Annotated in this window: 58 protein-coding genes (2 of these 58 cut by a window edge); 28 read left to right on the top strand and 30 right to left on the bottom strand. The window is 49.0% G+C overall.

The annotated features are described in order from the left end of the window. Both thiP and thiQ read left to right on the top strand, forming a co-directional pair. Positions 1 to 1,261, top strand: the 3' portion of a protein-coding gene (thiP, locus tag EWA64_RS10585) for a thiamine/thiamine pyrophosphate ABC transporter permease ThiP (RefSeq protein WP_061895297.1). It extends 335 nt beyond the left edge of the window; only the last 1,261 of its 1,596 coding nucleotides appear in the window; the start codon falls outside the window, past its left edge; its stop codon occupies positions 1,259 to 1,261. Continuing rightward, the gene (gene thiQ / locus EWA64_RS10590; RefSeq protein WP_061895296.1) at positions 1,255 to 1,959 is read left to right on the top strand and encodes a thiamine ABC transporter ATP-binding protein; all 705 of its coding nucleotides are present in this window, start codon (positions 1,255 to 1,257) and stop codon (positions 1,957 to 1,959) included. The genes thiP and thiQ overlap by 7 nt, the downstream gene beginning before the upstream one ends. A gap of 52 nt (positions 1,960 to 2,011) precedes the next feature. Here thiQ and yjgA read toward each other — a convergent pair whose 3' ends face one another. After that, positions 2,012 to 2,551 (bottom strand): ribosome biogenesis factor YjgA, encoded by a 540-nt coding sequence (yjgA, locus tag EWA64_RS10595; protein ID WP_061895295.1) that lies wholly within the window; start codon positions 2,549 to 2,551, stop codon positions 2,012 to 2,014. Between the two features lie 117 nt (positions 2,552 to 2,668). On the opposite strand from yjgA, the gene pmbA reads away from it, so the two are divergent. After that, complete coding sequence (gene pmbA / locus EWA64_RS10600) at positions 2,669 to 4,012, top strand: metalloprotease PmbA (RefSeq protein WP_061895294.1); 1,344 nt, start codon at positions 2,669 to 2,671, stop codon at positions 4,010 to 4,012. 90 nt (positions 4,013 to 4,102) lie between these two features. Here pmbA and mgtE read toward each other — a convergent pair whose 3' ends face one another. The 12 genes from mgtE to EWA64_RS10660 all read right to left on the bottom strand — a co-directional run bounded on the left by mgtE (position 4,103) and on the right by EWA64_RS10660 (position 13,300). Further along, a complete protein-coding gene (mgtE, locus tag EWA64_RS10605) occupies positions 4,103 to 5,458 on the bottom strand; it encodes a magnesium transporter (RefSeq protein WP_039435774.1) in 1,356 nt (451 codons plus the stop codon). A 134-nt stretch (positions 5,459 to 5,592) separates the two neighbouring features. Then, positions 5,593 to 5,868, bottom strand: coding sequence for an HPr family phosphocarrier protein (locus tag EWA64_RS10610; RefSeq protein ID WP_061895293.1), 276 nt, complete (start codon positions 5,866 to 5,868; stop codon positions 5,593 to 5,595). A gap of 2 nt (positions 5,869 to 5,870) precedes the next feature. Then, positions 5,871 to 6,734: an RNase adapter RapZ gene (rapZ, locus tag EWA64_RS10615; protein ID WP_039430682.1), complete on the bottom strand. Its 864-nt coding sequence runs from the start codon at positions 6,732 to 6,734 to the stop codon at positions 5,871 to 5,873. Positions 6,735 to 6,737: 3 nt separating this feature from the next. Next, positions 6,738 to 7,196 carry a PTS IIA-like nitrogen regulatory protein PtsN gene (ptsN, locus tag EWA64_RS10620; protein WP_061895292.1) on the bottom strand — a complete coding sequence of 153 codons (459 nt, stop codon included), beginning with the start codon at positions 7,194 to 7,196 and terminating at the stop codon, positions 6,738 to 6,740. Between the two features lie 2 nt (positions 7,197 to 7,198). Further along, a complete protein-coding gene (gene hpf / locus EWA64_RS10625) occupies positions 7,199 to 7,486 on the bottom strand; it encodes a ribosome hibernation promoting factor (RefSeq protein ID WP_039440371.1) in 288 nt (95 codons plus the stop codon). A gap of 23 nt (positions 7,487 to 7,509) precedes the next feature. Next, complete coding sequence (locus EWA64_RS10630) at positions 7,510 to 8,973, bottom strand: RNA polymerase factor sigma-54 (protein ID WP_061895291.1); 1,464 nt, start codon at positions 8,971 to 8,973, stop codon at positions 7,510 to 7,512. 49 nt (positions 8,974 to 9,022) lie between these two features. Beyond that, on the bottom strand, positions 9,023 to 9,748 hold the full coding sequence (gene lptB / locus EWA64_RS10635) for an LPS export ABC transporter ATP-binding protein (RefSeq protein ID WP_039430672.1): 726 nt from the start codon (positions 9,746 to 9,748) through the stop codon (positions 9,023 to 9,025). A 1-nt stretch (position 9,749) separates the two neighbouring features. Then, entirely contained in the window at positions 9,750 to 10,244 is a 495-nt protein-coding gene (gene lptA / locus EWA64_RS10640) for a lipopolysaccharide transport periplasmic protein LptA (RefSeq protein ID WP_061895290.1), read from the bottom strand. Continuing rightward, the gene (gene lptC, locus EWA64_RS10645) at positions 10,225 to 10,788 is read right to left on the bottom strand and encodes an LPS export ABC transporter periplasmic protein LptC (RefSeq protein ID WP_061895289.1); all 564 of its coding nucleotides are present in this window, start codon (positions 10,786 to 10,788) and stop codon (positions 10,225 to 10,227) included. The genes lptA and lptC overlap by 20 nt, the downstream gene beginning before the upstream one ends. Next, the gene (kdsC, locus tag EWA64_RS10650) at positions 10,785 to 11,342 is read right to left on the bottom strand and encodes a 3-deoxy-manno-octulosonate-8-phosphatase KdsC (protein WP_061895288.1); all 558 of its coding nucleotides are present in this window, start codon (positions 11,340 to 11,342) and stop codon (positions 10,785 to 10,787) included. Before kdsC ends, lptC begins: the two co-directional genes overlap by 4 nt. Continuing rightward, positions 11,342 to 12,313: an arabinose-5-phosphate isomerase KdsD gene (kdsD, locus tag EWA64_RS10655; RefSeq protein WP_061895287.1), complete on the bottom strand. Its 972-nt coding sequence runs from the start codon at positions 12,311 to 12,313 to the stop codon at positions 11,342 to 11,344. Before kdsD ends, kdsC begins: the two co-directional genes overlap by 1 nt. Before the next feature lie 21 nt (positions 12,314 to 12,334). Then, positions 12,335 to 13,300: a calcium/sodium antiporter gene (locus tag EWA64_RS10660; RefSeq protein ID WP_061895286.1), complete on the bottom strand. Its 966-nt coding sequence runs from the start codon at positions 13,298 to 13,300 to the stop codon at positions 12,335 to 12,337. A 315-nt stretch (positions 13,301 to 13,615) separates the two neighbouring features. On the opposite strand from EWA64_RS10660, the gene mlaF reads away from it, so the two are divergent. The 8 genes from mlaF (at position 13,616) to EWA64_RS10700 (ending at position 19,041) form a co-directional block, all read left to right on the top strand. Beyond that, the gene (mlaF, locus tag EWA64_RS10665; RefSeq protein ID WP_061895285.1) at positions 13,616 to 14,419 is read left to right on the top strand and encodes a phospholipid ABC transporter ATP-binding protein MlaF; all 804 of its coding nucleotides are present in this window, start codon (positions 13,616 to 13,618) and stop codon (positions 14,417 to 14,419) included. Then, positions 14,412 to 15,200, top strand: a complete 789-nt coding sequence (gene mlaE / locus EWA64_RS10670) for a lipid asymmetry maintenance ABC transporter permease subunit MlaE (RefSeq protein WP_061895284.1) — start codon at positions 14,412 to 14,414, stop codon at positions 15,198 to 15,200. Before mlaF ends, mlaE begins: the two co-directional genes overlap by 8 nt. Positions 15,201 to 15,202: 2 nt before the next feature. After that, complete coding sequence (gene mlaD, locus EWA64_RS10675; protein ID WP_061895283.1) at positions 15,203 to 15,691, top strand: outer membrane lipid asymmetry maintenance protein MlaD; 489 nt, start codon at positions 15,203 to 15,205, stop codon at positions 15,689 to 15,691. Positions 15,692 to 15,693: 2 nt separating this feature from the next. Beyond that, the gene (locus EWA64_RS10680; protein ID WP_061895282.1) at positions 15,694 to 16,329 is read left to right on the top strand and encodes an MlaC/ttg2D family ABC transporter substrate-binding protein; all 636 of its coding nucleotides are present in this window, start codon (positions 15,694 to 15,696) and stop codon (positions 16,327 to 16,329) included. Then, on the top strand, positions 16,329 to 16,646 hold the full coding sequence (locus EWA64_RS10685) for an STAS domain-containing protein (RefSeq protein WP_061895281.1): 318 nt from the start codon (positions 16,329 to 16,331) through the stop codon (positions 16,644 to 16,646). The genes EWA64_RS10680 and EWA64_RS10685 overlap by 1 nt, the downstream gene beginning before the upstream one ends. A 3-nt stretch (positions 16,647 to 16,649) precedes the next feature. Further along, entirely contained in the window at positions 16,650 to 16,904 is a 255-nt protein-coding gene (gene ibaG, locus EWA64_RS10690) for a BolA family iron metabolism protein IbaG (protein WP_061895280.1), read from the top strand. Positions 16,905 to 16,914: 10 nt separating this feature from the next. Beyond that, entirely contained in the window at positions 16,915 to 18,180 is a 1,266-nt protein-coding gene (gene murA / locus EWA64_RS10695) for a UDP-N-acetylglucosamine 1-carboxyvinyltransferase (protein WP_061895279.1), read from the top strand. Between the two features lie 135 nt (positions 18,181 to 18,315). Continuing rightward, positions 18,316 to 19,041: a 1-acylglycerol-3-phosphate O-acyltransferase gene (locus EWA64_RS10700; protein WP_061895278.1), complete on the top strand. Its 726-nt coding sequence runs from the start codon at positions 18,316 to 18,318 to the stop codon at positions 19,039 to 19,041. 65 nt (positions 19,042 to 19,106) lie between these two features. On the opposite strand, the gene EWA64_RS10705 is transcribed toward EWA64_RS10700, so the two are convergent. The 4 genes from EWA64_RS10705 to argR form a co-directional block, all read right to left on the bottom strand. Then, on the bottom strand, positions 19,107 to 19,544 hold the full coding sequence (locus EWA64_RS10705) for a universal stress protein (protein ID WP_061895277.1): 438 nt from the start codon (positions 19,542 to 19,544) through the stop codon (positions 19,107 to 19,109). Positions 19,545 to 19,618: 74 nt separating this feature from the next. Then, positions 19,619 to 22,198: a TRAP transporter permease gene (locus tag EWA64_RS10710; RefSeq protein ID WP_061895276.1), complete on the bottom strand. Its 2,580-nt coding sequence runs from the start codon at positions 22,196 to 22,198 to the stop codon at positions 19,619 to 19,621. 212 nt (positions 22,199 to 22,410) lie between these two features. Continuing rightward, positions 22,411 to 23,379, bottom strand: coding sequence for a TAXI family TRAP transporter solute-binding subunit (locus tag EWA64_RS10715; RefSeq protein WP_039440996.1), 969 nt, complete (start codon positions 23,377 to 23,379; stop codon positions 22,411 to 22,413). A 348-nt stretch (positions 23,380 to 23,727) separates the two neighbouring features. After that, the gene (gene argR / locus EWA64_RS10720) at positions 23,728 to 24,198 is read right to left on the bottom strand and encodes a transcriptional regulator ArgR (RefSeq protein ID WP_061895319.1); all 471 of its coding nucleotides are present in this window, start codon (positions 24,196 to 24,198) and stop codon (positions 23,728 to 23,730) included. A gap of 376 nt (positions 24,199 to 24,574) precedes the next feature. On the opposite strand from argR, the gene mdh reads away from it, so the two are divergent. Continuing rightward, entirely contained in the window at positions 24,575 to 25,507 is a 933-nt protein-coding gene (gene mdh / locus EWA64_RS10725) for a malate dehydrogenase (RefSeq protein ID WP_061895275.1), read from the top strand. 140 nt (positions 25,508 to 25,647) lie between these two features. Further along, the gene (locus EWA64_RS10730) at positions 25,648 to 25,833 is read left to right on the top strand and encodes a hypothetical protein (RefSeq protein WP_039423292.1); all 186 of its coding nucleotides are present in this window, start codon (positions 25,648 to 25,650) and stop codon (positions 25,831 to 25,833) included. Between the two features lie 64 nt (positions 25,834 to 25,897). On the opposite strand, the gene ispB is transcribed toward EWA64_RS10730, so the two are convergent. Continuing rightward, on the bottom strand, positions 25,898 to 26,869 hold the full coding sequence (ispB, locus tag EWA64_RS10735; protein WP_061900851.1) for an octaprenyl diphosphate synthase: 972 nt from the start codon (positions 26,867 to 26,869) through the stop codon (positions 25,898 to 25,900). Positions 26,870 to 27,140: 271 nt separating this feature from the next. Here ispB and rplU point away from each other — a divergent pair, with 271 nt between their 5' ends. The 6 genes from rplU to folA all read left to right on the top strand — a co-directional run bounded on the left by rplU (position 27,141) and on the right by folA (position 30,962). Continuing rightward, positions 27,141 to 27,452 carry a 50S ribosomal protein L21 gene (gene rplU / locus EWA64_RS10740; RefSeq protein WP_000271393.1) on the top strand — a complete coding sequence of 104 codons (312 nt, stop codon included), beginning with the start codon at positions 27,141 to 27,143 and terminating at the stop codon, positions 27,450 to 27,452. 20 nt (positions 27,453 to 27,472) lie between these two features. Next, positions 27,473 to 27,730: a 50S ribosomal protein L27 gene (rpmA, locus tag EWA64_RS10745; protein ID WP_004401772.1), complete on the top strand. Its 258-nt coding sequence runs from the start codon at positions 27,473 to 27,475 to the stop codon at positions 27,728 to 27,730. 154 nt (positions 27,731 to 27,884) lie between these two features. Then, on the top strand, positions 27,885 to 29,051 hold the full coding sequence (gene cgtA, locus EWA64_RS10750) for an Obg family GTPase CgtA (RefSeq protein WP_061895274.1): 1,167 nt from the start codon (positions 27,885 to 27,887) through the stop codon (positions 29,049 to 29,051). 173 nt (positions 29,052 to 29,224) lie between these two features. After that, positions 29,225 to 29,992: a threonine/serine exporter family protein gene (locus EWA64_RS10755; RefSeq protein ID WP_039441008.1), complete on the top strand. Its 768-nt coding sequence runs from the start codon at positions 29,225 to 29,227 to the stop codon at positions 29,990 to 29,992. Beyond that, positions 29,992 to 30,465: a threonine/serine exporter family protein gene (locus EWA64_RS10760; RefSeq protein WP_061895273.1), complete on the top strand. Its 474-nt coding sequence runs from the start codon at positions 29,992 to 29,994 to the stop codon at positions 30,463 to 30,465. The genes EWA64_RS10755 and EWA64_RS10760 overlap by 1 nt, the downstream gene beginning before the upstream one ends. Before the next feature lie 8 nt (positions 30,466 to 30,473). Next, positions 30,474 to 30,962 carry a type 3 dihydrofolate reductase gene (gene folA / locus EWA64_RS10765; RefSeq protein WP_061895272.1) on the top strand — a complete coding sequence of 163 codons (489 nt, stop codon included), beginning with the start codon at positions 30,474 to 30,476 and terminating at the stop codon, positions 30,960 to 30,962. A gap of 60 nt (positions 30,963 to 31,022) precedes the next feature. Here folA and apaH read toward each other — a convergent pair whose 3' ends face one another. The 6 genes from apaH to lptD form a co-directional block, all read right to left on the bottom strand. Continuing rightward, positions 31,023 to 31,832, bottom strand: coding sequence for a bis(5'-nucleosyl)-tetraphosphatase (symmetrical) ApaH (gene apaH / locus EWA64_RS10770; protein ID WP_061895271.1), 810 nt, complete (start codon positions 31,830 to 31,832; stop codon positions 31,023 to 31,025). 15 nt (positions 31,833 to 31,847) lie between these two features. After that, positions 31,848 to 32,228, bottom strand: a complete 381-nt coding sequence (gene apaG, locus EWA64_RS10775) for a Co2+/Mg2+ efflux facilitator ApaG/CorD (RefSeq protein WP_061895270.1) — start codon at positions 32,226 to 32,228, stop codon at positions 31,848 to 31,850. 64 nt (positions 32,229 to 32,292) lie between these two features. Next, complete coding sequence (gene rsmA / locus EWA64_RS10780; RefSeq protein ID WP_039423558.1) at positions 32,293 to 33,099, bottom strand: 16S rRNA (adenine(1518)-N(6)/adenine(1519)-N(6))-dimethyltransferase RsmA; 807 nt, start codon at positions 33,097 to 33,099, stop codon at positions 32,293 to 32,295. Then, the gene (pdxA, locus tag EWA64_RS10785) at positions 33,096 to 34,085 is read right to left on the bottom strand and encodes a 4-hydroxythreonine-4-phosphate dehydrogenase PdxA (RefSeq protein WP_061895269.1); all 990 of its coding nucleotides are present in this window, start codon (positions 34,083 to 34,085) and stop codon (positions 33,096 to 33,098) included. The genes rsmA and pdxA overlap by 4 nt, the downstream gene beginning before the upstream one ends. Next, a complete protein-coding gene (gene surA, locus EWA64_RS10790) occupies positions 34,075 to 35,361 on the bottom strand; it encodes a peptidylprolyl isomerase SurA (RefSeq protein ID WP_061895268.1) in 1,287 nt (428 codons plus the stop codon). The genes pdxA and surA overlap by 11 nt, the downstream gene beginning before the upstream one ends. A 56-nt stretch (positions 35,362 to 35,417) precedes the next feature. Continuing rightward, on the bottom strand, positions 35,418 to 37,748 hold the full coding sequence (gene lptD, locus EWA64_RS10795; protein WP_061895267.1) for an LPS assembly protein LptD: 2,331 nt from the start codon (positions 37,746 to 37,748) through the stop codon (positions 35,418 to 35,420). Between the two features lie 147 nt (positions 37,749 to 37,895). Between lptD and djlA the strand changes: the two genes are divergently transcribed. Beyond that, a complete protein-coding gene (gene djlA, locus EWA64_RS10800; protein ID WP_061895266.1) occupies positions 37,896 to 38,759 on the top strand; it encodes a co-chaperone DjlA in 864 nt (287 codons plus the stop codon). Between the two features lie 106 nt (positions 38,760 to 38,865). On the opposite strand, the gene EWA64_RS10805 is transcribed toward djlA, so the two are convergent. From EWA64_RS10805 to leuA, 5 genes are all read right to left on the bottom strand, one after another. Next, positions 38,866 to 39,645: a DUF547 domain-containing protein gene (locus tag EWA64_RS10805; RefSeq protein ID WP_061895265.1), complete on the bottom strand. Its 780-nt coding sequence runs from the start codon at positions 39,643 to 39,645 to the stop codon at positions 38,866 to 38,868. Between the two features lie 135 nt (positions 39,646 to 39,780). Beyond that, entirely contained in the window at positions 39,781 to 40,383 is a 603-nt protein-coding gene (gene leuD / locus EWA64_RS10810; RefSeq protein ID WP_039423581.1) for a 3-isopropylmalate dehydratase small subunit, read from the bottom strand. Positions 40,384 to 40,395: 12 nt separating this feature from the next. Next, positions 40,396 to 41,796: a 3-isopropylmalate dehydratase large subunit gene (gene leuC, locus EWA64_RS10815; RefSeq protein ID WP_061895264.1), complete on the bottom strand. Its 1,401-nt coding sequence runs from the start codon at positions 41,794 to 41,796 to the stop codon at positions 40,396 to 40,398. A gap of 19 nt (positions 41,797 to 41,815) precedes the next feature. Further along, complete coding sequence (gene leuB, locus EWA64_RS10820; protein WP_369435794.1) at positions 41,816 to 42,907, bottom strand: 3-isopropylmalate dehydrogenase; 1,092 nt, start codon at positions 42,905 to 42,907, stop codon at positions 41,816 to 41,818. An 85-nt stretch (positions 42,908 to 42,992) separates the two neighbouring features. After that, the gene (gene leuA / locus EWA64_RS10825) at positions 42,993 to 44,540 is read right to left on the bottom strand and encodes a 2-isopropylmalate synthase (protein ID WP_061895263.1); all 1,548 of its coding nucleotides are present in this window, start codon (positions 44,538 to 44,540) and stop codon (positions 42,993 to 42,995) included. A gap of 428 nt (positions 44,541 to 44,968) precedes the next feature. On the opposite strand from leuA, the gene EWA64_RS10830 reads away from it, so the two are divergent. The 8 genes from EWA64_RS10830 to EWA64_RS10865 all read left to right on the top strand — a co-directional run bounded on the left by EWA64_RS10830 (position 44,969) and on the right by EWA64_RS10865 (position 55,359). After that, the gene (locus EWA64_RS10830; RefSeq protein ID WP_039441044.1) at positions 44,969 to 45,619 is read left to right on the top strand and encodes a TetR/AcrR family transcriptional regulator; all 651 of its coding nucleotides are present in this window, start codon (positions 44,969 to 44,971) and stop codon (positions 45,617 to 45,619) included. A gap of 131 nt (positions 45,620 to 45,750) precedes the next feature. Further along, on the top strand, positions 45,751 to 46,299 hold the full coding sequence (locus tag EWA64_RS10835; protein ID WP_061895262.1) for a phosphatase PAP2 family protein: 549 nt from the start codon (positions 45,751 to 45,753) through the stop codon (positions 46,297 to 46,299). 3 nt (positions 46,300 to 46,302) lie between these two features. Further along, positions 46,303 to 47,349 (top strand): MJ1255/VC2487 family glycosyltransferase, encoded by a 1,047-nt coding sequence (locus tag EWA64_RS10840; RefSeq protein ID WP_061895261.1) that lies wholly within the window; start codon positions 46,303 to 46,305, stop codon positions 47,347 to 47,349. A 347-nt stretch (positions 47,350 to 47,696) separates the two neighbouring features. Next, complete coding sequence (gene leuO / locus EWA64_RS10845) at positions 47,697 to 48,656, top strand: transcriptional regulator LeuO (RefSeq protein WP_061895260.1); 960 nt, start codon at positions 47,697 to 47,699, stop codon at positions 48,654 to 48,656. Positions 48,657 to 48,856: 200 nt separating this feature from the next. Beyond that, positions 48,857 to 50,662, top strand: coding sequence for an AMP-dependent synthetase/ligase (locus EWA64_RS10850; RefSeq protein ID WP_061895259.1), 1,806 nt, complete (start codon positions 48,857 to 48,859; stop codon positions 50,660 to 50,662). A 428-nt stretch (positions 50,663 to 51,090) separates the two neighbouring features. Further along, positions 51,091 to 52,815, top strand: a complete 1,725-nt coding sequence (locus EWA64_RS10855; RefSeq protein WP_061895258.1) for an acetolactate synthase 3 large subunit — start codon at positions 51,091 to 51,093, stop codon at positions 52,813 to 52,815. 1 nt (position 52,816) lies between these two features. Continuing rightward, entirely contained in the window at positions 52,817 to 53,311 is a 495-nt protein-coding gene (gene ilvN / locus EWA64_RS10860; RefSeq protein ID WP_039423616.1) for an acetolactate synthase small subunit, read from the top strand. Positions 53,312 to 53,478: 167 nt separating this feature from the next. Continuing rightward, positions 53,479 to 55,359 (top strand): sensor domain-containing diguanylate cyclase, encoded by a 1,881-nt coding sequence (locus EWA64_RS10865; RefSeq protein WP_061895257.1) that lies wholly within the window; start codon positions 53,479 to 53,481, stop codon positions 55,357 to 55,359. Positions 55,360 to 55,800: 441 nt separating this feature from the next. Here EWA64_RS10865 and EWA64_RS10870 read toward each other — a convergent pair whose 3' ends face one another. Further along, positions 55,801 to 56,285, bottom strand: the 3' portion of a protein-coding gene (locus EWA64_RS10870) for a GntR family transcriptional regulator (RefSeq protein WP_061895256.1). The gene runs 175 nt beyond the window's last position; 485 of the gene's 660 nt are visible here — the last part of the coding sequence; the start codon falls outside the window, past its right edge; its stop codon occupies positions 55,801 to 55,803.

Consider the following 56,285-nt stretch of genomic DNA (forward strand, 5'->3'; position numbering starts at 1 on the left):
GCTGGTGAGTCTGTTGCAACAAGCGGGCTACTTGAGATCGTTCTCCATTTACGGCTTGAGTGGTATTTTGCTTGCCCACGTGTTTTTCAATCTGCCGTATGCCGCGCGTTTGTTGCTACAAGCGCTGGAATCGATCCCGGCAGAGCAGCATAAACTGGCGGCTCACCTCGGTATGTCACCTTGGGATAAATTTCGTTTTGTTGAGTGGCCAAGGCTGCGCCAACAGCTGCCGCACGTCGGCGGCTTGGTGTTTATGCTCTGTTTCACCAGTTTTGCCACTGTGATGGCGTTGGGCGGTGGGCCGAAATCCACCACCATTGAACTGGCTATCTATCAGGCGATTAAATTCGATTTCGATCTGCAAAGCGGGGCGATTCTGGCTATCTGGCAAATGTTGCTGTGTGGCGTTTTGGCACTGGCGCTACAAAAATTGGCGCGTCCTTTACCGGTTTCTACAGGCAGTGGCAGCGAATCACCCTTTTTAGTGCGCGACAGCGGCCTACTGCGTGTTTGGGATTACGCTTGGATTTTGGCCGCTGCGCTTTTGGTGTTACCGCCGCTGCTGATGGTGATGTTCTCTGGAGTGAATGGCAAAGTGGTTGATGTGCTGGTTGATGCTCGTTTTTGGTCGGCACTTGGCGCATCACTGCAAGTCGCACTGCTTTCTGCCACGCTTGCGGTGGCGGCTGGCATGGCGATTCTATCGTCCAGCCGCATCTGGCGCATTGGGCAACATCGCCACCGCGCAGATAGTTTGGAGATTGTGGGCACCATCATTTTAGTCACCCCGGGGCTGGTGATTAGCACGGGAGTCTTCTTGCTGCTGCGCAGCGTGACCGACGTTTTCAGTTTAGCGTTAGTGGTGGTGGTTTTGGTCAATAGCTTGATGGCGCTGCCGTACGCGATCAAAACCTTGGCTCAGCCTATGTTGCATATTGAGCAGCAGTACCAATATCTGTGTGCCAGTTTAGGCATACGCGGGCTAAACCGCTTACGGGTGATTGAGCTGCGCGCGCTGTCGAAACCACTTGCTTCAGCGTTTGCGCTCTGTTTTATGTTTGCGATTGGCGATCTTAGCGCGATTGCGCTGTTTGGTAGCCAAGATTTTCGCACGCTGCCTTTGTACCTTTTCCAACTGCTAGGCAGTTACCAGATGGAATCGGCCGCAGTGGTCTCGCTCACTTTACTGCTGCTCAGTGTCGGCTGTTTTGCCCTGACTGAACGTCTATTTACCACCCGCGTTAGTGAGGAATCATGTTAACTCTCAATCAGGTCAAGTATTACTACCACGATGCGTTGTTTCACTTTGATCTACAGGTCGCGCAAGGGGAGATCGTCGCGCTGATGGGCCCAAGTGGCGCGGGCAAATCGACGCTGTTGGCGCTGCTCGCCGGGTTTATTGAACCGCAATCGGGCGAGATGGCGGTCAGCGGGCTCTCTTTACGCAACAAGCCGCCTTATCAGCGTCCGTTTTCCATGTTGTTTCAAGAGCACAACCTCTTTTCTCATCTCACGGTGGAGCAAAATATTGCTTTGGGCTTACAGTCTGGGCTCAAATTGAGCTCTGCCGAGCGCAAGCAGGTACAGCAGGCCGCAGAGCAAGTGGGCATTGCGTCTTATCTGTCACGTTTGCCGCAACAATTGTCGGGAGGACAGCGTCAGCGAGTGGCGCTGGCAAGGTGCTTTGTGCAGCCCAATCCGATCTGGCTGCTGGATGAGCCTTTTTCGGCGCTCGATCCGGTTTTGCGTGAAGAGATGCTGGCACTGGTGAAACATCTCGCTAAGGAGCGCAATATCACTGTTTTGATGGTGACGCACCACGTGAGTGATGCTCGTGCGATTGCCAGCCATTTTGCCTACATTGCCAATGGTTACGTTGAGCAGTTTGGCACCATAGCGCAGTTAACCGCCACACATGCCAATCGCGCTTTAGCTGAGTTTGTCCAAGCGGGAAGTTAACGTTTGAAACGTGGATAAGAAAAAGGTTGGCACAAGGCCAACCTTTGTTTTTTTACAACGATGAAGCGATCGCTTCGTCGTTAAGTTGTTTAAGAACTTGGAAAATTTCACGAAACGCTTTGGGCGGTTTGTTGTTTTGCTTCTCTTTGACTGCGGTACGAGCAAGCTGACGCAAGCGCTGACGATCCGCAGCAGGGTAGAGCTCCATCACCTCGTCAATCACGCTATCCCCTTCGGCAATCACGCGATCACGCAGCGTTTCTAACTTATGCAGTACCGCCGTGTTTTGTGAGTGTTTGTTGCGCAGTTTATCCAACGCCGCTTGAATCGGTTCTGGATCTTCTTGACGCATCACTTTGCCGATGTATTGCAGTTGGCGACGACGAGCTTCGTTTTTAAAACGTTGCGCATCTTTGATCGCCTCGAGCAAATCTTCACTGATCGGAAATTTCGCCAATACGGAAGGTTTGAGTTCAACCAACTCTTCCCCCAGTTTTTGCAACTCATCCATATCGCGTTTCATCTCAGATTTGCTGACTATGATGATTTCTTCTTCTGGTTCCCATGGCGCTTTTTGGTTTTTACGAGCCATCTTTTCTGCCTATGTCACTTTCTCTCAATAAGATTAGCCCCATTTTAACAAGAATCGTGGGGAGAAAGCGAAATTCTTGTTATTCTTAGCCTATCGCTCATCAAAGATTATTGAGATATGGATGTAAAACAGCAAGTTGCTCAACAGAGAATTGAGCTTGAAGCCGCCGTAGCCAGAGCGCTCGAGCTCGCGGCGCAACAGTCCGACGCTGCGGAAGTCGCCATCACTAAGACGACAGGGCTCAGTGTTTCTACACGCATGTGTGAAGTCGAAAATGTCGAGTTCAACAGTGATGGCGCGCTTGGTATTACCGTCTACCGTGGTCAGCGCAAAGGCAGCGCTTCGACCTCGGATCTGAGTGAAAAAGCGATTCAGCAAACCGTATTGGCGGCGTTGGATATTGCGCTGTACACCTCGGAAGATCCCTGTTCCGGCCCGGCTCCAGCTGAGCTGATGGTCAAGGATATCCCAGATCTTGACCTCTTCCACCCAGACACGCCTGATCCAGATTACGCAGCGAAGATTGCCATTGCGGCCGAGCGTGAAGCGCTGAGTTATAGCGACAAAATTAAGCAGAGCGATGGCGCAAGCTATGACAGCCACTATGGTGTGCGTGTGTATGGCAATAGCCACGGCTTGCTAGCGAGCTATGCATCGAGCCGTCACAGCATCAGTTGCTGTGTGATTGGTGAGGGCAAAAATGGCGAGATGGAACGCGATTACAGCTACACCATGGCGCGTCATCGTGATGACATGTGGACGCCAGAGCAAGTCGGTCAAGAAGCCGCGGAGAAAACCATTCAACGCTTGGATGCGCGTAAGCTGAAAACGGGTAAGTTCCCAGTGATGTTTGCGCCGGATGTAGCCACGGGGTTGATGGGCCACTTAGTGATGGCGATAAGTGGCGGCAATCTCTATCGTAAATCTTCTTTCTTGCTCGACAAATTGGGTCATCAGGTGCTGCCTGAGTGGTTTAATATCAGCGAGCGTCCACACATTCTACGTGGTCTGGCTTCAAGCCCATTTGATAGCGAAGGCGTGTTCACTCAAGATAGAGAGATCATTACCGATGGCGTACTGGCCACTTACCTGCTGACCAGTTACGCAGCGCGCAAAATGAACATGGCGCCAACCGGCCATGCGGGCGGAATCCATAACTGGTTTGTCAAATCAACTGGGCAGACTTTTAGTCAGATGCTCAAAGAGCTCGGCACAGGCTTACTGGTTACAGAAGTGATGGGACAAGGTGTCAACGTGGTGACGGGTGATTACTCCCGGGGCGCCGCGGGTTTCTGGGTAGAAAATGGTGAAATCCAATACCCAGTGTCAGAGATCACCATCGCAGGTAATCTCAAAGAGATGTTTACGCGCATTGTCGCGGTCGGCAGTGATGTGGAAACGCGCTCGCAGATTCAAACTGGCTCGATTTTGTTGGAGTCGATGAAAATCGCGGGTGAATAGCCATCGGTTGTCGCACAATAAAAAGCGCTAAAAACAAACAAGGTTGCCGATGGGCAACCTTTTTAATGCGTTTGATTCGGCGGGTAAAAGTCAGATCAAAATGGTGGCCAGCCCAAGAAAAACCGATAATCCGATCACATCGGTAACGGTGGTCAGTGCCATACCGCCCGCCAGTGCCGGGTCGATATTCATCTTTTTCAACAGAATCGGGATAGAGACTCCGGCGATGCCTGCAACAATCAGGTTGGTCATCATCGCGGCAGAAATGATCCCGCCGAGCACCCAATTGCCTTTCCACGCGACCACGATGCCGCCGATAATCAGTGCCCACATCACCCCATTGAGAAAACCAATTGCGGCCTCTTTCATCAAGAGTTCACGGCGGTTGGAGTCACCGATGTGGCCCAGTGCTAAGCCACGAATCACCAGTGCAACGGTTTGGTTGCCGGCCACACCGCCCATTGAAGGCACTATGGTCATCAGGACCGCGATAGCCGCCATTTGATCCAGCGTGGCTTCAAACATGTTGGAAACGGAAGCGGCAGCAAGGGCGGCGAGCACGTTCGCGCCGAGCCAAACGCTGCGCTTTCGCGCCGATTTAACTACAGGTGCAAAGGTGTCTTCTTCATCATTCAGGCCCGCCATACTCATCATCGAGTGCTCGGCGTCTTCACGAATCACATCGACCACGTCATCGATGGTAATTCGCCCCACCAGATGGTAGTTCTCGTCAATCACCGGCGCAGAGATCCAGTTGCGTCGTTCAAACAGGCTTGCGACGTCGGAATCGCTGGTATCAACTGTAATGGCGTCATCGACATCTTCCATCACTTCGCTGACTTTCACGTCTGGCTGAGTAGTAATCAGCGCGGTGATAGAGAGCTCGCCTATCAGCTTACTCTCTTCATCGATCACATACAGAGCATCGGTGTTTTCTGGTAGTTCCCCTTTCATACGCAGGTAGCGCAGGACTACGTCAACGTCGACGTCACCACGAATGGTGATCACGTCGGTGTTCATCAATCCGCCTGCGGTATCTTCCGGATAGGAAAGTGCAGTTTCCACCCGCAAGCGGTCGGCTGCATCCATCTGTGCCAAAACTTCACGCGAAACGTTATCTGGCAAGCTACGCAGAACGTAAGCGACGTCATCGGTATCCATGCCTTCGGTGGCTTCAGCGAGCGCTTCAGGGGCCATTTTTGAGACAAGGTTATCTTTGACGTCTTCGCTAAGCTCATCGAGGATTTCACCGTAATCTTCAGGGTCGGTGAGCTGCCAGAGCACTTCACGACTTTTACGCGGGGATGCTTCTAAAAGGTGGGCGATATCTTCGGGTTCCATGTCCTGAAGTTGACGGCGGACATGAACGAAGCGGCCGTTTTCCAGCGCTTCGGTGACTTCTTGGAGGGCTTGGTGAGCTTGGTCGAATTCTATTTGCTCTGCCATTGTGACCCCCTGATTCCTGGATATTTACAATGCTTTGAATAATAACTTAATTCTATACGCAAGTAACCAGAAGATGCGAGTTTCATCAACAAATCTTGCAGTGGTCAGAGCAACGCTTGCATCACATTGGTGAATTATTCGCCTTCATCAAATTTGTCTTCGATCAGGTGGCAAATCGCGTCTAAGGCGAGTTGTGCTTGTGGGCCTTTGGCGTGAATGGTGACATATTGCCCTTGCGCCGATTCCAACATCAGCAGACCCATAACGCTGTCAGCCGCGGCGGTTTTGTCCTCTTCATTGTCGATGGTGACTTCAGCTTCAAAGCTTTGCGCCAGCTCGACCAGTTTCACAGCCGCGCGTGCATGTAGACCTAAACGATTCTGTATCAATACCTTGCGACTCTGTTCCACGGCTATTCCTTGTTGCGCTTTTCTAATCCAGTGTGACGAATTCGCACTTTGTGCCCAAGCTCGGCAAAATATTCACCAATTTGCTGAGTTAAGTACACGGAGCGATGTTTTCCGCCCGTACAGCCAATTGCTACAGTGAGGTAGCTGCGATTGTTCTTTTCCAGCATCGGTAGCCAATGTTCGATAAAGCTTTCTATTTGATGCTTGAGTTCTAATACTTCTTCGTGGCGCTCCAAAAAGGCTTTGATCGGGCCATCCAGACCGGTCATCGGCCGCAATGATGGTTCCCAATGCGGGTTTGGCAGGAAGCGCACATCAAACACATAGTCCGCGTCGGTTGGCAGGCCATATTTAAAACCGAAGGATTCAAACACCATGATCAGTTCTTTCCGTTCATGGCCTTCGACTCGGGTGCGAATGGTTTCACTCAGCTCATGCAGGGATTGATTGCTGCTGTCGAGCAGGATATCGGCAATCTCTCGCAGTGGTTTGAGGATCTTTTTCTCTTGATCAATTGCTTGATCGAGCGTGTGGGTATGTTCACCCTTAGAAAGTGGATGGATGCGGCGAGTTTCACTGTAGCGCTTGAGCAAGGTCTCTTTGTCGGCATCGAGAAAAACCACCGAAACATCGAGGCTCTCTTTGAGCTTCTTTAAGGTCTCGGAAAGCTCTTTCATGCGTTTGGGAATGTTGCGAATATCGATACTGACCGCGACATTCTGCTTGCTTTCGGCGATGGACTGAACAAAGGCGTCGAGCAGATTGACTGGTAGGTTATCGACACAGTAGTAACCGAGATCTTCGAGAACCCGCAAAGCAACACTTTTGCCTGCTCCGGAGTGTCCACTGACGATGATGAGTCGCATCGCTTAGCCGTCCTGTTGCTCGCTGACCATGATGTCGTACAACTCTTGGTCGCTTTTGGCATTGCGCAACATTTTCAGCACCTGCTTGTCGCTCAGGCGTTCTGCCATGGAGGAGAGGGTTTTTAAATGTTCTTTACACTGTTCTTCTGGCACCAAAAGCGCAAACAGAAGGTCAACCGGACGATTGTCGATGGCGTCAAACTCTATCGGTTGTTCACATTGCAGTAAAACGGCGACCGCGTGGTCAGCGGATGTCATGCGTGCGTGAGGAATGGCAATGCCGTTACCGATACCCGTGCTGCCCATTTTTTCTCGGCTGAGCATGCACTCAAACAAGGCAGTGGAATCTTGGCCAGTGTGTTCTGCAACTAGGTTGCTGATGATTTCGAGGGCTCTTTTCTTGCTAGAGCACTGAACTGCACTCTTGGTGCAGTTCAGTGAAAGTATTGTGCTAAGTTGCATGGTTAATGACTGTTAAGTTTTTCTTTGTGTTTGTTTAACTGGCGGACGAGTTTATCGACCAGGGAGTCTATGGCAGCGTACATGTTTTCATCGTCGGATGAGGCATGAATTTCGCCTTGATTAACGTGGAGCGTAGCTTCAGCGATTTGGTGAATTTTTTCAACTTTGAGGACCACTTGGATACTGTTGATGTGGTCAAAAAATCGCTCAAGCTTATCAAACTTGGAGTGAACATAGTCTTGCATTGAATCGGTAAGATCAACGTGATGGCCTTGGATATTGATTTGCATAGACTTTCCTTTTCAGTTGTGGCCTAAAGCAGGCGTTTGCGCTGACTTGAAGGGGCAATGCCTAAGGACTCCCGGTACTTGGCAATCGTTCGCCGAGCGACTTGAATCCCTTGGTCAGCCAGTAGCGCAGCAATTTTGCTATCACTCAATGGTTTGGCAATGTTTTCTGCCGCCACCAGTTTTTTGATGAGTGCGCGGATTGCTGTCGATGAACACTCTCCTCCGTTGTCGGTACTCACATGACTGGAGAAGAAATACTTCAATTCAAAAATCCCTCTGGGTGTATGCATGAACTTTTGCGTGGTCACGCGGGAGATGGTCGACTCATGCATCTCAACCGACATAGCCACATCATTCAGCACCATGGGTTTCATAGCTTCTTCTCCATACTCGAAGAAATCGTGCTGATGTTCAACTATGCATCGTGCAACTTTGAGCAGTGTCTCGTTTCTACTCTCTAGGCTTTTTATTAGCCATTTTGCTTCTTGCAAATTGCTGCGAATGTACTGACTGTCGGTGCTGTTTCCGCGTCCCAATTGGGCGTATTGCTGATTCACTTTAAGCTTTGGAATGCTGTCGGGATTGATCGCTACACTCCATTTCCCACTTTCTTTGAAAACAGATACATCTGGAATGACGTATTCGGCTTCGCTCGGGTTGATCTTGCTGCCCGGTCTGGGATCTAGCTGCTGGATAAGTTTTAGCGCTTCGCGCAGATCTTCTTCTTTGAGTTTAGCTTCTTTAACAATCAGCTTGTAATCACGGTTGCCTAACGCCTCAATGTGCTCCAGCAGAACTAGCTTGGCCTCGGTTAACCATGGCGTTTCGGCTGGAAACGTGGCGAGTTGTAAAAGTAGACACTCTTGCAGGTTTTGTGAAGCAACGCCGAGCGGATCAAATTGTTGGATGCGTTTTCTCACCGCTTCCACTTCATCCAGTTCAATGTCGCTACTGTTGAGGCTGTCTAAAATCTCTTCTGGACTGATGGTTAAGTAACCGGTGTCGTCCACGGCGTCGATGATGGCAAAGGCAATCATGCGATCGGTTTCACTGAACGGCGTAAGGTCGAGCTGCCACGAAAGGTAGTCGTGCAGGGTTTCGGTAGTTTCCCCTTGATACACGGGCATGTCGTCGTCTAGAGCGATACCGGTATTACCCGTATTCGCGCTGTAGACATCATCCCAAGTAGTATCGATTTCCAGCTCGTTGCTGATTTCGGATTTCTCTATGATGTCTGAGCTGTCTGGCAAGTCGACCTCGGCGCTGAAATCATCAGAATCGTTCCCTTCATTGCTGGGCTTGTCTTCATGGTTAGCTTGTGTCTCGTCATGGCTCTCCTCGACTTCAAGTAGAGGGTTGGATTCCAGTGCTTCCTGTATTTCCTGTTGAAGATCCAATGTCGACAGTTGCAGCAAGCGAATAGCCTGCTGAAGCTGCGGCGTCATGGCTAACTGTTGACCTAGCTTGAGTTGTAATGAGGGTTTCATTCAGTAGTTCTTACCTTGTTATTCCCAGAATCTGCCGTTGTTAATTTAATCATAGTCGGAATTGTTCGCCGAGATAAACTTGTTTTACTTGCTCATTGTTGAGAACTTGTTCCGGGGTTCCTTCGGCGATCAGGTGCCCTTGACTGACGATATACGCTTTCTCACATACGTCTAGTGTTTCGCGTACATTGTGGTCGGTGATCAGCACGCCAAGGCCGCGATCGCGCAGATGCTCAATGATCTTTTTGATGTCGATGACGGAGATAGGGTCTACACCGGCAAACGGTTCGTCCAGCAGAATGAACTGAGGATTGGCCGCCAGAGCACGGGCGATTTCGACTCGGCGTCTTTCGCCACCAGATAGCGCCATGCCTGCACTTTGCCGAATATGCTGAATGTGAAACTCTTCCAGCAGATCTTCGAGCTTATCTTGGCGTTCTTCGCGAGTGAGCTCGTTGCGCGTTTGCAATACGGCCATGATGTTGTCTTCCACAGAAAGCTTGCGAAAAATCGAGGCTTCCTGAGGAAGATAACCAATGCCTAATTTAGAACGGCTGTGCATCGGTAGGATACTGATGTCTTGGTCGTCAATGCTGATGGTGCCGGCATCGCGTGGCACTAGGCCTACAATCATATAAAAAGAGGTGGTTTTGCCCGCACCGTTGGGGCCAAGCAAGCCCACGATCTGCCCTGATTCGACTTGCAAGCTGACGTCAGTGACGACTTTTCTTTTTTTGTAGCTCTTAGCGAGATTTTTTGCTCTCAGAACGGCCATATTAGTTATTCGCCTGACTTGGTTGTAATACAGTAGTAACACGCTCATTGTGTGAGCTGTCGGCAATCAATTTCTGCTGCGCGATTTGGTATTTGATCGAGGAGCCTTTGATGACATTACCATCTTGTGACAGCTCTGCTTGGCCGAGCATTACCAATTGATCAGAAGTGACTTCGTAATCCAATTGGTTGGCTTTGCCACTGAGGGTACGACCATCATCGGTCAGTTGTGAAAACGTCGCAGGTTTACCAAAGGCCTCAATTTTATGGATGGCATTTTTTTCTTTGCCGCGAGTGACGACAATCCGCTCGGCGGTAATGCTAATGCTGCCTTGTTTGAGCGATACATTCCCTTCAAAAATGACCTGATTGCTGCGCATATCTAATTGCTGAGAATTAGAATCGATGTAGACAGGTTGCTGAGTATCCGATTTGAGCGCAAAAGCACTTGGAGCAGCTAAAACGAATGCAAAGAGGCTAAGGTGTAAGGGTCTCATATCTACCTTGAACTTTATTATACAGAGTGGCGGTATTGGTTTGCAGGTTGCCTTGCATTGCCGCTCCGCTTGTTTCAAATTGTGGGCCAACCAGCAGAACCTGCTGATCGGCGCGAAAATCGCGATTGGCTAGATCTATCTCTAGCTTGGCGGTCGCCAGAGTCTCAAAGCCCGCATCCGGCAACAGATTTTGCATCAGCACATTATCGTAAAGTGTCAAAACCTGTTTGTCGTTTAGTACCGCGCGTTTAGCGCTGACTTTCCACTCCAACGCTTCGCCGTCACGGTAGATAGCCAGTGTCGGATTCTCAAAAATGGTATCACCACTTTTGGCGTAGTGATCTAAATGCGACGATGCTATCTGGTGACTGCGTTGGCCATATTCATTGTAACTGGTGTTCTTGAGCGCTTTGCCGCTGAACATCGGCAATTCAAGATTTGGCGCCACTTGAATCGTCTGTGCTTCACGTTGACTATATAAGTAATAAGCCGACCAAGAAGCAACAAAAAAGAGCAGTACATATAGGATGCGAGCGATACTCATATACTCAAACCTTTATGAACATCCAGCTCATCGCGTGCCTGCAAAATCAGATCACACACTTCGCGTACGGCACCGTGACCGCCTTTGATTCGGGTCACATAGTTGGCACGTTGAGCGAGCAGTGGGTGACCATCGGCAACGCACACTTTGAGCGCGACTTTTTCCATTACTGGCCAGTCTATCAGATCGTCACCAATATAACCTGTCTGCTGTGGGCTGATGGACAATTTGTCACAAATATCAGCATAGGCTTTCACTTTGTCATCTTGCCCTTGATAAATCAGAGAAATGCCTAAGGCTTTCATCCGGTTTTCAACGATTTGTGAGCGGCGGCCCGTGATGATGGCGATTTCAATGCCGGCGTTCATCAACGATTTCACGCCATAGCCATCACGAGTATGGAACGTTTTCAACTCTTCGCCGTCGTTACCCATGTAGATAAGGCCATCGGAAAAGACGCCATCTACATCGCAGATCAGTAGTTTGATTTGTTGGGCGATAGCAAAAACTGTCGACTCAACCGGGCCGTATAGTGTTTCAACAGGATCGGTCATTACATCACTCCGGCTTTAAGTAGGTCGTGCATGTTCAGCGCGCCGACCAATTTACCGTGTTGGCACAGCATCAGGCCGTTAATTTTTTTCTGCTGCATCAAATTAAGTCCTTCAACGGCCAGTAGATTGGGATCCGCGACCGTTGGATGCTCTGTCATGACGTCGCCAATTTTCGCACTGTGAATGTCGATACGTTTGTCGAGGATACGGCGCAGATCGCCGTCGGTAAAAATACCGAGTAAGTGGTCACTTTCATCGACAATGGCTGTCATGCCAAGGCCTTTTTGTGAAATTTCCAACAGTGCATCACGCACCAAAGCCTCTGGGCTAACTTTAGGCAAGGCGTGACCTGTGTGCATAATATCGGACAACTTAAGCAGCAGCTTTCTCCCCAGTGCACCGCCAGGGTGTGACAGGGCGAAATCTTCGGCGGTAAAGCCTCTGGCTTGCAAAAGCGCAACCGCAATCGCATCACCCATGACTAAAGTGGCGGTGGTGCTGGTGGTCGGCGCGAGGCCAAGTGGGCACGCCTCTTCTGGTACGGTGATCTGCAGATGGAAATCCGCTAGTTTGGCCATGGTTGAACTTGGATTACCAGTCATGCTGATAATGCGGATGTCCAGCCGTTTGAGAACCGAAAAAAGCGCGAGGATTTCCGAAGATTCACCGGAGTTGGAAATTGCAAGTACGATATCACCGCGCTCAATCATACCCAGATCGCCATGTGCGGCTTCACCAGGATGAACAAAAAATGCCGAGGTGCCCGTACTGGCAAGCGACGCCGCAATCTTTTTACCGATGTGACCCGATTTTCCCATGCCCATCACCACCACTTTGCCTTGATTGTGCAGCATTAATTCACAAGCTTGCTCAAACTGTTGGTCAAAATATTGTGCCAGCTGTTCTAGCCCCCGAATTTCGGTGGTCAAAACTTGCTGTGCGACGGTGCGATAATCAAACGAAAGTGCCATGTTTACTCCTCAGCGGATCGATTAAGCGGCCATGTTCATCAATAGATAGCTTTGATAAGCGACAAAACAGATCATCAGGATGCCGCCTTCGATGCGATTGATACTGCGAGATTTGCCCAGTGCCATGACAACAAGCAATAACGAGATCGCGAGCATCACCCAGAAATCACGTCCCATCGCATGCTCGCTTAAGACAGAAGGGTTGAGAATGCCGGGCAATCCCATCACCGCAAGAATATTAAACACGTTAGAACCAATAATGTTGCCCACCGCCATATCATCTTCACCTTTGAGTACCCCAGCGAGAGAAGCGGCGAGTTCTGGCAAACTGGTCCCGACCGCGATAATGGTCAGGCCGATGACCAGATCACTCATCCCAAAATGCTTGGCAATCACTACGGCGTTATCGACCAGCATGCCAGCCGCCAGAGGAAGTAATATAAGGCCGACGACTATCCACAGGCCCGCTTTGCCGTTGCTCACGCCTTGTGGGATCTCAGATTCTTGCTCGTCTAAAAATGTATCGCCGCGCTGCTGCTCTTTTTTGCTGATCTGCAGCATGGCAAATAAAAACACGCCGAAGAGAGCAAACAGCAGAATGCCTTCGTAAAAACCTAGGTGGCTGTCCCAAAGTAAAATGCCAGACAGCACAGTGACGGCGATCATCAAAGGTAGCTCACGACGCACAATTGCGGAGCTGATAGACAGCGGCTTAATCAAAGCGGTGATGCCGAGAATTAAGGCGATGTTGGCAATATTTGAACCCAATACGTTCCCTACCGCGGTGTCGGTTTTGCCGTCTAACGCCGCCGTAGCCGAAACCATCATTTCTGGTGCTGATGAACCCATGGCCAAAATGGTCATACCGATCACTAGCGGTGAAATGCCCATGTTGCGAGCTAAAGCCGCGGAACCAAACACGAGTTTGTCTGCACTCCAGACCAGTAGAACAAGACCGACGATAAGTAGCGCGATGGCTTCGAGCATGATGATTCCCAGAAAGTTATATTGAGTTGAAGGTTTAACCGCTAATTTTGACTTTTTGAGCCAAAAAAGGGAAGACAAACAAGTAACAAATTACGACTTGAATAGGATTTGATTAGCGCTTTGCACCACGCGGCGATCTCTCGTGTATGCTTTATCTCTGCTATCCTGCTGAGGATTGCAACGCCAGTTCATGGGTGAAATGTAACAATTTTGTGCGAGTTATTTAATCGAACAGTGCTTTTAATTACCAACTAATCTGCTTATGATGGCAACTCAAATTGACGACCCATCTAACAAACACTGACAAGAGAGACTATGTCGAACCACGATTTAGTGACCATAAAAGGGCTGACTTTCTCCCGAGGACAGCGGCTGATCTTTGATCACGTTGACCTTGAGGTGCCGAAAGGCAAAGTCACCGCGATCATGGGGCCGTCCGGAATTGGTAAAACCACCTTACTGCGTTTAATCGGCGGACAAATTTTGCCCGAGGCGGGCGAAATCTGGTTTGATGGTGACAATATCCCGGCGCTATCGCGCAGTAAGCTCTATCAAGCTCGCAAGAAAATGAGCATGCTGTTCCAATCTGGGGCGCTGTTTACCGATCTCAACGTGTTCGACAACGTCGCTTTTCCACTGCGGGAACACACCCAATTGTCTGAAGAGCTGATTCGCACCTTAGTGCTGTTGAAGCTCGAAGCGGTTGGTCTGAGAGGGGCAGCGAACTTAATGCCAAGTGAACTCTCTGGTGGCATGGCTCGCCGCGCGGCGTTAGCACGTGCGATTGCGCTCGATCCGGATTTGATCATGTTTGATGAGCCTTTTGTCGGCCAAGATCCGATCACCATGGGAGTGTTGGTAGAACTTATTCGCAATCTCAATCAGGCGCTTGGGGTGACCTCTATCGTTGTTTCCCATGACGTTCCTGAAGTGATGAGCATTGCCGATTGGGTCTACCTGCTGGCCGATGGTAAAGTGATTGCGAAAGGCACACCGGAGGAGCTGCGAGACAACCGCGATCCGCGTGTCCAGCAATTCTTGCAGGGTGACGCCGATGGTCCGGTGCCGTTTCGCTTCCCCGCCCAGAGTATTGAGAAGGATTTATTTGACCATGTCTGAATTGACCAACTTTGTCTCCGGGGTCGGGCGTCGTTTTATGGCGATTTGCGAGTCATTTGGACGGGCGAGCCTAATGTTGTTCGGCGCCGTATTCACACGACCGCAACCTATAAAAAACCTGCCATTGCTCGTTAAGCAAGTTCACAGTGTCGGCGTACAATCGCTGGCGATCATCGTGGTTTCTGGCCTGTTTATCGGCATGGTGCTGAGCCTGCAAGGCTATGTGATTCTGGTCGATTACGGTGCCGAAGGCAGCTTAGGGCAAATGGTAGCACTCTCACTGTTGCGTGAGCTTGGCCCGGTCGTTACGGCATTGCTGTTTGCCGGACGAGCCGGTTCGGCGCTCACCGCTGAAATTGGTTTGATGAAAGCCACCGAACAGCTATCCAGCATGGAAATGATGGCGGTTGATCCACTTAAGCGGGTGATTGCTCCTCGATTGTGGGCAGGGCTTCTCTCCATGCCGTTGCTGGCGATGATTTTTATGGCCGTCGGCATCTGGGGAGGTCAATTGGTCGGTGTCGACTGGAAAGGCATTGATCATGGCAGTTTCTGGTCGGCGATGCAGGCTTCGGTTGAGCTTGGGCAAGATATCGGCAATAGCATGATCAAGTGCGTTGTCTTTGCTATCACCGTCACTTGGATAGCGTTATTTAATGGATACGATGCCGTTCCAACCTCGGAAGGCATTAGCCGTGCGACAACACGTACGGTGGTACACTCTTCGTTGGCGGTACTGGGGCTTGACTTCGTACTGACCGCACTGATGTTTGGGAACTAATCATGCAACAAACACGCAAAACAGAATTATGGGTTGGCAGTTTCGTCTTAGCAGGAATTTGCGCAATATTGGTGATGATTTTTCAGGTTGCTGACGTAAAAGGCTTAGGGTCAGGCGATAGTTACGCGCTCAAAGCGGAGTTCGATAACATTGGCAGCCTTAAAGTGCGCTCACCGGTGAAAGTGGGTGGGGTGGTGATTGGTCGAGTCTCTTCTATCGAGCTTAACCCGCAGACTTTAGTGCCAATTGTCACGCTCTCGATCAGTAGCCGATATAACCAGTTTCCGGAGACATCGAGTGTACAGATTCTGACCTCAGGACTGATTGGTGAGCAGTATATTGGCCTGGTTCCGGGGTTTGTCTTTGACGACGAACAAATGCTCAAAGACGGCGATTTCATTGAAGATACTAAGTCAGCCTTAGTGCTGGAAGATTTGATAGGACAAGTGCTCTACAGCGTAGGGAATAAAGAAGATCCGAAGAAGGAATAGCTATGTTGCAACGTTTACTCGCGGTAGTCGCGCTACTGCTGCTGAGCGTCAATGTCTCAGCACAAGAGATCGATAAAACTGATCCTTACAAAATGATGAAGCAAGTCTCGCAGACAACCTTTGAGCGCTTGGCTGCCGATCAAGCACTGATCCAGAAAAATCCTGAGCACCTCAAAGTGGTCGTCGAAGAGGAATTGATGCCTTACATCAACGACAAATACGCGGCACTTAAACTATTAGGCCCCAATTTGAAAGGGGCGAAGCGAGAAGACGTTGGTGAGTTTATTAGCGCGTTTCGTGCCTACTTGGTGACTTCTTATGCCCAAGTACTGACGCAATATACCGATCAGAAAGTCGAGTTTGGCCCAGAGCCGCCACTGGATGACTCGAAACGAATTACTAGCATCAAAGTCGATATCATTGATTCTCCAAGGCCGAACATCAAATTGGAGTTCAAGCTGCGTAAAGAAAAAGATGGTGAGTGGCAAGCGTTCGACATGGTGGCCGAAGGGATCAGCTTACTGTCTAGCAAACAATCTGAGTGGAATGGAAAAATTCGCCAAGAAGGCGTATTGGCCGTTGCAAAAGAGCTGGAACAGTTGGCGACGCAGCCCATCCGATTTGAGGTGAAAAACTAATGGTGCAGGCACAATGGCAGCAAATCGCTGCAGATAAAATTGCTCTTCGCGGAGATTTAGATCGTGACGAAGTGCCGTCATTGTGGCAATTTGCCCAGCATTGGAAGCCCGGCGCGACGCAGGTGGAATGCTCTTTGGCTGAGATCAAACGGGTGGATTCTGCCGGAATGGTGATGCTAATTCACTTAATAGAGCATGCAAAACGACAAAACTGTCATATAATGCTCAGTTTCGTGCCAGCGCAGTTGCGCACACTGTTTCAACTAAGTAACGTCGAAACCGTGGTTGCCGGACATATTCAAAGTTATCAGGGGTAAATTGTGGATAGCGCAAAAGTACAGCAGTTACTAGAAGAAGCACTGAACCTTGAAGAGGTGCATGTAAAAGGTGAAGGTAGCCACTACGAAGTGGTTGCTGTGGACGCTCGTTTTGCTGAAATGAGCCGCGTTAAGAAACAACAGATGATTTACGCACCTCTTATGGAGTACATCCAGCGGAATGATATTCACGCTGTCTCGATTAAAACTTACACGCCAGCTGAATGGGCCCGTGATAAGAAACTGATGTCTCTGTAAAGGTTTAGTAATGGAAAAGTTTCGTGTTATTGGGTCAACCAAGCCGCTTAGTGGTGAAGTGACCATCTCTGGGGCTAAAAACGCCGCACTGCCGATTTTGTTTGCTTCGATTTTGGCTGAAGAGCCTGTTGAAGTGGCCAATGTTCCTCACCTGCGTGATATTGATACCACCATGGAGCTGCTCAAACGCCTTGGCGCGAAAGTCGAGCGCAATGGTTCTGTGCATGTTGATCCTAGCTCAATTACTGAATACTGCGCGCCGTATGATTTAGTCAAAACCATGCGTGCTTCGATTTGGGCACTCGGTCCGCTGGTCGCGCGTTTTGGTCATGGTCAAGTCTCTTTGCCTGGTGGTTGTGCGATTGGTGCCCGTCCGGTGGATTTGCATATCACTGGTCTAGAGCAACTGGGTGCGACCATCACACTGGAAGATGGTTACGTGAAAGCAACCGTCGATGGCCGCTTACAAGGCGCTCACATCGTGATGGATAAAGTGAGTGTCGGTGCAACCATCACCATCATGTGTGCCGCGACCTTAGCGCAAGGTACCACTGTGCTGGATAACGCCGCGCGCGAGCCGGAAATTGTTGATACCGCCAAATTCCTTAACACGCTCGGTGCGAAAATTTCTGGCGCGGGCACAGATACCATCACCATTGAAGGGGTTGAACGTCTTGGTGGCGGGCGCCATGCGGTGGTCGCGGATCGGATTGAAACGGGTACTTTTTTGGTCGCAGCAGCGGTATCTGGCGGGAAAGTAGTGTGTCGTAACACTAATGCCCATCTTTTGGACGCGGTGTTGGCCAAACTAGAAGAAGCGGGTGCGCTGGTGGAAACTGGCGACGATTGGATTTCGGTTGATATGACTGGGCGTGAGCTCAAAGCTGTCAATGTTCGTACCGCTCCCCATCCGGGTTTCCCAACCGATATGCAAGCTCAGTTCACTTTGCTCAACATGATGGCAAAAGGTGGCGGCGTGATCACCGAAACCATCTTTGAAAACCGTTTTATGCATGTTCCTGAGCTAATGCGTATGGGGGCGAAGGCTGACATCGAGGGTAATACCGTTATCTGCGGCGATGTGACTCGTTTGAGTGGTGCACAAGTGATGGCGACCGATTTGCGTGCTTCGGCCAGTTTGGTCATTGCAGGTTGTATCGCTAAAGGGGAGACGATCGTTGATCGCATTTACCATATCGACCGTGGCTACGACAAAATTGAAAATAAACTCAATGCATTAGGTGCAAATATTGAGCGTTTTCGTGAGTCAAGCTAAACTGCCTTGATTCAACTAGAGCCGAAACTCAAGTTTCGGCTTTTTTATGAGCCGCTTCCCGCAGCGAATCCATTGGGCAAACTATTGTCCAAAACACATTTAGGTTATTTATCTTATCGGCATCTGGAGAACAGAATGATTGCCCTTTTACGTATCTTGGCAACCGCGCTATTTGCGATTGTGATGTTCGTCTTCGGCTGCGGCTACTGCTTACTTAGCCCGCGTAACCCGAAGCATGTTTTTACCTTTGGCCGTCTGTTTGCCAAAATGGCATCGGTGTATGGCATCAAACTGGAACTGCGCATCCCAGAGGACGCTTACCAGCGTGGTCAGCACATTTATATCGCTAACCACCAGAACAACTGGGATCTGTTTACCGTTTCAACTGCCGTGACCCCGAAGGTGGTGACCGTCGGCAAGAAAAGTCTGGTTTGGATTCCGTTTTTCGGTCAATTGTACTGGTTAACAGGCAATATCTTGATTGACCGTGCGAATCGCACCAAAGCCAAAGGCACCATAGATCAAGTGGTGGCTAGCATGAAAGCCTCGGATGTGTCGGTGTGGATGTTCCCAGAAGGTACCCGTTCGCGTGGCCGTGGGCTGCTGCCGTTCAAAACGGGGGCATTTCACGCGGCAATTGGTGCTGGTGTGCCTATCATTCCTATCGTCTGTAGTTCGACCGATCAGGTTAAATTGAACCGTTGTAATAACGGGCATGTGATTGTGGAGATGTTGCCTCCGATCAGTACCGAAGGATACGCAAAAGAGAACCTACGCGAACTGGCGCAACTGTGTCATGATCAAATGAAAGCAAAGCTCGAGAGCCTAGACGCGGAAGTGAAGCAGCGCAACACCAAATAACGATGTAAATCAAAAGAAAAGGGATGTCAGCGACATCCCTTTTTTGCCTTTAGCGTACACCCAATCTAACCTTGCGGCTTGACGATCAAGACATTGATTGGCGAGTTTTCGACCACTTTGCTCGCCACAGATCCGAGTACTACTTTGTCGATTTTCGAACGCTTATGACTCGGCATAATGATTAAGTCCGCACCGAGTTTTTCTGCATAATCGAGAATGGTTGCATACGGTTTGCCTTCGGCAACGTGTACCTTGTACACCACATCTTCAGCGATGTGCTCGCTGGCAAATGCTTTCAACTGCTGCGCCACATCTTGTTTCATTTTCTGTGCCGCATCTTTGGGAAAATACGTCGAGACCATCGACATATGGATGCCTGGCAACACGTTAAGGAGATGCAGTTCGGCATTGGCTTGGCGAGCGTGCCACACTGCCAGCTCAACGGCTTTATCTGCAAAGCCTTTGTCATTCAAATCAACAGGAACAAGAATTTGTCTGTACATGGTGATATCTCTAATTTTGTGTTCAGTAGACGACGGTGAGATAAAGGTAGCCCCGAAAACGAAGCTACCACAATTTAGGCGCTCATCTGTTCCTTGCGAGCACGGCGTTTCTGGTTACTGGCCATCAATAGCAGTATCAGTAAGCAAGGGGCAAAAACCCACTCTTTCATCGGTCTATCAGCGTCTTGCATCACCGACTGGATTTCCCAATCAAAATCGATACCAGAGGCTTCTGCCGGGCTGCCAAATTCCACCATATCGACCAGCATTTTCCCCTCTTTCTCTATCAGAGAGAGACCCATTGAACTGAGCCGCTCTTCTGCTGTGATGGCATCGTCAGCAAAAGGCAGTTGCACGGTTTTCTCGACATGTTCTCCCGTGAGGTTTTCGCCAGCAACACGGAGTTCGAGCGATTGTCCTATATTCAGTGCGGCGGTGATTTGCGTTACCTCAACTCCCGGTGAAAGAACTTTGGCGGGGTACAACATATCCCACCAAAATCCGGGGCGGAAAAACGAGAAAGTCAGTACCAGTAGAAGCAAAGTTTCCCACCATTTGTTCTTGGTTAACCACCAACCTTGAGTTGCCGCAGAGAAGATCAACATCGCGGTGATGGAGGAGAAGATGGTCAACGCCAAATGCCACCAAGTATCAATGCCCATCAACAGCAGTTGAGTGTTAAACACAAACATAAACGGCAAGATGGCGGTGCGGATATCGTAGGCAAAACCTTGAATACCTGTACGGATTGGATCGGATTTGGCGATTGCCGCGGCAGCAAACGCGGCTAAGCCAACCGGTGGCGTATCGTCGGCCAAGATGCCAAAGTAGAACACGAACAGGTGAACTGCGATCAGTGGAATGATCAAGCCGTGCTGCGCGCCGAGAGTGACGATTACAGGCGCCATCAAGGTTGACACGACGATGTAGTTAGCGGTAGTGGGCAGGCCCATGCCGAGGATTAAACTGATCACGGCGGTAAAGAGAAGCATCATGATCACGCTGCCGCCGGAGATAAACTCGACAAAGTCGGTCATCACTAAGCCGATACCAGTCAGAGTAACAACGCCGACTACCGTGCCTGCGGCCGCTGTGGCAACGCCAATGCCGATCATGTTACGTGCGCCAGAGACTAAGCTTTCTGCAAGATCGACAAAGCCCGCTTTGGTTTGCTCAGTGAGATCGTCACTCTTAGTTAGCCACGCCGTGAGCGGACGCTGAGTGATCAAGATGAATATCATAAACACCGTTGCCCAAAATGCAGACAGACCCGGTGAAAAGCGCTCAACCGTCAAACACCACACTAGTACGACGATCGGCAAGAGGAAATGTAAGCCCGATTTGATGGTTGGACCGGGATCGGGTACTTCGGTCAGCTCTGCGTCGATCTCGATAGCGCCATCTTTGCTGTGGTTGGCTGATACTTTGAGTAGTAAAACGTATGAGATCAGTAACGCTGTCATGACAATCGGCGTTGCCGCCGCGCCAAATACGCCTTTTGTCCAGCCAATACCGTAGTAGACCGCAGCGCTAATCACGCACAGGGCGACAATGGTGCCAGTAAACGACAGCAGGCTTTGTAAAAGAGTCGGGTTGTGGCGACGTGGGAGGCCAGTCATGCCTGCCTTGCACGCTTCCAAGTGAACAATGTAGATAAGAGCGATGTAAGAAATCAGTGCAGGCAAGATGGCGGCTTTGATCACTTCGACATAAGAGATGCCAACGTATTCCACCATCAAAAACGCAGCCGCGCCCATAATCGGGGGAGTAAGCTGGCCGTTGGTTGAAGCGGCAACTTCCACAGCACCAGCTTTGGTACCCGGAAAGCCCACTCGTTTCATCAAAGGAATGGTGAACGTACCTGTGGTCACTACGTTGGCAATAGATGAACCGGATACTAAGCCAGACAAGCCTGAAGCGACCACGGCCGCTTTTGCTGGACCACCGCGCATGTGTCCGAGCAGTGAAAACGCCACTTTAATAAAGTAGGCACCCGCCCCCGCGCGCTCTAGCATGGCGCCAAACAGAACAAAGAGGAAAACGAACGAGGTCGATACCCCAAGTGCAACACCAAAGACCCCCTCGGTGGTGAGCCACAGGTGAGACATTGCCTTATTGAGGCTAGCGCCTTTATGGGCGATCACTTCCGGCATGTAAGGACCAGCAAAAGTGTAAAGCAGAAAGACGGCAGCGACTAACATCAACGGTGGACCCAATGCTCGGCGTGTCGCCTCAAGTAGCAAAACCATGCCCGTTACTGATGCGATGATGTCGAATGTCGTTGGTGCTCCTGAGCGGCCAGCCAGCTCGGTATAAAAAAGATAGATGTACGCCGCAGAGAAGCTGCCCGCCAACGCCAGTAACCAGTCAATGAGGGGGATACGATCGCGCGGCGAGTTTTTTAGGGCCGGATAGGCGGTAAAAGCGAGAAAAACAGCAAAGGTGAGGTGAACCGCTCGGGCCTGAGTATCGTTGAGAATTGCGAAATTAAAAATAAATGGTAGCGGTGAAGCGTACCAAAGCTGGAACAGTGACCAGCAAAGTGGGACAAACCAGAGAATTTGTCCCGGTAATCCATTCGGATTCCGTGCGCCAGTATCGGCTTGTGCCACCATTTCTTGCACATCTTGTGACGTAGTTTGGTTCGTCGTCATGTACGTTTCCTTATTATTGATGGTCCGGTGTCTATCGGTTTCGAGTTACCAGCATGCCTCGCTCTGGCAAGGACGATACGTGTGGTGACTCATTGATGGTTATTATTTTTATTGCAGCGCAGCCTTGCGGCGGCGAGATGATGCTATTAACCTAAAATCGTGGTCAATCAGAAGGCAGGAGTTTGTTCTCCTGCCTGAACTTAGGGCGAAATTTACTTCAGAAGACCCACTTCTTTGTAGTATTTCACTGCGCCTGGATGTAGAGGGATAGAAATACCCGCTTTCACCATATCTTCTTTCTTCAGATTGGCGAATGCTGGGTGAAGGCGCTTGAAGGTATCAAAGTCTTCAAATACGGCTTTGGCCACATTATAAGCGACGGCATCGGATACGTCCGCTGAGGTTACCAGCGTAGCTGCAACACCAAAGCTTTTCACGTCGGTGTTGGTGCCACGATACATATCGGCTGGGACTGTGGTGTAAGTGTAGTACGGATTGTCCGCAACCAGCTTGTCGATCTGTGGGCCAGTGGCCGAGATCAGTTTGGCATCACAAGACGTCGTGGCTTCTTTGATCGAGCCATTTGGGTGACCAACCATGTAGATGAAGGCATCGATCTTGTTGTCGCACAGTGCTTGTGAACGTTCAGACCCCTTCAATTCTGATGCCAGTTTGAAGCTGTCATTGGTCCAGCCCATAGCGTTCATTACCACGCCCATAGTGGCACGGTCACCCGAACCTGGGTTGCCAATGTTCACACGTTTACCCGCCAAATCTTTCAAGCCCTCAATACCAGAGTCAGAGCGAACGATAATGTTGAACGGTTCTGTGTGCAGAGAAAAAACAGCGCGCAGCTTTTTGTAAGGACCGAACTCGGAAAACTCACCAAGGCCGTTGTAACCGTTGTACTGAGAGTCTGACTGTACGACGCCGAAGTCGAGCTCACCGGCACGAATGGTATTGACGTTGTAACCTGACCCTCCCGTTGATTCTACAGAACAACGGATATTGTGTTCTTTACGTCCTTTGTTTACCAGCTTACAAATGGCGCCACCCGTTGGGTAGTAAACCCCAGTCACTGAGCCTGTACCAATGGTGATGAATTCTTGAGCGTTTACTGCACCAGCACCCATTACAGCAGCGGCGATCGCACCCACTTTAACAAGTTTTTTTAATGCCATGAATGTTCCTTCCTTATTCATTATCAACCCTAAAGTCTGTGTCATGTGCTTTAGGAGTTTCCTTTTGGGAAACGGCACCTTTTCCAACGCTTAAGTTTGAAAAAGTGGCCGAATAATAACAAATAATTGGCAGAAAATTATACGATTGTTAAAAGTTGTAGCGAAAAAATCTAGTCAAATTGGCGAGGAGTAGCGCGCTTTGAATGTAATGTCACTTAATTATCAATGAGTTAAATTGCTCTAATCTGTCACAATCAAAAACGTTGATTGCGTGAAAGGGATCACAAATTCTGCCTAGCGGTGATCCCTTCCCTATAAGCCTAGTAGAGCAGAGACACGCTAAGGAATTTAGCCTGCGTATTCAAACAGGTCGCAGACGGAATTAAACAACTGCTCTGTGGTAATGTTCAGGGTTGGTGTGATGAAGATGGTGTCGTCTCCGGCCACTACGCCCAAAATGCCTTCCGACTTGCCCAGAGAGTCCAATAGACGTGCGATTAACTGCGCTGCGCCTGGGCCAGTATGGATAACGACCAAGGCTTGGTTGTAGTCGACATCCAGCACTAACTCACGTAGTGAGCTGCTGACGGTAGGAACGCCCAATTCGGCTGGCAAACAGTAAACCATCTCCATTTTGGCATTACGCGTACGTACTGCGCCAAATTTGGTCAACATGCGAGAGACTTTAGACTGGTTGATGTTATCAAAACCTTCATCTCTGAGGGCATCAACAATCTCGCCTTGAGAGCCAAAGCGTTCTTCTTTCAATAAAGCTTTAAAAGCACGGACGAGATTATCTTGTTTTTCTGAATTGCGCATAACAGCTAATATTTCCGATTCTAGTTTCATCTTGCATATTCTCGCATAGATATTCATTAAGTGCCAAAGGGAGCGTGTAATCTGCTAGAGAAGTCACTGTAAACATTTCATTAAGTGGCAGCCGAAGCTGAGATGACGTGATAGCAGGTGACGGCGTAGTTTGCTTTTTGACAGAGTGTTAACTCGTTGTCATGCATAGAAATTGTGTAGATAATCCGCTTTTTTTGTGTGGCACGCAATATGTGAGTTGCGCGAAGTCGCAAAGCGAGCGTTAATTGATTGTAATCAAGTTGTGATTGCTATAGTTTTTTACCCAGATGTTTACGAAGTACCCTACGAAAACGTTTATAAGAGATCACTCTCAAGGAGAACTACAATGAAAGTAGCTGTTATTGGTGCCGCGGGTGGCATCGGTCAAGCCCTAGCTCTTTTGCTGAAGAACCGCCTTCCTGCGGGTTCAGATTTAGCCCTATACGATATTGCTCCTGTTACTCCTGGTGTTGCCGCGGATCTAAGCCATATCCCAACGCCAGTTTCGATCAAAGGCTATGCCGGTGAAGATCCAACCCCTGCGCTTGAAGGTGCAGATGTTGTGCTGATCTCTGCTGGCGTGGCACGTAAACCTGGTATGGATCGCGCTGATTTGTTCAATGTTAATGCTGGCATCGTAAAAGCATTGGCGGAACGTATAGCGGTCGTTTGTCCAACGGCGTGTGTTGGTATTATCACCAACCCAGTGAACACGACCGTGCCAATTGCTGCTGAAGTACTAAAGAAAGCTGGCGTTTATGACAAGCGCAAACTGTTTGGTATTACCACGCTGGATGTTATTCGTTCTGAAACTTTTGTCGCTGAACTAAAAGGCAAAAACCCAAATGAAGTCCGCGTTCCGGTTATCGGTGGTCACTCCGGCGTCACCATCTTACCGCTACTTTCTCAGGTGGAAGGCGTTGAATTTACCGATGAAGAAGTGGCAGCGCTGACGAAACGTATTCAAAACGCAGGTACTGAAGTAGTCGAAGCCAAAGCGGGTGGCGGCTCAGCGACTCTCTCTATGGGGCAAGCTGCATGTCGCTTTGGTCTTGCATTAGTGAAAGCGCTTCAGGGTGAGGAAGTGGTTGAATACGCATACGTTGAAGGCAATGGCGAGCATACCAGTTTCTTTGCACAGCCAGTCAAGCTGGGTAAGAATGGCGTAGAAGAGATCCTACCGTATGGCGAACTAAGCGCATTTGAGCAAGCCGCTCTTGATGGCATGCTGGATACCTTACAGGGCGACATCCAAATCGGTGTTGATTTCGTTAAGTAATCACTCCAACAAACACTGTTATTTTAAAGCCGATCTTTACGATCGGCTTTTTTGATCCCTCTTTTCTCTTTCTGCGTATCTTAGATCGTCAGTGATCCAAGCGAAAAGTAACACGCTTTCATCAAGAGAGGAGAGAGACGATGGAAACCTGCGCCATTCGTAAAGGAATGTTGGTGGAGTGTCAGCAAGGCGTTGGCACCATATTGGCCGTTGATCGAGAAATGGAAATGGTCTTGGTGGAAAAAACAGGGACGCAGCAACAGCTCGCATTGCGTTTTGATGAGATTGAAGCGGCCGCGTCGCCGTGTAGTGAACGCCGTGAATAAAGGAGACAAAAAGGAAGAACGGGTTTCTTCCTTTTGTTTGGTGATGATTTTTGATTCGTGACGGTTACTTGCTGCGGTTGACTGCCATATGCGCTAAAGCAATCAAAGCCTGCTTGTACTCAGATTCCGGCAAAATCTCCAGCTCAGCGATGGCTTTGTCGGCTTCTTCAACCGCCTTGGCTTCGGTGTAAGCCAGTGAGCCTGCTTGATACATCACCGCCATGATCTCATCCAGACGCTCCATGCCATTGGCCTTTTCGATCGCTTCACGGATCATTGCAGCGTTTTCTTCGCTGGTGTGGCGCATCGCATGCAGTAGCGGTAGAGTAGGTTTACCTTCCGCGAGATCGTCACCGACGTTTTTACCCATCTCTTCACCATCGGAAGTGTAATCCATCACATCGTCGATCAGCTGAAACGCAGTGCCAAGGTATTTGCCGTAATTTTGTAGCGCAGTCTCAACGTCGGCTGGAGCGTCGGTCAGGATCGCCCCGATCTGCGTTGCGGCCTCAAATAAGCGTGCGGTTTTCGAGTAGATCACCTGCATGTAGCTCTCTTCGGTAGTATTAGGATCATTGCAATTCATTAATTGCAAGACCTCGCCTTCCGCGATCACATTCACAGCATCGCTCATCAGCTTAAGGATCTTCATGGATCCAAGCTCTGTCATCATTTGAAATGAGCGGGTATAGATGAAGTCACCAACCAGCACGCTGGCAGCGTTACCAAAAGCGGCGTTCGCTGTCGCTTTGCCACGACGCATATCCGACTCATCCACGACGTCGTCATGGAGTAAGGTTGCGGTGTGGATAAATTCAATAAAAGCAGCGGCTGTGGTGTGGGCATCACCTTGATAACCCAACGCACGTGCAGATAATACCGCCAATAAAGGTCGGAGACGTTTACCGCCACCACTGATGATATAAAAACCAAGTTGGTTGATTAAAGAAACATCAGAATTCAGTTGAGCTTGAATCGTTTCATTCACTTTTGCCATGTCATCGGCAGTAAGCGCTTGGATAGTTTTAAAATCCATTGTATATCCGGCTGAAGTTAGACCCTGCAAGGCTTATAGGATTCGTATAATTCTCGAATAATACACTAAAAAACATTGATTAATACATTACTAAAAGGCATGATTGCGGCACTTTTCTTTGGCGATTAGCTTTTCGCCAATTTTTTCAAAATATGGCTTGTCATAGGGGCATCCTTTCTGTAGAATCTGCGCCCTATTGATGATTAGTTTAGCGCACACCCTTATCGCACAAAATGTATGCATAGGCTGTGCGGAAAGAGCGGAGTAAAATATGTACGCTGTTTTCCAATCTGGTGGTAAACAACACCGTGTAAGCGAAGGTCAAACTCTTCGTTTAGAGAAATTAGACGTTGAAACTGGTGCAACTGTTGAATTTGATAAAGTTCTTCTTGTTGCTAACGGCGAAGACATCAAAGTTGGTGCTCCTCTAGTTGAGGGCGGTAAAGTAGTTGCAGAAGTGGTACAACACGGTCGTGGCGATAAAGTTAAAATCGTTAAGTTCCGTCGTCGTAAGCACTCTCGTAAGCAACAAGGTCACCGTCAGTGGTTCACGGAAGTGAAGATCACTGGTATCAACGCGTAATCTAATAGGAGAGTTTAACAATGGCACACAAAAAAGCTGGTGGTTCTACTCGTAACGGCCGTGATTCAGAAAGTAAACGTCTGGGTGTTAAGCGTTTTGGTGGTGAATCTGTTCTAGCAGGTAACATCATCGTTCGTCAGCGCGGTACTAAGTTCCACGCTGGTAACAACGTTGGCCTAGGTAAAGACCACACTCTATTCGCTTTGACTGACGGTAAAGTTAAGTTCGAAGTGAAAGGTCCTAAAAACCGTAAATTTGTAAGCATCGAAGCTGAATAATTTAGGTTTCTAGCTGAATTGAAAAGCCCTGCCGTTACGGTGGGGTTTTTTATTGCAGTCGACATATTCAAAACACCTTTAGTCGGTGTCTTCGATCTGTCATCTGCTAAAATGTAGTGAAATTGATTTACAGGCGAAGTAGTCGGAGTAAAAGATGAAATTCGTTGATGAAGCGGTAATTAAAGTCCAAGCTGGCGACGGCGGAAGCGGTGTTGTTAGCTTTTGGCGTGAAAAGTTCGTAACCAAAGGTGGCCCAGACGGCGGCGACGGTGGTGACGGCGGTGATGTCTACATCCAAGCGGATGAAAACTTAAATACGCTGATTGATTACCGTTTCCAGCGCTTCTACGAAGCAGAGCGCGGTCAGAACGGTGGCGGTGGTAACTGTACTGGTAAGCGCGGCAAAGATATTACCCTGCGGGTGCCTGTCGGCACGCGCGCAGTCGACATCCACACCAATGAAATCGTGGGCGAAGTGGCTGAGCACGGTAAGAAAGTGATGGTAGCGAAAGGTGGTTGGCACGGTTTGGGTAATACCCGTTTTAAATCATCGGTCAACCGAGCGCCACGCCAAAAAACGCTGGGTACTAAAGGTGAAATCCGTGAGTTGCGCCTTGAGCTGCTTTTGCTTGCTGATGTCGGCATGCTAGGGTTGCCAAACGCAGGCAAATCTACCTTTATCCGTGCTGTTTCTGCGGCAAAACCGAAAGTAGCCGATTATCCTTTCACTACCTTAATCCCAAGTTTGGGTGTGGTAAGTGTCGTGCCAGAGAAAAGTTTTGTGGTTGCCGACATTCCAGGGCTGATAGAAGGTGCCGCCGATGGTGCTGGTTTAGGGATTCGCTTTCTCAAGCATCTTGAGCGCTGTCGAGTGCTGCTGCATATGATCGATATTTTTCCGATTGATCAATCGGATCCGGTGCAAAACGCGCTGACGATCATTGATGAGCTTGAGCAGTACAGCGAAAAACTAGCCAATAAACCGCGTTGGCTGGTGTTCAACAAAGTCGATTTAGTGAGCGAAGAGCAAGCCGACGAGATCATTCAAGAAGTGATCGATGCGCTAGGTTGGGAAGATCAATACTTCAAGATCTCAGCGATCAATCGTCTCGGTACTAAAGAGCTTTGTTACAAATTGGCAGATTACATGGAAACCTTGCCTCGTCAGGCTGAAGAGATCTCAGAAGATGAGAAAGTGAACTTCATGTGGGATGATTACCACAAAGATGCCATCGCTAGCCACGATGTGGTTACCGAAGATGACTGGGATGATTGGGACGACGAAGAAGATGACGGTCACGTTATCTATGTGCGTGACTAATCGCTCAGGGTAAAAATAGTAAGCCGCAATCATCAATTGCGGCTTTTTTGTATTTACATCATTTTTGGTCGCTTGCTTTTCGGGCAGAATAGGATCTTTTGCAGCATGGCTGCATTTTGGTAAGTCAGATTGGCTGGCAAATCGCCAGTTATTAAAGGGAATTAGGATATTTTATGGCATCGAATCAAAGAGCGATTTCTCGATTGGTCGCTCAAGCGGGGCAGATGTTGCTAGCGCACGGTGCAGAAAGCACCTTGGTTGGGGATATTATGCGCCGCATTGGCATCGCGTCGGGTGTAAACGAAGTGGAAGTTGCGCTGTCGGCCAATGCGTTAGTGGTCACCACAGTCAAGAATGGTCACTGTATTACCACGACTCGCAGTTGTGTGGATCGCGGTATCAATATGAAGGCGATTACGGAAATTCAGCGTATCTGTATCATGATGGAAAAAGGCATTTTAGATTTTTCCATGGCGCAGAAAAAACTCAATGCCATCAGTCCTGAACGTTACAACCGTTGGCTGGTGGTGGCGATGATCGGCCTCTCTTGCGCCTCATTTGCTCGTCTTGCTGGTGGGGATTGGGCGGTGTTTTGGATGACGTTTTTGGCCTCTGCGTGTGGCATGATCGTGCGCCAAGAAATTGGTCACCGTCACTTCAATCCGCTGCTCAACTTCGCAGCGACAGCATTTGTTACCACTTTGATTTCCGCACAAGCAGTCAATTTTTCGATTGGTAATCTCCCAACCGTCGTGATGGCGTCCTCGGTATTGATGCTAGTGCCAGGCTTTCCGCTCATTAATGCGGTAGCCGATATGTTAAAAGGACATATCAACATGGGGATTGCGCGTTTTATGATGGCGAGTTTGCTTACGCTGGCGACCAGCCTCGGTATTGTCGCTGCTATGGGGATTACCGGTATTTGGGGGTGGATGAGCTAATGGATTTAGTACAACTTTTTGTTGGTCTACTGAACGACATGTTCTTTGCTGCTATTCCTGCGGTAGGATTTGCCTTGGTGTTTAACGTGCCACCTCGAGCATTGATCTATTGTGCGCTCGGCGGAGCACTTGGTCACGGTAGCCGCTATTTGATGCTCAAGTTTGGTATTCCAATTGAGTGGGCAACGTTTTTCGCCGCAACGTTAGTGGGGATGATTGGGGTGTACTGGTCGCGTAAATTACTGGCGCATCCGAAAGTGTTTACCGTGGCGGCGTTGATTCCGATGGTCCCAGGCGTATTTGCTTTTAAAGCGATGATCGCTATGGTGGAGATTAACCATATGGGGTACACCCCAGAGCTCGTGGCGACGTGTTTGGAGAACTTCCTTAAGGCGATGTTTATCATTGCAGGCTTAGCCATTGGCCTTGCCGTTCCGGGGCTGTTATTCTACCGCCGCAGACCGATTGTGTAGGAAGAATGATGTTGATTAGTATGATAGCGGCGATGGCCAAAAATAGAATCATCGGCAAAGAGAATCAGATGCCGTGGCATCTCCCTGCTGATTTTTCTTGGTTTAAAAGTTGTACTATGGGTAAACCCGTGGTAATGGGACGTAAGACGTTTGAGTCGATTGGTCGGCCACTACCGGGGCGCAAAAATATCGTCATCAGTCGAGATACCGCGTTGTCTATTGAGGGTGTCTGTACGGTAAATTCGATTGAAGCCGCGCTAACCGAAGCGGGTGACAGCGAGGAAGTGATGATCATTGGCGGAGGTTCGATTTACGCAGAATGCTTGCCAAAGGCTGATAGACTCTACCTCACTTTTATCGATGCGAACGTGGATGGTGATACCCAATTTCCCGAGTGGGGGAAGGGCTGGTATGAAAGCCATCGCGAGCATTATTCAATGGATGAGAAAAACCGCTTCGCGATGGATTTTGTTATTTTAGAGAAAGATAATTGCTAGTTTGCTAGTTTGCTAGTTTGCTAGTTTGCTAGTTTGCTAGTTTGCTAGTTTGCTAGTTTGCTAGTTTGCTAGTGCCTTCTGACTAAACACTTGTTTGTCTTCCCAACGGATCATGGTCAGGCTGCCATTCCATACGCAGCCTGTATCTAACCCAATCACCTCTTGACTAAAATAGCCCTGCAAAGCGGCCCAGTGGCCAAATAATACCGGTTTCTCTAGGGAAACACGCTGTGGCAGTTTAAACCAAGGTACCAGCAATGCCTCGTTCACTTCGCTGGGCGGGAGCTTGCAGTCCATGTCCAAGCGGCTATCAAGAAAGCAAAAACGCATGCGAGTAAAACTGTTGATGGTGTAGCGATAGCGATCCAAGCCAGTCAGCGTTGGACTCCAGAGATCTGGTGTATTGCTGTACATGTTCTCGATCAGCCAAGGCATTTGTTCACTTTGTAACACGGCTTCGACTTCGCGTGCACATTGGCGAGCAGTAACCAGATCCCATTGTGGTGAAATGCCCGCATGGCACAGTACAAACTCATCGTGTTCAAGCAACAGTGGCTGTTGTCGCAGCCAATTGAGCAGCCCATCACGATCGCTTGCGTCAAGAATCGCGGTCGTTTGATCCTTTTCTTTGTTTTTGCGCACGCCTAAAGCGACAGCCAAAAGGTGAAGATCGTGGTTGCCCAGCACAATCCGTGCACTATCACCTAGTGACTTGGCAAAGCGCAGGGTTTGCAACGATTTTGGCCCACGAGCGACCAAATCACCGGCAAACCATAGCGTGTCTCGCTGCGCTGAAAACTGCACTTGTTCTAACAGCAGGGTTAATTCATCAAAGCAGCCTTGAATATCACCCACAATATAATTTGCCAAAACGCCTCCAAAAAATCAGTTCAACAGGTTAGGTACCGCCAGACGAAATGGCTCAATTTCCACAGTAAACTCATTGCCTTGCGAGTCGCGCATCATGTATTGCCCCTGCATTGCGCCAACAGGAGTATCAAGCCCTGTACCACTGCTATAGGTATATTCATCGCCAGCATCGATGTAAGGTTGCTGGCCAACGACACCATCACCTTCGACGGTGATCTGCTTCCCATTTGCATCGGTAATGAGCCAACGCCGACTGATCAACTGGACCGTTTCTTGGCTGAGATTTTTGATGGTAATGATGTAGGCAAAGATGTAGCGTCCTAACTCTGGGTTAGATTGCGCTTCGATGTACTTAGTTTGCACCTGAATTTTGATGCAGGGTAGGGAGACATCCATGTTCACTCCTTCTCAGAGAGTCAAAATGAGATGCGAGCCAAAGGGCTCGCATCGTGTCATCGTATTACTGATGGTTTGCATCTAACCAGTTTGCCATCGCAACGAATTGCTGCAAGGTAAGATTTTCTGGGCGTAACCCGGGGTTTATCCCCAGTTCTTCCATCACTTCTTCACTGAGAAGACCTTTGTAGCAATTGCGGATGGTCTTACGTCTTTGGTTGAAGCCCTCACGGCATACACGCTCAAGCCATTCCAAGCTGGTTGCTGGATGTGGCAAGGTTTCGTAAGGCACCAAACGCACTACGGCAGAATCTACTTTCGGTGGTGGAACAAACGCCGTTGGCGGCACTTCCAATACAGGAACGACTTTACAGAAGTACTGTGCCATTACGGTCAAGCGGCCATAAGCTTTGCTGCCTGGGCCAGCTGCTAGGCGGTTGACCACTTCTTTTTGCAGCATAAAGTGCATGTCTTGGATATCTTTATGAAACTCAAAAAGATGGAACATCAGTGGTGTTGAGATGTTGTACGGCAAGTTGCCGAAAATGCGCAGTTTGTTGTTTGGCTTCACCAATTGAGTGAAGTCGAAACGCATCGCATCGCCTTCGTGGATGGTGAGCTTGTCAGCCAGCTCAGGATGGTTGCGTAAACGCTCAGCCAAATCGCGGTCCAGTTCGATTACGGTGAACTTATCGACTTCTCGGCCAACAGGCTCAGTGATCGCCCCAAGACCTGGGCCGATTTCCACCAGATTTTGCCCCGGTTTCGGATTAATCGCTGAAACGATGCCATCAATAATGTATGGATCGTTCAGGAAGTTTTGACCAAAACGTTTACGCGCTTTGTGCCCTAGATGGACATCATTTCTCATTGTTTCTTCTCTACCAGTTCTATCGCATGCGCGAGTGCTGTCTGAAAGCTCCCTGTATCGGCTTGGCCCGTTCCGGCCAGATCGAGTGCAGTACCGTGATCCACCGATGTTCTTATAAAGGGTAGACCAAGAGTAATGTTCACTGAACGACCAAAGCCTTTGTATTTGAGCACAGGCAGCACTTGGTCGTGATACATGCCTAAGACAGCATCCGCATCGTCTAAATATTTTTCATTAAAAATGGTATCGGCTGGCAATGGGCCGACCAAATGAATGCCTTTTTCACGACGAATTTTTTCCAGCGTCGGCGTGATGGTTTCGATCTCTTCTCGGCCAAGGCAGCCATCTTCACCAGCATGCGGATTGAGCCCACAAACATAGATCTTTGGCTCTGCGATGGCAAATTTTTCCACCAAATCCCGATGCAGGATATCGATGATTTTTTCCAGGCGATCTTCCGTGACGGCTTTTGACACATAGGCCAAAGGAATGTGCGTGGTGACCAGCGCCACACGCAGCCCTTCGGTCGCCAACATCATGACAACTAACGGGGTGTTGGATTTTTCAGCGAAGAATTCAGTGTGGCCGCTAAAGGCGACGCCAGCACGATTAATCACCCCCTTGTGAACAGGGCCGGTGACAATAGCATCAAATTCGTCATTCATACAGCCCAAAGCAGCTCTTTCTAGTGTTTTTAACACATAGTGGCCGTTGCTTTCGTTTAACTGTCCGGCGATACACGGCGCGTTCATGGCAATGTGATCGACCAGCAGCGAGCCCGCTTTTTGTGGCTGCGGCGCGCTCTCTGCTAGGTAGTCGTGCAGTTCAACCTCGATGCCGAGCTGTTCGGCGCGCTGCGTAAGTAACGATTTATCGGCGCACACCACCAGTTGGTGATCCCAATCTTGTTTGGAAAGTGCCAACACCAGATCTGGGCCAATTCCCGCAGGCTCTCCGGCGGTGACGACGATACGTTTAACTGTCATGCTCTTCGTCCTTGACGATTTCAACAAAGGCACCTGCTCGCAACTCTTGCATCCAAGCGCCCGCTTCTTCGTTAAATTTACGATTAAACAAAATACGGTAAGCTTTGTTTTTCATCGCCGAATCGGTGCGATCCACTTCGCGGCGATCCAGCACTTCGACAATGTGCCAGCCGTGCACGGTTTGGAAAGGTTCGCTGATTTTACCGACCGGAAGCGTTTCGACCTGATGCTTAAATTCAGGGACATACAGATCGGGGGTTTGATAGCCCAACTCACCATTTTGCGCCGCTGAGCCCGGGTCTTGGCTGTATTGCTGCGCTAACTCAGCAAAGCTGGCTTCACCGGCTTTGATGCGACGGATGAACTCGCTTAGTTCTCGTTTCGCCCCGTCATCGCTGAGAATCACGGTTGGTTTCAGTAGGATATGACGCGCATTCACTTCGGTTACGGCGATGGTTTCTAATCCTTTGATATCTTGAATCTTTAGGATATGAAAACCGACACCACTGCGAAATGGGCCAATAATGCTGCCTTTGTTTTGCATCTTGATTTGATCGGCAAAGATGGTTGGCATCTCTTCTTTACGCATCCAGCCCCAATCGCCGCCTTGCAACGCTTTCGGACCCTTGGAGTAGGTGTAGGCCATGGTACTGAAATCCGCGCCGTTATTGAGTTTTTCAACGATCGCTTTGGCTTGAGCCTCGACAGCGGATTTGTCTTGGTTATCGGAAAAGCGTAGTTGGATGTGACCCAGTTTGTATTGCACGGTAGCACTGGTTTCTTGCGCGAGCATCTCGGATAAGCTGTCGACTTCGGCCGGCAATATGTTAATGCGGCGACGCACTAGAGCGTTGCGCGCTTCAGACGCGGCAATTTCTTTGCGGATTTGCTCGCGAAATTCAGCGTAGCTTAATCCTTCGCTGGTGATGGAGGCAGAGAGTTCGGCCACCGTCTGCTGGTTATTAGCGGCAATCTCACCGATGGCTTGATTGAGACGATTGTCGTCAATTCGTACGCCGATGCGGTCCGCTTCTTGGGTTTGTAGTGTGTCGAGGATCAGCTTTTCGACGATTTGCTCATGTAGCACTTCGGCTGAAGGTAAGGCTTGGCCATTTTTCTTGGCGTTGGCCCGTAAGGTCTTCATCGCAGCGTCAATGTCGCTTTGTAAAATCACACCGTTATTGACAATGACGGCAACCTTATCAAGTTCTACAGGAGCGGCCAATGCGCTGCCTGACAGCAACAGAGCGAATAAGATTGTTTTCCAGCTTTTCATTTAATAATCCATTGTTGCATCGATTTAACGTCTGACTACTCAGACGTCAGAAATCACTAATTGTTCAAGTAGAAAGGGCGACCATAGACGATGGAATTATCGGCATCTTCCAACTCTTTGGCGGCAGTGTAACTTTTGTTTTTGGTGGCAAAGCCTTGAATGCCGAAGTTAACACTGATATTCGTGTCGTAAACCGGGTCATTGTTGTCACCGCCGACCACGTTGTTTTTCCATTTCACCAACTGGTTGGTGTAAGTAAAGCCGATATACCAACAGTCGGATTGATAACGCAGACTTGCCATCCACTCCAAATCAATCTCTTCGGTCAGGTCGTAATAATATTGGCCACTGGCAGACCAGTTGCGGTTAATTTCATACGAGCCGACCAGACCCGCTTGAGAAATGCCTTTGCGGGTGATGGTGTCGAGATCATCAAAGGAGATGGTGTCTTCGATGTACTCGCGAGTAACGTAACGATAGTTACCTTGGACAAAACCATCTTTGAACTGATATTCCAAAGTACTGTTGGCCAGTTGCATTGAATTGAGGTCGATGTCGTACTGGATCCCGCCGTGATAGAACAGATAGTCGTCGTAGTTAAAATCGGTTTCAATCGCCCATGAAGAGTAGTTCGATGTCTCTTCTTGGTTGCCAGTGAGTTTGGTCTTCTTATCGATGTAGTAGATTTGACCGAAGGAGATATTGAGCCGTTCCTTATACTCATCGTCAAAAAAGCGCGTACTGGCACCATAGCTGAGTTGGTTGGCCGCGGCAACTTTGTCGATGCTACTGTACTTGCGGCTGCGAAATAGCCCATAGTAGTCGGTTTGCAGCAAGGTCGTGTCGTAGTTATAAATATTGTTCTGCTCTTCTTCCGGTACATAAAGGTACTGGATCTGCGGTTCTAGGCTTTGGGTGAAACCGTCAAAAATTTGCGCGTCACGCTGCAAAAAAATCCGCGCGTGGCTACGAACCTCAGGGATAACCCGAGTTACCTGCTCATCCAATTGCGCCTGTAGGCTAGGGTCTTCCAGTTTACTCAGCTCTTGTTGGTAATAAGTGGCTAAGACGCGTGCTTCTGTGGTCCACGATGCCCAACTGGTTGAGAGCGGGATGGTCAAGCCCGGTTCAATGTGCGCGCGAACGGCGTTGGGTTTGGTTTTATCTTGGGTGTTAAAGTGGCTCAATTGGCCTTTCACATCGAAGTTAACATAACGTCCCCACAGCGGCGTGTAGTAGTTAAACTCCAACTGAGGCAGCAAACGATACGGCTTGTTGTTGTCTTCCAATAAGATCTGGAAGTCACGCACTAGAATGGAGGCGTCCCATGAGTTAGCACGGTAAGCCACCTTACCCTCTTGCACTAACTGGCCATCTTCTCGGTTACCAAGATCAGATTTGAGATCGCGGAAATAATCGATGTCGCTGACTTTGGAGTAGTCAAGTTTCACCAACCATTGCTGGTCGATAATGCCATCATGTTTGTATTGGTAGCCCCAACGATCCTCTTCCGCGTATTTTTTATCGCCCGGAAGATACTCGCTTTTGATTTCGCCGCCACCCCATTGACTGGTGAGATAACGAAAATCCGCGTCCAATTTTACTCCGCGCTGTTGCATGTACAGAGTGGTCAGTGTCAGATCATAGTTAGGTGCGATATTCCAGTAGAAAGGAATTTCCGCTTCGACCCCATCGCTTGAACCATAAGAGACGGAGGGAAAAAGAAAGCCAGTTTTGCGTGTATTGCCAATCGGCAAGGTTAAATAAGGCACGTAGAAAATCGGTACATCCATCACTTCAAAGCGTGGATTGTAAAACGTCGCTGTTTCTTCATTTTGGTCAACGTCGATGCTTGATGCAACCAAGCGCCAAGCGTTATCGTCTGCCGGGCAAGAGGTAATCGAACCATCTTGCAGTTGGTATACGGCTTGTCCGGTTTTGGCGATGTATGCGGCTTCACCGCGACCTTGCTGGCAAAGAAACTGGTATTGGGTGTTTTCCAGCGAGAAGGTTTCTTGCGCCATGTTGTTGGTAACGCGGCTAGAGCTGGCTTTTACCTCACCATCGTTAAACGTGACGTTGCCTTCGGCCACGACCACTTGTTCTTGTTGATGCAAGGTGACCGAATCGGCAGTGATTTTTTTCTTGCCTTGAATTACTTCCACATCGCCGGAGTAGACGGCTTTATCGCCGTTAATCGCTTGTAGACGGTCTGAGTGCACCACAATCGGCGCATTGACATCATTTTCTTCTGCGCTGACCAAACATTGATCTATAGTGGGCATTTCCTGCACACTATCACCGAGTGTTGTTTGGGCTTGCGTGTAAGGTACAAACAGGGCGGTACTGATAGAGGCCGCTAAAAAAGTGCGGGAGAAATGTTGCATTGAACGGAACTTTCCTATGTCACTACTGCTCGATGGCTATATGATGGCCAGACCGAAAAAATAATTTCCCTATCATAAAGGAAATCGTGGCATCCAGCACTATATGACCGTCATTGACGGGAAAAATTCAGAGATAGAGAACACATAATGCAGATTTTTGGCAAAATACTTGGCGCCTTTTTTGGTTTTTTATTTGGTGGTGTTTTTGGCGCTCTGTTTGGCCTGTTTCTCGGCCATCAGTTTGATAAAGCGCGTCGCTTAAACCAAGCGGGATTCAAAACCTCCGGCTTTGGACAAGGCCCGAGCCAGACAGAAAGACAGGACGAGTTTTTTAAAGCGGCCTTTGCGGTCATGGGACACGTGGCGAAAGCCAAAGGGCAGGTGACGCGTGAAGAAATTCAACTGGCGACGGCGATGATGGAGCGCATGAGCCTGCACGGCGAGCAGCGCAAAGCGGCGCAAGAAGCCTTTCGTGAAGGAAAAGAGCGTGATTTCCCCTTAGAGCAAGTGTTAGAGCGAGTCCGCATTGCCACTGGCGGGCGTTTTGATTTGTTGCAATTCTTTTTAGAACTGCAGATTTCGGCTGCGTTTGCCGATGGCGATGTCCACCCGAGCGAGCGAGATGTGCTGCATAAAATAGCGCGCGGCTTGGGCTTTTCCTCTGAGCAGCTTGAGCGCCGTTTGCAGATGCAAGAAGCGGCGTTTCGCTTTCAGCGTCAGGGCGGCTTTGGTCAGCAGCAAGGGGGCTCACAGCGCTCTTCGTCCAGTGGTGGCTGGCAACAAGCCTCGCAAACTGATCGATTGGCGGACGCGTATAAAATTTTGGGTGTGGACGCCTCTTCTGATGGCAAAGAGGTAAAGCGAGCCTATCGTAAACTGATGAATGAACACCACCCAGATAAGCTGATGGCCAAAGGTTTGCCACCCGAAATGATGAATATGGCCAAAGAAAAATCGCAAGAGATTCAAAGTGCCTACGATCTGATCAAAAGAGAAAAGGGGTTTAAGTAGCTATTGGTTTTAAGTAGCTATCGTTATTGTAAGTCACTACCGTCTTTTTCAGTAACAAGACAAGGGCTGAATGCGGCCCTTGTGCTTGCTATGCAAATGGCTCCCCTCAGTCTGCCTGATTCAAGCTCCAGTCATAATGGTACTCAACCTTGGCCGAAAAACCGCGATATTGAGGCGCGTAAGTGCCAATGTGTTCAAACAAGTGTGCTTTGCCGCCAAAATCCTCTACAAACCAGTCATAAATGGAAGAAAGTCGCGCCTGATTGCCCTGCATGTCGACGCCTTTCGAGCTATTGATAAATTCTTTTGCCGCCTGTTCAAGTAAGGCGTCACGGTTGCTTGCGGTGAAGGCGTAAGGTTGTAAATTGGGACAGCCTAAGCTGGCGCAGTTCACCGCATAATGGGTGCGAGGATCCTTCCAGATTGGTCGCAAAATTCGATGTTCAATGTCGTTGAGCGACAGCGCCTTGCCGTTGATGGTGATCACTTTGTCATTCCACGGGCCAAAACTGAACAGCCCACCCAGTTTGGTGATCGATTTGACTGGGTAGTGTTGCAAGATAAGGTCGACGGTGATGGCATTGTAGAGATTCACCCAATAGGCGTACTGCTCGGCGCGTTTCAAACGCAGTGGATCTTGCGCCGCCAAATCAGCTAAATATTGCTTGAGTGCCTTTTTATCCGCGTCAGAAACGGCGGCGTAGCGAAACAGGGTGTTTTCCCCTTGGCGCACCAGATAACGGTCGAGCAAGTCCTGCCAAGTTTGGTGGGATATCGCAAGCGTGCTCTGTTCGTCGGATGTCTGCCAATAGGGCCAAAGTTCGGATTTGGGCGCCGCGTAGCTGGCAAAAGAAAAGAACAAAAGCAGTAGCATAAGTGGTCGCATAGTCGGGCTCTTGGCTAGGTCATTTATCGAGATAACGAATAAGACCGCAGTGTGCGACCATCCCTTTCATCGGCTCGAAAACAAAATGGGAATAGCGCGCTATTCCCATGGTTTTACAGCAAGACAATTTCACACTTAGCGTAAAAATGCCGGGATATTGGCTTCATAAGCCGCGATCTTTTGTTCATGTTGCAGAGTGAGGCCGATGTTATCTAGACCATTTAACAAGCAGTGACGACGAAAATCATCGATTTCAAAGGTGTACTCTTTGCCATTAGCTCGCACTTTGAGTGCTTCAAGATCCACCTCAATTTGCGCTCCTTCATTGGCCTCGACAAACTGAAACAGTTCGTCAACTTCTTGTTCCGTCAGACGTACGGGCACCATCTGGTTGTTGATCGAGTTGCCATAGAAAATATCCGCAAAGCTCGGCGCGATCATGGCGCGAATGCCGTAGTCTGCCAGTGCCCATGGCGCGTGTTCGCGTGATGAGCCACAACCAAAGTTTTCACGAGCAAGCAGAATGGACGCCCCTTGGTAGCGCGGCGCATTCATCACAAAGTCAGGGTTGGGCTGCTCGCCTGCATCGTCCAGAAAACGCCAATCGTGAAACAGGTGTTTGCCAAAGCCTAAACGAGAGACTTTCTGCAGAAATTGTTTTGGAATAATGGCATCGGTATCGACGTTGGCCGCATCCAGAGGAACTACCAAACCGGTATGTTGTTTAAAACCTTGCATGTTTGCTTCCTCTTATTTCCAATCTCGAATATCAACAAAATGGCCGGCAATCGCTGCCGCTGCCGCCATGGCTGGGCTCACCAAGTGAGTGCGACCATCACGCCCTTGTCGCCCTTCAAAGTTGCGATTGGACGTAGAAGCGCAGCGCTCTTGCGGCCCTAGACGATCGTTGTTCATCGCCAGACACATTGAGCACCCTGGTAGTCGCCATTCAAAACCCGCTTCTTTGAAAATGACATCCAAACCTTCTGCTTCGGCTTGCGCTTTCACTTGTTCAGAGCCCGGAACGATCAGGGCTTGTACATGTGACGCTACTTTGCGCCCTTTGGCGACACTGGCGGCGGCGCGCATATCTTCAATTCGTGAGTTGGTGCACGAGCCGACAAACACTTTGTCGACTTTATAGTCAGAAAGCGATTTACCCGCTTCGAGGCCCATATAAGCCAGCGCTTTTTCTGCCGAGGCTTTCTCGACCGGGTCGCTGAAGCTTTCAGGTGCAGGAATTGGCTCGTCTACTGCGATCACTTGGCCCGGGTTGGTGCCCCAAGTCACTTGCGGTTTGATCTCCGCTGCGTCGAGTGTGATTACGGCGTCAAAGGTGGCATCTTCATCGGTTTTGAGTGTTTTCCAGTATTCAACCGCAGCATCCCAATCTGCGCCAGTAGGCGCAAACTTGCGACCTTTAACGTATGCAAAGGTGGTTTCATCGGGGGCGATTAAGCCTGCTTTGGCGCCAAGTTCAATCGCCATGTTGCATACGGTCATGCGGCCTTCCATCGATAGGTCAGTAATCGCTTCACCACAGAATTCGACCACATAACCTGTACCGCCAGCGGCGGTGGTTTTGCCGATAATGGCTAACACGATGTCTTTGGCGGTGATGCCTTCGGCCACCTTGCCTTTGACTTCGATTTTCATGGTTTTGGCGCGTGCCTGCTTGAGTGTCTGTGTGGCAAGCACGTGCTCCACTTCTGACGTGCCGATACCAAAGGCGAGCGAGCCAAATGCGCCATGAGTCGCGGTGTGTGAGTCGCCACACACAATCGTCATACCTGGTAACGTGATGCCAAGCTCTGGCCCCATAACATGCACAATGCCTTGATATTTATGGTTTAAGTCATACAGAGTGACACCAAAGTCCTGACAGTTTTTGATCAGCGTTTCCATCTGAATGCGTGCCATCTCGCCGGACGCATTGATGTCTTTGGTGGTGGTAGACACGTTGTGATCCATGGTGGCGAAGGTTTTGCTCACCTGACGCACTTGACGTCCTTTTTCACGCAAACCATCAAAGGCTTGTGGCGAGGTGACTTCGTGAACCAAGTGGCGGTCAATGTACAGGATCGGGGTTTCCCCTGGCGCTGCAACGGCGACATGCGCATCGTAAACTTTTTCGTAGAGTGTTTTGCCCATTGCTCGAACTTCCGTGTTTTTATGAATTTAGAATGTATTGTGCGATCTTATCGCCCATCTCAGAGGTCGTCAGGGCTGGTTTATTGCCCGCCAGATCCGCTGTCAACTCGCCCGCAGCCAGTGCTTGAGAGACCGCGTTTTCGATCTCTTGCGCCGCACTTTCTTCGCCCAAGCTGTATCGCAGCATCAGCGCTGCCGAGAGGATCTGCGCCACTGGGTTAGCGATGTTTTTGCCCGCGATGTCGGGCGCACTGCCGCCGGCGGGCTCGTACAAACCAAACTTACTTTCATTTAGGCTGGCGGACGGCAGCATGCCCATAGAACCGGTGATCATCGCACACTCATCGGAAATGATGTCGCCGAAAATGTTGGAACAGAGCATCACGTCAAATTGCGCGGGATCTTTGATGAGCTGCATGGTCGCGTTGTCGATGTACATATGTGAAAGCTGCACATCTGGGTACTCTTTGGCGATCTCTTCCACTACTTCACGCCACAAAATCGAGCTTTGTAACACGTTGGCTTTGTCAATTGAGCACACTTTTTTACGGCGCAGGCGCGCTGACTCAAAAGCAATTCTTGCGATACGCTCTATTTCAAAACGGTGATAAACCTCGGTATCAAACGCTTTTTCGTTAGCGCCTTCTCCTTCACGGCCTTTGGGTTGACCAAAGTAGATACCGCCAGTGAGTTCGCGCACCACCACAATATCAAAGCCGCGCGCAGAAATATCAGCGCGCAGCGGTGAGAAGTTCTCTAAACCGTTGTGAATTTGCGCGGGACGAAGGTTACAAAACAGTTGGAAGTGTTTACGCAGTGGCAGCAGAGCGCCGCGTTCAGGTTGATCGTTGGGCGGTAGGTGTTCCCATTTCGGACCACCGACTGAACCAAACAGAACCGCATCGCTCTGTTCACAAGCGCTGACAGTGCTTTCTGGCAGCGGGCAACCATGATTATCGATCGCAATCCCGCCGACATCGTGCTCTTCGCGCTCAAAAGTGATGGCATGTTTTTTCTCGATAGCATCCAGCACTTTGTGCGCTTGTGCCATCACTTCTGGGCCGATGCCATCGCCGGGCAAAACGGCGATTTTGTAAGTTTTGTCTGTCATGTTAATCCTTTAGTTTTATTTAATCTTTTTTGAGTTGTGTTTGTCTCAATTCTTTATCTTTGCGCCAGATTGGGCGCAAAGAGCATCAGACGGTGGCAATTTTTTTCTGCTTCAGCTCGGCGATAGTGTCGGCGCGATGAATGCTGTTGATCACGTGCAGCAGAGCTTGTCCAGACGCTTCAACAATATCGGTGGAAACGCCGGTGCCGTGGTATTTTCTGCCTTTGTAGTTGGCGATAATATCCGCTTGGCCTAAACCATCTTCCCCTTCACCTTTGGCGGTCAGATCAAACTTGTCTAGTACGATATCGTAGCCCGTCAAACGGTAGATACACTGGTATAACGCATCAACCGGGCCGTTGCCAACGGCGGCTTCGCATTTTTCTTCCTCGCCGCATTGTAATTTAATGCTGGTGGTCGCCATCACGCTGCCTGATTGAACGCTTAGATAACTCAATTTATAGAAATCGTCTTCTTCACGCAGGTTGGAGAAATGCATCAATGCTTCTAAATCGTAATCAAACACTTGCCCTTTGCGATCGGCAAGTTTTAAGAAATCTTCGTACAAGGCATCCAAATTGTACTCTTCGGCTTTGTAGCCCATCGCATCCATATGGCTCTTCACTGCGGCGCGGCCGCTGCGGCTGGTTAGGTTCAGCGCTTGATTTTTCAGGCCGATCGACTCCGGTGTCATGATTTCGTAGGTGTTTTTGTTCTTTAGCATGCCATCTTGGTGAATGCCGGATGAGTGGCTAAAGGCATTAGCGCCGACAATCGCTTTGTTGGCTTGGATCGGCATGTTGCAAAGCTGGCTGACCAATTTACTGGTGCGATGGATCTCGTCGTGTTTAATGCCCGTGTGCACGCCCAGAAACTCTTGACGGGTTTTGATGATCATGGCGATCTCTTCCAATGCACAGTTTCCTGCACGCTCGCCGATGCCATTGATGGTTCCTTCCACTTGACGTGCACCCGCTTGCACCGCGGCAATCGAGTTGGCAACCGACATGCCCAAGTCATCATGGCAGTGGACTGAAATGATCGCTTTGTCGATGTTGGGCACGCGATTGAACAGCGTTTGAATGATGCCGCCAAACTCGCTTGGCACGGTGTAGCCAACGGTATCGGGAATGTTGATGGTGCGTGCGCCAGCGTTAATGGCTGCCTCGACCATACGGCACAGGTTGTCAATTGGTGTGCGGCCTGCATCTTCACAAGAAAACTCGACATCATCGGTGTAGTTGCGCGCATGTTTGACAGCATGCACAGCCATCTCAACTACATCATCATAACTACGGCGTAGCTTGTCTTGAACGTGAATGGTGGATGTGGAAATAAAGGTGTGAATTCGAAACGCCTCAGCAACTTTTAGCGCTTGCGCTGCGGCGTCAATGTCTTTCTCAACGGCTCGAGAAAGGGCACAAACCCGGCTGTTTTTAATATGTTTTGCGATGGTTTGCACCGATTCAAAATCCCCCGGAGAGGAAACAGGGAAGCCTGCTTCAATCACATCAACGCCCAGCCTTTCCAGCGCGTAGGCAATTTGCAGTTTCTCTTTGACTGTCAAACTCGCTGACAACGCTTGTTCGCCATCACGCAATGTGGTGTCGAAAATTATCACCTGATCGTTCATGTTCGCTTCCTTTTTTCGATAGTTAATCGATTTCTTCCGGTAGATGTTGTGTTTAGATATAAAAAAACCCGCATCTGCGTGCGGGTTTGTTGTCATTCTGTGTGGTTATTTTTCTTCCACAGCCTACCCGCGCGATCTGGTCACGATAAGGAGGAGGTTGAGGAGAGAAAAGTGTGCTGTCATCTTGTTAAGCATTCCACAAAATTAAGTTAACAGATTAGTACCGCACTCGGTGGAGTGCGTCAACCCTAAAGTTGATTTTTTACTCATATCCGATCAGTTCCGCGTCCGCGCGCAAACAGTTTCGCTCGCAAAGAGCGGTGCGGTCTAAAATTCATCACTGATTAAGCGATGAAGAATAATTGTGATATCACTCCAATCGCCACGAGTTATAATTCATCGACGATGAATATGGGAGATAAAACGGGATGACGGAAAAACGCAGAGTAGGGCGACCAAGTAGCAAAACCGATGCGCGTAAAAAGCTAATTGATCATGCGCGGGATCTGTTTGTGGTCATGGCGTACGACAAAGTCTCAACGCGGTTGATTGCGCAAAAAGCGGGGGTCAACAGCGCTTTAATTCGCTACTACTTTGGAAGCAAAGAAGGGTTGTTCGAAACCATGTTAAGAGAGACGTTAGCGCCGATGCAGAAGAAAATGCAGCAGTTGGTTATGGAGAGCACGGAGCGCAATCTGCTCGATATTATGAAAACTTACTATCGAGAAATGGTTAAAATGCCGCAATTTCCGCGTTTGATCGTTCAGGTGATGCACATGCCACCCTCAGACATTCAACGTCGGCTGGTGGAAAAAGTCTTTTTGGACATCACTCAACCGATGCAAGAAATGCTGTTTGGTAAATTGGCCAGCAGCGGTGTGATCAACCCAGAAAGGGATCCGCAACTTTGTCGCATCTCTTACATCAGTCTAATGGTTTTTCCGTTTATTGCGCCTCCGGCGTTGCTTGCTGTGCATGGTGTCGAAATGAATGAAACGTTTCTGGATCGTTTGGTGGAACACAATATTCAAGTGATGAAAAGCGGCTTTTTACGGCCTGAACTGGCTACGGCTCTGTAGAGTCGCAATCTACGTTCTGCTGCATAGTGCGGCCGTGCTTTGTTCACCAAATAGCCAAATTGCCTTCATTGGATTGTCATTAACGTCTTCTAGCTTAACTTTTGTACCCCAAGGTTAATAGGAAGATACTTATGAGGACTCTCGTTTCCCTGAGCCAGCCGATGGAGCGGATCGCGGCGTTGGATTTGGCTTTTTCAAGCCTTTGTCTCAGACATCGCTTTAGCCATCAAGTCGCTACCATTAGTAAAGCGGTGTCGCACAGTGGCGATGGGCACTTGTATTTGGCGTTAGGTTTAGCCGCCTGGTTGATGCAACCTAGCAACGGATGGATGTTCTTGTGCGCCGGGCTGTTGGCTTTTGCCATTGAACTGCCGATCTATTGGTTGCTGAAAAATAGCTTCAAACGGCGTAGACCTGAAGAATACTGCACTTATCTCCCCGCGTTTATTACCCCTTCTGACCGCTACAGCTTGCCTTCTGGGCACACTGCCGCAGGTTTTGTCATGGCAGTGTTAATCGCGCACTTTTATCCTGAGTTGACTTGGTTTACCTTCGGCTGGGCAAGTTTAATTGGCTTGGCACGCATCTTACTTGGGGTGCATTTTCTTACCGACGTGTTGATTGGCGCCGTGCTTGGTAGTGCATGCGCATCCTTTACTTTGTCGCTGCTATTGGGGTAACGCATGAAAATATTGTATGGCGTGCAAGGGACTGGCAATGGTCATATTGCTATAGCGAGGGCGATGGCCAATGCGCTCAAACAACGAGGCGTCGCGGTGGATTTTCTCTTTTCTGGACGCGAAGCGGATCGCTATTTTTCCATGGAGGCATTTGGTGAGTTTCAAACCTACCGTGGTTTGACTTTCGCCACGGAGAAAGGTCGAGTGAGCTATGCAAAAACGGCAATGAATAATAGCCTGCTACAAGTGAAACGTGAAATCGACAGCCTCGATCTCTCTGCCTACGATTTGGTGATCAATGATTTTGAACCCGTGTCGGCGTGGGCGGCAAAAAAACAGCATAAAACCTGTATTAGCATCAGCCACCAAAATGCCTTTCGTTATCCAGTACCTCTGAAAGGAGCAAGTTGGCTAGACAAGCAAGTGTTGCAGTACTTTGCCCCTGCGGATATCCACATTGGCTTGCACTGGTATCACTTTGATCAACCGATTCTGCCGCCAATCGTTAATACCGCGCCGCAGGGCTCGGGCAATCGTAATATCATTTTGGTTTATCTCCCTTTTGAGCAGGTTGAGGACATTTGTGAATTGCTGTGGCGCTTTCAAGGACAAAAGTTTCTCTGCTATCACCCCGACCTCCTAGATACCGAAGTGCTGGAAAATGTCGAACTTCGAGCGCTCAATCATCAGGCTTTTCAGGCTGATTTACATGCTTGTAGCGGTGTGATTGCTAATGGTGGGTTTGAATTGCCATCTGAGGCGCTCTCACTAGGAAAAAAATTGTTGGTCAAACCGCTGCAAGGGCAGTTTGAACAGCAAAGTAATGTGGCCACACTCGAAACCTTGGGATTAGCGTCGGTGATGGATTCACTTGATGCGCGAGTGGTCCGTGCTTGGCTGGAGGAAGCGCATGCAGAAAGTGTCACCTACCCTGATGTGGCTACTGCAATCGCAGACTGGCTTTTGCAAGGTGATTGGAGCTCACAGCAGGAACTCTCGCGACGCCTTTGGGAGCGGGTTGATTTTCCCAGTTACGTGTCAAATCTGTAGTGTACGTATTGACGTGACAATTTATACATTTCTTGGTTGATGTGCTTTGTGAATAATTTGTGTGTTGACATTAGTAACATATACATCCGCTAAATGGGATGTGTGAAGGTAACGACGTTCAGTTTGATAGTTTTTTAGATTTTCATCAAGTATTTGTATTTAAAGTATTTATTTTATTTTTACCTAAAATTTAGTGATTAGTTATCAATCTGATTGCCAACCATTAACGGATTGAATGATAGTAGTTCGGCCCGGAGTTATAAGGGCAATAAATATAATAACTCAGGTTATCTATTCCGATTCCTACATTCATTTAGTTGACCGTTACACAATAAGAGGCAAGTCAGATGTTAGATAAAAAAGAAGCGATCAGCGCTATCGCTAGTTATCGGATGGAAAGTACCCTACGTGGGGTCGATTTGAACCTGTTGACCGTGTTTGATGCCGTGATGCAGGAGCAGAATATTACACGAGCAGCGCACAACTTAGGTATGTCACAACCTGCGGTGAGTAATGCTGTTGCGCGTTTAAAAGTGATGTTTAATGATGAACTTTTTATGCGCCAAGGACGTGGTATTCAGCCAACTCAGCGTGCTCGTCAGCTATTTGGCCCTATCCGTCAAGCACTGCAACTGGTGCGCAATGAACTGCCAAGTTCCGTCTTCCAACCTGAAACGTCTACCCGCATGTTTAAACTGGCGATTTGCAGCCCGTGTGATATGCGTTTCGCGCCAAAAATCATGGCCGATATTCACCATCAGGCACCGAGCGTGCAGTTGCATCTCGATGCAGAGTTTGATCGCAAGTTGTCGGAGCGTATGCGTTATCAAGAGATCGACTTTGTGATCGATTACGCGCGCTTTGATGAACAAGGTTTTTCAAGCACTGAGATCTTCAAAGACCAGTTGGTGGTTGTGGCGTCAAAAGGTCACTCTCGAATTCAAGGTGAAGTGACGGCGGAGCAACTGCAAAGCGAGCGCCATGCCAAGTTATCAAAAACGCACGGACAGAGAAGTTTTTCGGAGCAAGCTTATCGTGAACTGGATGTATCCGCGTATTTTGAAGGCACCAGTTTGAGTAATGTGCTTTACGTGGTCGGTCAGTCTGAATTGGTGACGATTGCACCGCGTTGGATCGTGGAAAATGCGGCGAATCATGACCAACTACAGATTTTGGATCTGCCGTTTGAAAATGGCGAGATCAGCGGTTACCTTAGTTGGCATGAATCGAGCGAAAAAGACAAAGGCCATATTTGGCTGCGCGATTTGTTGATGGTGACCTGTGGTGAAGTGGTTGCTGTGCAATAAAAGACACTTCAGCTTGATGAATTAAGCCCTTGACGCTTTATGCGAAAAGGGCTTTTTTCTTGGTTATCCTTTTTGACAAACTAAGTGATAACGCTCTCTAAAACAGGATAAGTTTGACCCGCATCAGTTGCGTTTTTCTCTTTCATGGCTACACTGTGCCCGCAAATAGAGCTTACAGGTGTAAGCCAAAGGTAGAAGAGATGGCCAATTTAGATTTTCATATTGTAAAACGAATTCGAGAGCAGATAGCTCAAAGGGCAGAGACGACCGCTTTGAAGCATAAAGTGGGTGACGCCTGGCAGGAGATCAGCTGGAAGCAGTTTGGCCAACAAGTGGATGATCTTTCCCTTGCTTTATTAACGCAGGGGCTCAATGTTCAAGACAAAATTGGTATTTTCTCCAACAACATGCCGCAATGGACCATCGCTGACTTTGCTGCGCTGCAATTGCGTTGTGTGACAGTGCCCATCTATCCGACCAATACGGCCGCTCAGGCGGGGTACATTCTGCAAGACGCCGATGTCAAAGTCCTGTTTGTCGGTGAGCAGGCGCAGTTTGATGCGGCAGTGACTCTGTTTGATCAGTGCCCGCAGCTGGAACTGATCGTCGCCATGTCGGATGAGATCGAGCTTGGCGATCACCCTAGCGCCAAACATTGGCAATGCTTTATCGCACAAGCGAACCCAGAGCAGCAAAGCGAACTTTTACAGCGTGTTGAACAGGCCAATTTTGCCGATCTTCTCACCTTAATCTACACCTCCGGGACGACGGGACAGCCCAAAGGGGTGATGCTGGATTACGCCAACATCGCCGCGCAGCTCAAAGGGCACGACCAAGTACTTAGCCTGAGTGAAAAAGACGTTTCCCTCTGCTTCTTGCCACTTTCCCATGTGTTTGAGCGAGCTTGGACGTTTTACGTGCTCTACAAAGGGGCGACCAACTGTTATCTACAAGACACAATGCAAGTGCGTGCAGCACTCGGTGAAATCCGCCCGACGGTGATGTGCGCCGTACCGCGTTTTTACGAGAAGATCTTCTCTGCCATTCATGAAAAAGTTGCCAAAGCCCCTTTGGTAAGAAAAGTGCTGTTCACTTGGGCGGTGAATATGGGGGCGAAAATGGCAGCCTGCCATCAGGAGGGACGCCAGCCTTCACTGTTATTGAAAAAATCGTATGCTTTAGCGGATAAAATCGTACTGTCTAAGTTGCGTGAGTTGCTCGGTGGACGGATCAACTTTATGCCTTGTGGTGGCGCTAAACTGGATGAAACCATTGGCCGCTTTTTTCATGCGATAGGCATTAACGTCAAGCTGGGCTACGGTATGACAGAAACCACCGCCACGGTCTCTTGTTGGGGAGATAATGGGTTCAACCCCGATTCGATCGGTATTTCGATGCCGGGCGCGCAAGTGAAAATTGGTGAGAACAACGAAATTCTGGTGCGCGGTCCGATGGTGATGCGTGGCTACTACAAAATGGCGGAAGAGACCACCAAGAGCTTCGATGAGCACGGTTTCTTGAAAACTGGCGATGCCGGGCATATTGATGAATATGGCAACCTGTTTATTACAGATCGCATCAAAGAGCTGATGAAAACCTCGGGCGGTAAATATATCGCGCCGCAGATGATCGAAGGGACGATCGGTAAAGATCACTTTATCGAACAGATCGCGGTGATTGCCGACACGCGTAAATTTGTTTCCGCTTTGATCGTGCCATGTTTTGACGCGCTGGAAGAGTACGCTAAAGAGTTGAATATCAAGTATCACGATCGCTTAGAGCTGATTAAGCATCACCAAGTGGTGGAGATGTTTGAAAAGCGGGTTAATGAGCTACAAAAAGAGCTGGCCAAATTTGAGCAAGTGAAAGCGTTCAAATTGCTGCCTAAAGCATTCTCAATGGACGATGGTGAGTTGACGCCAACGCAAAAACTGCGTCGTAAAGTGATTAACGATAAATATCAGGATGAGATTGAAGAAATGTATTCGGATAAAGGCAAAAAATAACGCCTTGTTACCCGTTTGATTGTTCAAAGCGCATTGACCGCCTTGTTGGCTTTTCGGCAAACAAGGCGGTTTTTTTATCTGCGCATTTTTGCCCATAGTTAACCCTGTTACGAGAGCAGGCGTTGGATTATTCATCCTTAATTGCGGTTATCTTGATGTTTTATTCCACAGAGTGGCGAAGAAGTAACATCAATTTCTTATTAACCTCTAAAACTTAGCATCTTGTTTAAAATTCGATCCAAGTCGCATTAGATCTCCTGATAAGAAAAGGTTACATTTGTTGCGTTACCTTGCTCTTTGTTATGACAAAGGCGGGACATAGCTGAAATTGGAAATATTTCGAATTAGGCTACAAATAAGCCCTAGACTATGTAAAACCAGCACAATTGATTGACCTTATTAGTTGCATGCTGGCAAGGAGAAACGATATGACAGCGATGTTGTCTGGCGCAGAGATGGTGGTGCAATCTCTGATCGAAGAAAACGTAGAACAGATCTTTGGTTACCCCGGTGGTTCCGTACTGGATATCTACGATGCACTGCATGCTAAAACCGAACAAATTCGTCACGTATTAGTACGACACGAGCAAGCCGCAACGCATATGGCGGATGGTTATGCCAGAGCCACAGGTAAGCCGGGCGTGGTCCTGGTTTGTTCTGGACCCGGTGCGACTAACACAGTGACAGGCATCGCCACGGCCTACATGGATTCCATTCCGATGATCGTCATTTCTGGTAACGTGCCTAATAGCCTAATTGGCAATGACGCGTTTCAAGAGTGCGACATCGTCGGTGTATCACGACCTATCGTTAAACACAGTTTTCTTGTCAAACGCGCGCAAGACATTCCAGAAACGATCAAAAAAGCCTTCTTTATTGCCACCACAGGCCGACCTGGCCCGGTGGTGATTGATCTGCCCAAGGATGTAATGAATCCGCTGGTGAAATTGCCGTACGAATACCCCAAAACCATCAGTATGCGTTCGTATAAGCCAACCACTGAGGGTCACAAAGGGCAGATCAAAAAGGCGCTCAAAGCGTTGCTCGAAGCCAAAAAGCCGGTGTTGTACATCGGTGGCGGTGCCATCATCTCGGGCGCGCACCAGCCAATTCTCAAACTGGCCGAGCATTTAAATCTGCCGGTTGTTAGTACCTTGATGGGCTTGGGGGCTTTCCCCGGGACTCACAAAAACGCCCTCGGCATGCTTGGCATGCACGGTAAGTATGAAGCCAATATGGCAATGCATCACGCGGACCTGATCTTCGGGATCGGGGTTCGTTTTGATGATCGTACGACCAATAATCTGGAAAAATACTGTCCGAACGCCAAGATCATGCATATCGATATCGATCCATCGTCGATTTCGAAAAACGTCAAAGTTGATCTGCCGATCGTCGGTTCTGCTGAGAAAGTGCTCGACACCATGGTTGGTTTGATGGAAGAGCAGGGTGCGAGCAACGATAGCGCTGCGTTAGACGCTTGGTGGCAAGAGATCCAAGTGTGGCAGGATCGCCAGTGTCTTGCTTATGATACTTCCTCAGAGCGGATCAAACCGCAGCAAGTGATTGAGACCTTGCACAAACTGACCAATGGAGACGCGTACGTCGCATCGGATGTCGGTCAGCATCAAATGTTTGCCGCGCTCTACTATCCGTTCAACAAGCCGCGTCGCTGGATCAATTCCGGTGGCCTTGGCACCATGGGTTTTGGTTTGCCGGCGGGTATGGGAGTGAAATTTGCCATGCCAGAAGAAGAAGTGGTGGTGGTGACGGGCGACGGCAGTATTCAGATGAATATTCAAGAGCTATCCACGGCGATGCAATACGATATTCCAGTTAAAATCATTAACTTGAATAATCGTTTTCTTGGCATGGTTAAGCAGTGGCAAGACATTATCTATCAGGGACGTCACTCGAATTCCTACATGAGTTCGGTGCCGAATTTTGTGGCTATCGCTGAAGCGTATGGGCATGTGGGTATCCGCATTGAAACGCCGGACCAACTAGAGTCTGGTCTTCGTAAAGCACTGGAGATGAAAGATCGTTTGGTCTTTGTCGATATCAGTGTGGATGAAACGGAGCACGTATACCCAATGCAGATCAAAGGCGAAGGGATGGACAAAATGTGGCTAAGCAAAACGGAGAGAACCTGATATGAGACACATAATTTCACTGCTATTGGAAAACCAACCGGGTGCTTTGTCTCGTGTGGTTGGCCTGTTTTCTCAGCGCGGCTACAACATCGAATCGTTGACGGTTTCACCCACCGATGACGAGACCCTATCGCGTCTCAACATCACTACGATGTCGGATGAGATGCAACTGGAGCAAATTCAAAAGCAACTGCACAAGTTAATTGATGTGCTCAAAGTGCAAGAAGTCACCGAGTTTGATCACATCGAGCGTGAGCTGATGATGGTTAAAGTTAAAGCCAGCGGTTTTGCTCGCGCGGAAGTCAAACGCACAGCGGATATTTTCCGCGGGCAGATCGTGGATGTCACCGCTTCGCAATACACAGTGCAGTTGGCGGGCAATAGTGAAAAACTCGATGCGTTTATTGATGCGATCTCCGAAGTCACCGAAGTGATTGAAGTGGCCCGAAGCGGCGTCGTGGGCATTGCACGTGGTGAGCGAGCCTTACGCGCTTAACCTGCTTGGATGCTTTCTCTTTCTGGGCCACATTATGTGGCCCTAGTTATTTATAACGACTTCGTTTGCAACTGCTTAATTTACAAAGATTTGATGAGAGTTTGTAGGGGCAAATTTGATTTATGTTATACTGCGCCCTTCATTTAGCCAGGAAGGTGTAGCTCAGAGTGAAAGTCAGAAAACTGTTCGGCATTCTTCTTCTGATCAGCGTCTTTTTTGCGGCACTCATTGCCTTTTATTACCACGATAAATATCGCTCACTACTTGATGAGAACGTGCAAAGCAGCGCCGAAGATGCGTTGAATCAGCTCGCTTACACTCAGCGCGAGTACACCAATCTCTACGGGCAGATGTTGTCGGTTCTCGATCTGCTTAAATACAACCAAACGCTGACAGATTTCATTCTCACTCCCGATCGGCAACACCAAGCGGCGTTAACCGATTTGTGGTCCTCGGTGCTACTCAATCAGAAGTGGTATACCCGCATTAGCTTACTGGATCTGTCGGGATATGAACGCTTTCGGGTAAATTACGATTTAAATGTGGGTGTTTTCCTCTCCCAAGCCCCAGCGGAAGATGTTTCTAAGGACCCGTTTTTTGCTAGTGCTCAAGCACTCAAAAATGATGAGACGGGTGTCTGGGGCGTCACGCTGGAAGAAGAACAAGGGCAACTCAAACAACCGTACACGCCAGTGATGCGCATTTTTGCGCCAGTGACCATTCGTAACCAGCGTGTGGGCTATCTGGTCATGAATCTAAACATTCGCTACATGGCGAGCCGTTTGCACTATTCGCCTGTGCAAGACTTTAACGTCGACATCATTAATCAACGCGGTTACTACGTGGTCAGCGATCAGCCAGAGAAGCTGTTCGGGGACTATCTTCCTGAACGAGAACTTTACCGCTTTAGCAAACTCTATCCGCAGAGCTGGCAAAAGTTCTCCCAGCAACAAGCGGGTTATTTTTACGACAATCAGTGTTTGGTCGTTTTTAATACTTTAGTTCTGGGCAGTCATGGTGCGCTGCATTTAGTGATTGATATGAGCGAAGAGCAGCTGATGGTGCGCTCACAGCAGGCGGTCAATGAGTTGATTCGTGAAGCCTTGATCGTTTTTTGTGTGGTGATGCTGTTTGTACTGCCCGTGACCACCGTCGCGTTGCATTATCGTCGTCACAGTATCGAAAGTAAGCTAGCGCGCGCGGCACTCAATGGCATGACGGCCGTGATGATCTCCAATACTTCGCACCGGATCATTTTGGTTAACCGAGAATTTGAGCAGATGTTCGGTTACGACAATCAGCAGATCGAAAGCAAGCGAGCATACAACTTGATCTTTTTGAGTGATGATCTCGACATCGTGATGCAGGCTTGGAATGAGTTGCAAAAAAACGATGTGTGGGAAGGGGAGATCCGCTGCCAAACTTATTTCAATCAAGTTTTGACCGCTATCATGCGTATCCAAGCCGTCAAGAACTCGGCGGGAAAAGTGAGTTACTACATCACGTCGCTGGTGGATATTACCGCGCGTAAACAGCTTGAAGAGCGGCTGCGTCATTTGAGCGAAAAAGACGAGCTGACTCAGATCTGGAACCGACGCAAGTTTGAAGAGCAGTTGCAATACTACGCCAGTCTGTTGGAACGATATCCTGCCACGCCAACAATCTGTTTGGCTCTAGTCGATATTGATCATTTCAAACGCATTAATGACGAGCAAGGGCACGATGAGGGCGATCGCGTCATCAAAGGCGTGGCGAGCCTGCTGCTGCAAAGCCTGCGCAATACCGATTTTCTTGCGCGAGTCGGTGGAGAAGAGTTTGCCATCATTATGCCACACACCACCATATCAGCGGCGGAAGTAGTTCTTAACCGTCTGCGTATTGCCATCAACGTTGCAAAAGATTTGGATGTGACGGTCAGTATCGGCTTTACCGATCTGACGTCTAACACAACCCGCAGTTACAAGTGTGCCGATATCGCCCTATACGATGCGAAAAGCTCCGGGCGAAATCGTGTTTCACTTTGCTACAGTGATGACGACATCGCTTAGTTTCTCTGCGCGGCAAATTGTCACAAAATATGTACAGTTAGACTAAAGTCTAATATTTGAACAGAATTGAACTAGACTGGTTATTAAGTAAACTGTCAATCCCTTTAAGGTTTGCTGTGATCTAAGACGATTTTCGTTGACGATTTCGTGCAACCCAGCGTGACACATTGTTCAGTTTGTCCTGTCTTGAACGGATTCAGCGCGCGTGGCGTGTTGATAAGGAAATACGCAGTTCGGGCATCAGAGGCAGAGTATGGTAAACCATTTTCTAGTGAGACTAACCTTAGGCACTTTATTGATTCTGGGGATTAAGTTGAGCGCCATCTATTTTCTATTGATGGTCGTGCTGCTTAATACTCATCACAAAGAGATCTTTGGTTGGTAACGTCGTTATAAGCAAAAAATCGGGGTCAACCCGATTTTTTATGTTCAAGGTGAAACTTACGCCGCTTCGATAGCAGACTCAATGACTTTCATTGAACCCACTAGGTGGCTATCGAGTAAGCGAGTGGCCTCTTCGACATTTTTCGCCAGCACCAGCTTCATGATCATCTCATGCTCTTCAATATTAAACAGCGCTTGGCGTTCGCTGTTTGATTGGCACAAGGCAAAATAGCGATAACGTTTGATCTGATTGATCAAATCACGGAAAAACTCAAACATATTGAGCGACTCGGAGCCCGCGAGCAGCGTGGTATAAAATTGATGATGGCGCTCTTCCCATTCTGGCCAATGCTCATCGCTCTGTTGCTGCACTTTGGACAGTTTGTGGAATGAGGTTAGTACGCTCAGCTCCCAATTTTCATCACCGCAAGCGATTGCTTTTTTGAGCAAAACGGAAGCGATGACACGTAGGCTCTCATACAGGTCGTTGAGTTCAAACTTGCACATAGGGGCAACCCAACAGCCTTTTTGCGGTTCAAGTT

Origin of the sequence: Vibrio cidicii, from assembly GCF_009665415.1 — a bacterium.
In the GTDB taxonomy this organism is placed as follows: Bacteria; Pseudomonadota; Gammaproteobacteria; order Enterobacterales; family Vibrionaceae; genus Vibrio; species Vibrio cidicii.

Bases quoted from the DNA above. Each gene is read 5' to 3' on its own strand.
- mlaF (WP_061895285.1), top strand. From the start codon at position 13,616: ATGTCGAACCACGATTTAGTGACCATAAAAGGGCTGACTTTCTCCCGA.
- folA (WP_061895272.1), top strand. From the start codon at position 30,474: ATGTTGATTAGTATGATAGCGGCGATGGCCAAAAATAGAATCATCGGC.
- ptsN (WP_061895292.1), bottom strand. From the start codon at position 7,196: ATGCAACTTAGCACAATACTTTCACTGAACTGCACCAAGAGTGCAGTT.
- EWA64_RS10855 (WP_061895258.1), top strand. From the start codon at position 51,091: ATGACAGCGATGTTGTCTGGCGCAGAGATGGTGGTGCAATCTCTGATC.
- EWA64_RS10685 (WP_061895281.1), top strand. From the start codon at position 16,329: ATGGTGCAGGCACAATGGCAGCAAATCGCTGCAGATAAAATTGCTCTT.
- EWA64_RS10680 (WP_061895282.1), top strand. From the start codon at position 15,694: ATGTTGCAACGTTTACTCGCGGTAGTCGCGCTACTGCTGCTGAGCGTC.
- ispB (WP_061900851.1), bottom strand. From the start codon at position 26,869: ATGGATTTTAAAACTATCCAAGCGCTTACTGCCGATGACATGGCAAAA.
- pmbA (WP_061895294.1), top strand. From the start codon at position 2,669: ATGGATGTAAAACAGCAAGTTGCTCAACAGAGAATTGAGCTTGAAGCC.
- rpmA (WP_004401772.1), top strand. From the start codon at position 27,473: ATGGCACACAAAAAAGCTGGTGGTTCTACTCGTAACGGCCGTGATTCA.
- pdxA (WP_061895269.1), bottom strand. From the start codon at position 34,085: ATGACAGTTAAACGTATCGTCGTCACCGCCGGAGAGCCTGCGGGAATT.
- rsmA (WP_039423558.1), bottom strand. From the start codon at position 33,099: ATGAGAAATGATGTCCATCTAGGGCACAAAGCGCGTAAACGTTTTGGT.
- argR (WP_061895319.1), bottom strand. From the start codon at position 24,198: ATGCGCAATTCAGAAAAACAAGATAATCTCGTCCGTGCTTTTAAAGCT.
- EWA64_RS10835 (WP_061895262.1), top strand. From the start codon at position 45,751: ATGAGGACTCTCGTTTCCCTGAGCCAGCCGATGGAGCGGATCGCGGCG.
- murA (WP_061895279.1), top strand. From the start codon at position 16,915: ATGGAAAAGTTTCGTGTTATTGGGTCAACCAAGCCGCTTAGTGGTGAA.
- rplU (WP_000271393.1), top strand. From the start codon at position 27,141: ATGTACGCTGTTTTCCAATCTGGTGGTAAACAACACCGTGTAAGCGAA.
- mlaE (WP_061895284.1), top strand. From the start codon at position 14,412: ATGTCTGAATTGACCAACTTTGTCTCCGGGGTCGGGCGTCGTTTTATG.
- mgtE (WP_039435774.1), bottom strand. From the start codon at position 5,458: ATGGCAGAGCAAATAGAATTCGACCAAGCTCACCAAGCCCTCCAAGAA.
- thiQ (WP_061895296.1), top strand. From the start codon at position 1,255: ATGTTAACTCTCAATCAGGTCAAGTATTACTACCACGATGCGTTGTTT.
- yjgA (WP_061895295.1), bottom strand. From the start codon at position 2,551: ATGGCTCGTAAAAACCAAAAAGCGCCATGGGAACCAGAAGAAGAAATC.
- EWA64_RS10755 (WP_039441008.1), top strand. From the start codon at position 29,225: ATGGCATCGAATCAAAGAGCGATTTCTCGATTGGTCGCTCAAGCGGGG.
- apaG (WP_061895270.1), bottom strand. From the start codon at position 32,228: ATGGATGTCTCCCTACCCTGCATCAAAATTCAGGTGCAAACTAAGTAC.
- ilvN (WP_039423616.1), top strand. From the start codon at position 52,817: ATGAGACACATAATTTCACTGCTATTGGAAAACCAACCGGGTGCTTTG.
- leuB (WP_369435794.1), bottom strand. From the start codon at position 42,907: ATGACAGACAAAACTTACAAAATCGCCGTTTTGCCCGGCGATGGCATC.
- leuA (WP_061895263.1), bottom strand. From the start codon at position 44,540: ATGAACGATCAGGTGATAATTTTCGACACCACATTGCGTGATGGCGAA.
- EWA64_RS10850 (WP_061895259.1), top strand. From the start codon at position 48,857: ATGGCCAATTTAGATTTTCATATTGTAAAACGAATTCGAGAGCAGATA.
- EWA64_RS10700 (WP_061895278.1), top strand. From the start codon at position 18,316: ATGATTGCCCTTTTACGTATCTTGGCAACCGCGCTATTTGCGATTGTG.
- mdh (WP_061895275.1), top strand. From the start codon at position 24,575: ATGAAAGTAGCTGTTATTGGTGCCGCGGGTGGCATCGGTCAAGCCCTA.
- EWA64_RS10840 (WP_061895261.1), top strand. From the start codon at position 46,303: ATGAAAATATTGTATGGCGTGCAAGGGACTGGCAATGGTCATATTGCT.
- djlA (WP_061895266.1), top strand. From the start codon at position 37,896: ATGCAGATTTTTGGCAAAATACTTGGCGCCTTTTTTGGTTTTTTATTT.
- leuD (WP_039423581.1), bottom strand. From the start codon at position 40,383: ATGCAAGGTTTTAAACAACATACCGGTTTGGTAGTTCCTCTGGATGCG.
- surA (WP_061895268.1), bottom strand. From the start codon at position 35,361: ATGAAAAGCTGGAAAACAATCTTATTCGCTCTGTTGCTGTCAGGCAGC.
- EWA64_RS10830 (WP_039441044.1), top strand. From the start codon at position 44,969: ATGACGGAAAAACGCAGAGTAGGGCGACCAAGTAGCAAAACCGATGCG.
- lptA (WP_061895290.1), bottom strand. From the start codon at position 10,244: ATGAGACCCTTACACCTTAGCCTCTTTGCATTCGTTTTAGCTGCTCCA.
- lptC (WP_061895289.1), bottom strand. From the start codon at position 10,788: ATGAGTATCGCTCGCATCCTATATGTACTGCTCTTTTTTGTTGCTTCT.
- lptD (WP_061895267.1), bottom strand. From the start codon at position 37,748: ATGCAACATTTCTCCCGCACTTTTTTAGCGGCCTCTATCAGTACCGCC.
- kdsD (WP_061895287.1), bottom strand. From the start codon at position 12,313: ATGGCACTTTCGTTTGATTATCGCACCGTCGCACAGCAAGTTTTGACC.
- EWA64_RS10730 (WP_039423292.1), top strand. From the start codon at position 25,648: ATGGAAACCTGCGCCATTCGTAAAGGAATGTTGGTGGAGTGTCAGCAA.
- hpf (WP_039440371.1), bottom strand. From the start codon at position 7,486: ATGCAAATCAATATCCAAGGCCATCACGTTGATCTTACCGATTCAATG.
- leuO (WP_061895260.1), top strand. From the start codon at position 47,697: ATGTTAGATAAAAAAGAAGCGATCAGCGCTATCGCTAGTTATCGGATG.
- EWA64_RS10710 (WP_061895276.1), bottom strand. From the start codon at position 22,198: ATGACGACGAACCAAACTACGTCACAAGATGTGCAAGAAATGGTGGCA.
- lptB (WP_039430672.1), bottom strand. From the start codon at position 9,748: ATGGCCGTTCTGAGAGCAAAAAATCTCGCTAAGAGCTACAAAAAAAGA.
- EWA64_RS10660 (WP_061895286.1), bottom strand. From the start codon at position 13,300: ATGCTCGAAGCCATCGCGCTACTTATCGTCGGTCTTGTTCTACTGGTC.
- leuC (WP_061895264.1), bottom strand. From the start codon at position 41,796: ATGGGCAAAACACTCTACGAAAAAGTTTACGATGCGCATGTCGCCGTT.
- mlaD (WP_061895283.1), top strand. From the start codon at position 15,203: ATGCAACAAACACGCAAAACAGAATTATGGGTTGGCAGTTTCGTCTTA.
- cgtA (WP_061895274.1), top strand. From the start codon at position 27,885: ATGAAATTCGTTGATGAAGCGGTAATTAAAGTCCAAGCTGGCGACGGC.
- EWA64_RS10715 (WP_039440996.1), bottom strand. From the start codon at position 23,379: ATGGCATTAAAAAAACTTGTTAAAGTGGGTGCGATCGCCGCTGCTGTA.
- EWA64_RS10630 (WP_061895291.1), bottom strand. From the start codon at position 8,973: ATGAAACCCTCATTACAACTCAAGCTAGGTCAACAGTTAGCCATGACG.
- kdsC (WP_061895288.1), bottom strand. From the start codon at position 11,342: ATGACCGATCCTGTTGAAACACTATACGGCCCGGTTGAGTCGACAGTT.
- EWA64_RS10760 (WP_061895273.1), top strand. From the start codon at position 29,992: ATGGATTTAGTACAACTTTTTGTTGGTCTACTGAACGACATGTTCTTT.
- rapZ (WP_039430682.1), bottom strand. From the start codon at position 6,734: ATGCGACTCATCATCGTCAGTGGACACTCCGGAGCAGGCAAAAGTGTT.
- EWA64_RS10805 (WP_061895265.1), bottom strand. From the start codon at position 39,645: ATGCGACCACTTATGCTACTGCTTTTGTTCTTTTCTTTTGCCAGCTAC.
- EWA64_RS10705 (WP_061895277.1), bottom strand. From the start codon at position 19,544: ATGTACAGACAAATTCTTGTTCCTGTTGATTTGAATGACAAAGGCTTT.